Source organism: Pyrobaculum organotrophum (assembly GCF_055384425.1).
In genome coordinates this window covers 1,106,335-1,161,379 of record NZ_AP042430.1, presented here as the reverse complement: position 1 = coordinate 1,161,379, position 55,045 = coordinate 1,106,335, and the positions used below count along the sequence as shown (strand labels likewise).

Genomic DNA, 55,045 nt, shown 5'->3' with positions numbered 1-55,045 from the left:
ACCACGCTATATAAAGATTAATGGTGCGGCGGCCGGGATTTGAACCCGGGATCAACGGCTTGGCAGGCCGCCATCCTACTCCGGGGCGGTGGCTCCCCACCGTCCAAACCAGGCTAGACTACCGCCGCCGTAGGACATACCGCGTTACTTTTTAAGTTTTTCTTTTGCTATTTTAACCGTTCTTTATAAATAGTAATGCTTTTTCAAGGGACATGTCCAAGAAACAGAAGTTGAAGTTCTACGATATTAAGGCGAAGCAGGCGTTTGAGACTGATCAGTATGAGGTTGTTGAGAAGCAGACTGCCCGCGGGCCGATGTTATTTGCAGTAGCAAAATCCCCATACACAGGAATAAAAGTCTACAGACTAATCGGCAAAAAGAAATAAAAATAAACCCTCCTTTTTCTCTCACCACCTTAATAATGCAACTACTCCTCCCATAGCTTTTAGTCCTGCTCCTACTTCGCTATCCTCTTTAACTATGTGGATTTTGCCCCGCGTCTTATATACCTGAGCAAGAAGGGGCCATATATCTTCAGGTCTTTCTTTAATCAACGTGTCTAGCACTAACACAGTCTCTATGCGACCGGCATCAGTAGCTTCTCTAACTTCGTTTAAACCTATTGCCACAGAGAGTCTGTCTACTGACAGTTTGTGTATAAATCGCTGATATGCATTTATCCCCATTTCAATTTTAAACTTCTCATAGAGACCGCCTCTAATGAATTCATAAACACCTGCAAGACCGCCAGAGCCTTGCGGTACTTTTATTGCCTGTATATACTCACTTGCTTGTTCTATTATCATACTAGGTCCTGCCAATACGACTATGTCGGGCTTATGACGTCGTTTTAACTCGTCTACAACCTCTTTAATAGCAGTAAAGTACTCTTCAAACATGCTATCGTCTTTCCTACTAGTGTTATACATAGTATGTAGGATTTCTACTCCTAGCGCCGTTATATATGCAAAAACGGTTTCTTCATCATCAACAGATATCAGCAAAACCCTTGGCAATACTGCTTTTGCCATGTTAAGAACTTCTATCACGACGTCTAAGGGATAGTCGTATGCCTTTTCTATTTCTATCTCCCTCCCTGGAGTTACATCAAAGGTATGTCTTCTGCCCTTTACCCCCTCGATGCCGTCTTGCACTTCGACAACAGTCCCCCTAATTCTTAAACTACCGCGAAATTTGTGATACTCTAAAGACTCTACCTTTATGGCTAGATATATCTTGATTCTTTCGCCTTCTTTTACGCCATCTGGCTTATACTCTCTAACCGTCCATCCCCTTATGATATCTCCCTTGTCTATAAGTAGGTAGATGAAGTATAAGTCTTCTTCTCTTTCAGGCACCAGTTTTATAATCCTGCGCTTCGTATCTACTTCATATCTCACAACACAAACTTGTTAGGTAATGTAAATGATGAGCCCGACCAAACACGAAGAGTGAAGACGCGGCAGCTGACTGAACTTGCTATAACTGAGATCGCATTATGCGAAATGTTTATATATGAGTGAAAATTTGACTTTACATGAAACCAAATTCGTCATTAGTCGATGAACTAACAAAATTGATAAGCCAGTTTTATGAAAACGGCTATATTGAGGTGGCTAGGCTACTCGAACGCGCTAGAATTCTTGCACTGATGAAAGAAAGAGAAATGTTAATACCTCCTGCTACTGACTAAGAAGAAAGGACACTCTGTTTACATCCGCGCCTACCACTATGTCTATGCTGCCGTTTCTTACTACTATAAAGGTAGGCGTACCTATCTGTACCAAGCCTTTCTGTATAAGGAAATTTACCATGGCTCTTTTTACATCTTCAAAATCGTTTTGTGTTGGTGCATTACTACATTGATATTGTCGTAAGAGTTCGAGCTGTTTCTCCGGCCCCTCGTTTAAATATGTAGTATACAGTTGTGTTAACAAGTCGTATGTTTTGTTGCCCAACTGCTTATATGCACAGTGAAGATATCTATGGGCTACAACAGCATCTGGGTGTACAATAAAGTCTACAAATATAAGCCTAAGTTTTCCCTCTAACATAAGCCGCCGATAGAGGGGGTCTAGTTTCTCATGTGCTATAGCGCAATAGGGGCAATGTAAGTCAAATAGCTCTACTAAGACCAAGGGGGCATTTGGGTTGCCAAAAGAAATAGCCCAACTTGGAATTGGTAATGCACTAGAAACGGCGGTTTGAGACGTAGATGTAGATAAATTTTTGTATATTATTGTCGCCGCGATAATTAAAAAGACCACTATAGCAGTAATGAATAAAGTCCTAGGCCGCATAATGCTGAATAGTAACTAATTATTAACACTTCTCTAAATACTCAAAGAGTTTACATATTGCGTCTCTATACCAATCTACCGGTATTGCTATCAATGCGCCCATATAGTGGCCGTATACTACCACCGAGTGTGGAGGGGCTAGTTTTATAAACGCGAGAGAGAGCATGTCCTCCTCTCCGTTAACTTTTATCATTACGTTGTCTCTTACAGCCTCCTCGACGGCTATCCACGCCTCCTCTGTTATATAACCAGGCGGATTATAAACCTCTATTGTTTTTCTAAAGAAAGTTGGTTGGTCGATTTTGAGACCGCGACGAGTTTTTCCATCTACCGCAGCAGAGGTGGGAGCGAGACTGTATTTGAGGAAGTTTGTTGTTACAATATCGCCAACGGTATATATCTGTTCAATTCCATAACTTTCGACAAGGTCTCTCACTACCTCTATAGAGCGGGGAGGTTCCTTCCATATCGCTACGGGATATGGGAAAGCGAATAGGTCACGCCGACAGCAGAGTTTAAAACACGTCATATTACAACACGGCCGCAAGGCGTGGGTAAAACCACAGTAACCCCCGGCGGCACTATGGGCAACTCTGTGTAAAAGTGAAAAGGTATCAGCATCTTTACGCCAGCCCTTTTTGAAATCTCTATAGCGTCTACAGTGGTGCTATGGCCAACCCTATGGACCTCATCCTCCTGCCCTGGGTTTCCCGAAACTTCATGTATGAGTATATCACAACCGCGTGCAAGTTCTACAACAACGTCGGCTGGCGCCGTGTCTGAGCTATAGGTCACACATTTACCCTCATGTTCTATTCTCACAGCCAACGTGTCTATAGGATGACTTGTTTTTGCAAACCTCAGTCTTGTCTGCCCCATTGTAACTTCCCTTGTTGCTTCCAAAAATTCCACATATTGAAGCGTATTCTCTATACCAGTGGCTATAGCTAAGGCCTTTGCCGCCTCTAGCGTTTCTCTGTTGGCTACTATCTTCAACTTTTTACCTAGCCTTTTTGCCATAAGCATAAATGTGGGAAGGCCGAGTATATGATCTCCATGTCTATGACTTATGAATATAAGGTCGGGCCAGGGAAGATTGCATTGTATAACACGAGCATATGTACACTCGCCAACGTCTAAAAGTATATTTATATCTGTTTTAACATAAAGAGAGGCGTAGCCGATATAGGGAGAAGATATCCACCCTCCGTATCCCACTATATATATCTCCACCGCGTCAAAGAGCGCACTTTTTAAAAACATTATCCCTAAGAGTGCCATGCTGGCAGACCTCTTAAAGAGGGGTGAGTTAACAGTAGCGATCTACGGCTTGGGCTATGTAGGACTTGCGCTGTCTGCGGCGTGGGTGCTTGCGGGAGCTAGGGTTATCGGCGTTGACGTAGATCTTTCAAAAGTAGAGAAGTTGAACGGAGGCGTGGTGGAATTTCCAGAAACCGACGTTGTTGAGACTCTCACATCGGCTATAAAAAGCGGTAAATTTCAGGCGACTACCGATGGAATAATAGCCTCTATTAGGAGCAATGTTAAGATAATTGCGGTGCCTGTCTACCTTAAGAAGTCACCTATTGCAGTAGAGGTAGACTTTTCGGCCTTAACATCCGCAAGCAGAGCTATAGGCGCTGGTCTTAAGAGGGGAGACTTAGTCATCGTAGAGTCTAGCGTTCCGCCAGGTACAACAGAAGATGTAGTAAAGCCTATACTAGAGGGGGTCTCAGGTCTTGTCGCAGAAGAAGATTTCTACCTAGCCTACAGCCCAGAACGTATCATGGTTGGCCATGCGCTGCGGGATATTACAGAAAACTACCCTAAAATAGTCGCCGGAATTGGGCCTAGAAGTACAGAGGAGGCTGCGGAACTATATAGACTTATATCTAAAAAGGGCGTTATAACATTACGGAGTGTAAAAGAGGCAGAATTCGAAAAACTCCTAGAGGGCGTATATAGAGATGTCAATATTGCATTAGCTAATGAAATGGCCAAACTAGCAAATGCCATGGGGATTTCTTTTAGAAGGGCTCGAGAGGCGGCAAACAGCCAGCCATATAGCCACGTACATAAGCCTGGCACTGGCGTGGGGGGCAATTGCATACCGGTCTATCCATACTTCTTAATGTGGACTGCGGCGAAATACGGCGTAGAGTTACGACTGACATATCTCGCTAGGCAGATAAATGAAAAACAGCCAGAGGAGGTGGCGTTTGCAATACTCCGCGCCATGTTAAAACACGGCATTAACCCTGCTACGGCAAAAATAACGATATTGGGGCTCGCGTTTAGGGGGGATGTTGATGATTCTCGTGAGAGTCCCACCTATGGCGTAATAGCAACGTTGCTTAAGCTTGGTATTAAACCTACACAGATTGTGGTACACGACCCATATATAAGGCAAGACCGTCAATTATCCACGTGGGGCGTTGTGCTTACACAAGACCTAGAAGTTGCTGTAAAGGGGGCGGACATAGTAGTAGTGTCTACAGATCACTCTATGTACCGTATAGAGGCAAGCAAGATCGCTAAATACATGAAGACCCCTGTGGTTATAGACGCCAGAGGTGTATTAATACCAGATATGGAGATCTACGCGATAGACTCGGGGAATTGGCCCTGACTTATTTTTAATTTTTTCACAATGTCATAAGTCTCAACAATAGCTTTGATATTTGCCTCTAGATATCTCTTAGGGACGTACTCAGCTGTAGCTTTTAGTAAACTTTCCAGAGAGACTGCGCCACTAACAGCCGCAAACGCGGCAGCCATTATTAAATTTACCACAGGCCATCCGGCGACAACTAGGCCGTGTTTAAGAGCTATTGACGTGGCATCTATTGATATATACCAGTCGGCTGGGTTTTTTGTATTTACTATGTACGTAGCGCCTTCTTTGCCGTATTGTTTTACATCTATTTGATCTATAATACGTCCATCTAGCACAATTACGTAGTCGGCTTTTTTAATCGAAGAGTGAAGAAGAACTTCGCCGATTCTCAGATATGCTTTTACAATAGCTCCTCTTCTCTCTGCTCCAAATTCCGGCAATGCCTGCGCCTTCTTACCCTCAAGTGCTGCTGCGTGGGCTAATAGTTGAACTGCTGTTACAGCCCCTTGTCCCCCTCTTCCTAAAAAGATAACTTCGTACACAGTGTTTCTAATTACATACATTTATAATTTTTTCTACTTAGTTTAAAATGCAATAATATAGTGTACATAGTCAGAGACTTGTATTTTATACAAACTAGCTTCATGTATTACGGTTCTATATACCAATATAAAATATATAAATGGGGAACGAGAAAAAAGCGTGTTACCCATATCTAAACCTGCGCTAGCGTCGGCCGGCATAACAGGCACTTGGCGTGTTTATAGACCCGTGATTAAACTTGAGAAATGTATAGATTGTGGATTATGTTGGCTCTACTGTCCCGAGTCGGTAATTGAATGGGAGAGGGGACAGAAGATACAGATAGACTATACCTATTGCAAGGGGTGTGGAATCTGCGCAAATGTCTGCCCTGTAAAAGCTATTGACATGGTTCCAGAAGGGGTATGAAAACACTTTCAGTACAAAAAACAGCTCTGACAGGGAATTATGCAGTGGCGTATGCAGTTAAAATGGCTAAGCCGCATGTGATAGCGGCATATCCTATTACACCACAGACGTCAATTGTCGAAAAACTCGCTGAGTTTGTAGAGAGAGGAGAGTTAAATGCGCGTTTTGTAAATGTGGAGTCAGAGTTCGCCGCTATGTCTGTGGTTTATGGCGCTGCAATGGCTGGCGCGAGGGCTTTTACAGCAACTTCGTCACACGGCCTTTTATATATGTATGAAGTCACTTGGTGGACTGCGCTTAGTAGAGCGCCTGTAGTTATGGCCGTAGTAACACGTACCATAGGGCCCCCTTGGAATATCCACGTAGAACATAACGATATTCTCACTCTCAGAGATTCAGGTTGGATTATAGCAATGGCCGAGACTGTACAAGAGACCTTTGATCTAACAATACAAGCGTTTAAAATAGCAGAGACGGCAATTCTCCCCGTTGCCATTGGAGTAGACGGTTTCATACTTAGCCACTCCACAGAGCCTGTGGAGATACCACAACAAGAAATAGTGGACTACTTCCTACCGCCGCGTAAACCAGATATACCGTTATTACTCCGCCCTGGGGAGCCTATTACATTTGGTAACTTGCCCTCTGACAACAAGATTCATGCTAGGCATAAGGTATCGACAGTATATGAAGCACATGAGAAGGCTAAGAAGATTATCAACCATATTGATGAAGAATATGGAAAAATTACAGGCAGAAGATATGGAGGACTTGTGGAGTGGTATAGAGCAGAAGATGCTAAACACATCGTGGTTTGCGCCGGCGCTTGGTGTAGTGATGCTAAACACGCAGTCAACGCTTTAAGAAAAGACGGCATGTCTATTGGTCTCATGAGGCTGAGATTCATTAGACCTTTCCCAAGGGAGGAGGTGGAAAAGCTTGAAGATTATGATACCGTTATCATATATGACAGAGATATAACTCCCCTTGGGGGAATCTTGGGCATCGAGATTAATTCCCTAGTCTCTAGGCCAAAGACAATAAACATAATAGCCGGTATAGCGGGCGTAGACTTTGATAGTCATAGATTTTATGAGACGATACGAAATGCTGTCGAGGGGAGATACAGAGAACTAGAGTTCATAATATGAGCTTCCGTATAGATCAGTTGCCGAAGAAAAAATACATACTACCAGGCAATGCGGCGTGTGCTGGGTGTGGTATGATGATAGGCTTGAAGGTCTTGGGCATGGCGATTGGCGACGAGTCTGTGCTAGTAATACCAGCGAGTTGCGCATCTGTTGTCCAAGGCCTAGCTCCGAAAACCGGCATTGCGATACCCATTTTAAATGTACCATTTGCCTCTTCTGCTGCAGTAGCTACAGGCGTGGCAGAAGCATTTAAAACACTCAGCATAAAGGGACATGTAGTTGTATGGGCTGGCGACGGCGGTACTGCGGATATTGGTTTTGCAACCTTGAGCGGTGCCGCAGAGAGAAATAGTAATATAATCTACATCATGTACGACAACGAGGCGTATATGAACACAGGCATACAACGTAGTAGCTCAACGCCGCGCGCTGCTTGGACTACAACAACTCCGGCTGGAAAACGCGAGAGGAAAAAAGATGTAGCCCTCCTTATGGCTATGCACGGAGTGCCCTACGTAGCCACGGCCAGTATCGCGTATCCACAAGATTTCTATAGAAAGCTGAAGAGAGCTACTGAGATAGACGGTTTTAAATTTATACACCTCCATACCCCTTGTCCCCCCGGCTGGAGATTTGACCCTGCAAAAACCGTAGAAGTTGCAAGACTTGCTGTAGAGACAGGCGCTTGGATATTGTGGGAATACGACCACGGGCAGTTTAGATTAAACCCACCGAGTACGATATACGCCGATAAAACAAAGAGGAGACCATTGTCAGAATATTTGAAACTACAGGGTAGATTTGCCCATCTTACTGAAGACGATATTAAAGCGCTGGAAGAAGACCTAGAAGATAAATGGCAGACTATACTTGCGCTCTCACAATCTTTCTCACGTCGTTAACTTATTACACACCGCCTTGCGATTTTTGCGAAAAATTTTTATATGCACAATTTTTGTCAAACCATGTCACAAACGCAAGCTCCTAGGACAGGGGTCCCCATCATGATATTAAAAGAGGGGAGTCAGAGAACGACAGGCGTAGACGCCCGTCGCTCCAATATACAAGCCGCTAAGGTTATAGCCGAGATTTTAGCTACATCGCTAGGACCCAGAGGCATGGACAAAATGTTGATCGATGCCTTTGGCGATGTAACAATAACAGGCGATGGCGCCACAATTTTAAAAGAGATGGAAGTACAACACCCGGCCGCAAAGCTATTAATCGAAGTTGCCAAAGCTCAAGATGCCGAAGTTGGCGATGGCACAACTACTGTTGTAGTTCTTGCAGGCAAACTACTTGAACTTGGCGAAGAGCTATTAGAAGAGGGTATACACCCCACTATCGTCATAGATGGCTACAAGAAGGCAGCTGATTACGCCCTTAAAGTTGCTGAAGAGATTGCAAAACCAGTTGAGCTCACTAAGGAGCAACTCTTAAAAGTAGTCTCCAACGCTCTCTCTTCAAAAGTAGTTGCCGAAACTAGAGACTACTTGGCAAATATAGTTGTAGAAGCAGCTCTACAAGCCGTTGAAACAAGAGACGGAAAGCCATATCTAGATTTAGACTGGGTTAAAATTGAGAAAAAGAAGGGCAAGTCTATATATGAGACGCAACTTGTAAGGGGCATAGTGCTAGATAAAGAGGTTGTACATCCAGGAATGCCTAAACGTATAACTAACGCTAAAATAGCTATTCTCGACGCCCCGCTTGAGATAGAGAAACCAGAGTGGACTACAAAGATATCTGTAACAAGCCCAGATCAAATTAAGGCGTTTCTTGACCAAGAGGCGGAGATTTTGAAATCATATGTTGACCACTTGGCCTCAATAGGTGCCAATGTAGTAATAACTCAGAAGGGCATAGACGAGGTTGCACAACACTTCTTAGCAAAGAAAGGCATTATGGCTGTTAGAAGAGTAAAGCGTAGCGACATTGAGAAACTTGCGAGAGCCACAGGCGCTAAGATAATTACATCTATTAAAGACGCCAGACCAGAGGACTTAGGCACTGCGGGATTAGTAGAGGAGAGAAAAGTAGGCGAAGAAAAGATGGTGTTTGTAGAAGATATACCAAACCCAAGAGCTGTAACTATATTAGTGCGCGGCGGTAGCGACAGGATATTAGACGAAGTTGAAAGGTCTCTCCAAGATGGTCTCCATGTTGCACGCGATCTCTTTAGAGAGCCGAAGATAGTGCCTGGCGGAGGCGCCTTTGAGATTGAAGTCGCTAGAAGAGTTAGAGAATTCGCTAGAAAACTGCCTGGCAAAGAGCAGTTAGCTGCACTTAAATTCGCCGACGCCCTAGAGCACATTCCGACAATCCTAGCGCTTACAGCAGGACTAGATCCAGTAGATGCTATAGCAGAGCTTAGACGTAGACACGACAATGGCGAGATTACCACCGGTATTGATGTATATGGTGGCAAAATCGCCGACATGGCGGCGCTCAATGTATGGGATCCGTTACTTGTGAAAAAGCAAGTCATCAAATCTGCTGTAGAAGCCGCCATAATGATTCTGCGTATTGATGACATTATAGCCGCAGGCGCGCCAAAGAAAGAGGAAAAGAAGGGCAAGAAAGAGGGAGAAGAGGGAGAGGAGAAGAGCGAAACTAAATTCGACTAGTTTTTCCCAACCTGTAAATGTTATATACCGGATTTATTTGCCACTTGCTGTGGAGACTTTATCTACGTCAGAACTCCTAGAGCGAATAAACAAGCTAGTAGAACTCCTAGAGCGAGCTTTAGTCAAGAGAGATTTCTATCCGCCTCGCCTTACTAAATACGAGATTGCGCGTATCATAGGCGCTAGAGCGCTACAGTTAGCAATGGGAGCGCAACCGAAGATCGACATACGAGAACTCGGCACGACAGACCCCGTATTAATAGCTCTAGAGGAGTTTAGACGTGGACTTCTTGACTTCATAATTGTAAGAGAATTTCCAGATGGGAAAGCTATAAAGATTAGGCTGAGAGAACTCCTCGAGCTTGAGAAAACTCTTTAATTGGCTTTATTAACACGACATCGCCGAAGTAATAAAATTCATGTCCCCCCTTTACAATTTTTTTCTCTGGGCTACTCCTAATTTCAACATCGTCTAATAAGTAATAGATTATGTACTTTTTTGTCCTAAATATTTTATATCTCCCCTGTGGCACCTCCATGGAACTTTTTCAAATACAGCCTTTTATAACTACTGCCCAAGAAATAGCTTTGCTAACCTATCTTCATCTATAGATTTTGCATCTCCGCTGTATCTTATCCTGCCTGTTACTAAGACATAAGCCCTATCGCCTATTTCTAATGCCTTCTTGGCGTTTTGTTCGACAAGTAATATGGAGATCCCAAACTTGTCTCTTATGTCTTTAATAACAGAGAAAAACTCGCTTACTAACTTCGGCGCAAGTCCTGCAGTGGGTTCATCTAACATAAGTAACTTCGGATTTTTCATCAAGCCCAAACTTATGGCTAGCATCTGTCTCTCGCCGCCTGATAAAAACTTTGCCTTCCTATCCCGCAACTCCCTTAGCCTAGGGAATATTTCATATATCTCCTCGACTCTTTTTAGAACATCTTTTTTAGACAGACCCGCAGATGCAGCTATTAAGTTTTCAAATACTGTAAGTTCGCCGAATATATTCGGCGTGCCAAAGTTATTTGGCGACTGCATTACGTAAGCAACACCTAATTTCATAACCTCGTGCGGCGGCTTGCCTGTAACGTCGTGGCCCAGTAGAGTTATTCTGCCAGAATATACGTCGGCCATACCCACTATGCTATTTAACAGAGTTGACTTACCAGCGCCGTTAGGCCCCAACAAAACGACAATCTCCCCTGAGTTTACTACAATATCAACTCCAAAAAGGACGTGAAACTTACCATATCCAGCTTCAAGCTTCTCAACTCTTAAAACCTCCGCCATGCGTCTTAAAAACTCTTTCTTAATAAGCCTTCTAGGAGGGAAATGATAAATATCCTTAAGATACAATATACTTATGGCAACTAAAACTCTGTACTTAGCAATAGGTATAGTGATTTTGCTAGCTATAATTGGGATTCTGATGTCAACAGGGGGTCAAGCCCCCTCTGCGACAACTACTCCTACGCCAACGCAAACACTTACTACGTCTCCTCCAACAGCCCAGAAAGTTTTCAAACTAGGCGCCTTACTACCCCTTACTGGCGGTTTTAGTAGCTATGCTAAGTTGGCGCAATGCGCCGCACAACTAGCCATAGATGACCTCAACTCGGAATACGCAAATAAGGGGTATAAGTTTGAACTATATGTAGAAGATACACAGCTAGATCCTAATGTTGCATTACAAAAACTACAGACGTTATATGCAAAGGGCGTAAGAGCCGTCCACGCGGGTCTCACAAGTAGAGAGGCTTCTGGAGAAAAGCCTTTTGCAGATCAGAACAAGATTATCCTATTTAGCGCGTGGTCTACCTCTTCTCTACTCGCCATACCTAACGACTGGCTGTATAGAATTGTGGGTACAGACGCCAAACAAACAAGAGCAATAGGCGCTATTTTAAAAGAGCTAGGTGTAAAAAATGTCGCCTTAATATATAGAAAAGACCCCTATGGAGAGGGTCTATATATTGAGTTACAAAAAGAGGCTACAAGACGCGGCTTTAAGCTTGTCTCAGTGGCAGCCTACGACCCAGATCCTAAGGCGTTTCCACAAGCCGCGCCTGAGGCTGTTAGGAAGATATCTGCCGAAGTTAAAGACCTCGTGGGGCCGGACTTTGCGCTTGTAATCGTTTCTTTTGAAGACGACGGCGCCGTAGTACTTAAAGCAATAGGCCAAGACCCCATTTTATCAAAAGCCAGGTTAATAGGTACTGAGGGCATGGCATTTTCTCCCATATTACTACAGGAAGGCGGGGCTGTGATGGCAAAGGGCAAAATAGTGGGCACGGCTAATTGGGCGCTTCCAACTACGCCTGAGTACAAGGAGTTCTATAGAAAGTTCAAGGCTAAATGTGGAGCAGAGCCTATAACACCAGCTCCTCAATCTTATGATGTAATTAAAATGCTTGGCGAAATAATGGCCTCGATAGGCACAGACGATCCAGACAAGGTACGCGCCACACTAGAACAATGGGGTAGAGAAGGCCGCTACAAGGGCGCCACAGGCGTGGTTATCCTAGATGAAAACGGAGATAGAGCTAATCCGAACTTCTTACTATGGGGCGTCACTATAAAGAACGGCACCTCTACGTATATAGAAGTGGGATATTATGACTACGATAAAGACTCTATAGAGTTCACTCCAGAAGGTAAACAGTACTTCTACGGAAAGTAAGAAATCTAATAAAGCGGTTTTTCCCACGACGTTTATGTTGACAACTCTGCAAAGGCGTCTTCGCAGTAAAAATTTAAAAATGGAAAAAATAAAGAGCTACGCGGCGGTAGTCTAGTCTGGTTTGGACAGTGGGGGAGTTAAAGCCCACTGCCCCGGAGTAGGATGGCGGCCTCCCAAGCCGTTGATCCCGGGTTCAAATCCCGGCCGCCGCATGTTCCCCAGACACTTGCCTAGTCACGATAGGCACAAAAATTTAAAATCTCAGGTAGAGAGGATTTAAGGCGGGGGTGCCCGAGCCAGGTCAAAGGGGCAGGGCTTAAGACCCTGTGGCGTAGGCCTGCGTGGGTTCAAATCCCACCCCCCGCACCAAGTCTTTATTAACTGGTCCCGTAATGTTGTTAATGTCTAGGGAGCTTATAGTTAGTAAAATAAAGAGTGGTACCGTCATAGACCACATACCTGCTGGCAGAGCGCTTGCAGTATTACGTATTTTAGGAATTACGGGAAAAGAGGGCGTCCGTATTGCGCTGGTAATGAATGTGGAATCTAAAAAACTGGGGAAGAAGGATATTATAAAGATAGAGGATCGCGAATTAACACCAGAAGAGGTAAATATAATCTCAGCAGTAGCCCCCACGGCGACGATAAATATCATAGAGGACTTTAGGGTGGTTAAGAAGTTTAAGGTGACGCCTCCTGAGGTAATCAGAGGGAAGTTTAAGTGTAGAAACCCCACCTGTATAACTAACGCGCCTAGAGAGCCTGTAGAGCCTACTTTTTATCTAGTGAGGAGAGAGCCGCCTCTCTTTATCTGCGCATATTGTGGCAGATATCATGAGTTAAGCGATTTGATATGATAGAGAAGTTTTTAGAGCTTGGCGTAGTGAAGTTCGGCATATTTAGACTGTCAAGCGGTTTAGAAAGCCCGTTTTACATAGACCTACGTAATGTCTTAGGAGAGCCCGAATTACTCCGCTGGGTGATTGAACAATATCGTGAAATCCTCTTGAGACTGAAATTTGACATAATTGTGGGGATAGCTACAGGTGGAATTCCGTATGCTTCAATTCTAGGCTATACTCTAGGTAAGCCCATTAGTTATGTAAGACCGGAGGCCAAAGAACATGGGACCGGTCGTTTGATAGAAGGCGCAGAAGTCTCAGGAAGGGAGGTTGTAGTAATAGACGATGTTTTAACCACAGGGAAGAGCATTATTGGAGCTATAAATGCTATAAGATCAGCCGGTGGCATTGTGGCCGGAGCTGTTGTATTTCTAGACAGAGAACAATGTGGTTCCAGAAATATAAAAACTGCGACGGGGGTAGAAGTGTATAGCGTATATAAGATGAGGGGTCTGTTAGATAGGCTTAAAGATTATATAGATGAGGAACAATACCGTTCGGTCATCAACTATTTGGCACAATGGCGTTGTTAATAATTATCGGCCGTCTTCTACATTATGTACACCCAGAGATAAGCCATAGGCTGGGCTCACTTCTATTTTCTCTGCCACTCCCTACATGTCGTTGTGTACAACAGTGGGAAATTGGCGATGTAAAAGTTTGTGGGCCTGTCGGCGTAGCGGCCGGTTTAGATAAGACGGGGAGATACTCTCGGTTTCTCTCTTTTTTCTGTCCCGGATTCATAGTGGTGGGTTCTACACTCCCGTATAAACGCCGGGGGAATAAACCGCCTAGAGTAGCTAGAATTTGGCCATATTCTCTTGTAAACGCCATGGGGCTTAACAGCCCTGGCATAGCCGCAGTTTTACACAAATTGACGAACTTAAATTATCCAATATTTATAAGTATAGCTGGCTTTACAAAGGAGGATTTTTTAACACAACTTATATACCTCCGGCGTTATAAACCAACAGCAGTTGAGGTAAATATATCTAGTCCAACATATAAAGGACTTTGGCGCGATTTACCAGAGCTTATAGATATAGACATGCCTATGTTTATTAAAGTCGGCCCCTCTGTAGATGTAGCCTCTGTCATAAGAGATGTCAGAAGGCTCGGGTGGGGGCTTGTGGTTACAAATACCTTCCCAATAGAGGACAATCGAATAAGCGTAGGAAGGGGAGGCCTTAGTGGTCTCTTACTATATAAATATGGCTTTAGACTTCTAGTAAAAGTCAGAGAAGCCGCAGGGCCGGATATCCCCATTATATACAGCGGCGGTCTCTTCTCCTGTAGCCAACTAAGAGAGGTTTTGAAATATGCAAATGCCGCCGAAATTTTAACATCAATACTCTACTTTACTCCATATATCCTAAAGATACTTAACCGATGTTTATACAGTCGAGAGTAGTCTCATAGGCTTCTTCAACAAGTTTCTTCAAGCGGCGCCAGTGTGCGCCAACCCAGTAATAGCGTCCACAAGATGTGCAACGCCAACATTTTTCGCTAAATATCCTATGGCCCACAGCCTTTTCCGCTTCTCTACAACTTACTTCGACAACGTCGCCTCCGCAAAGTGGACACCTAGATTTCTCAAAAGGTTTTAAACCAAGTCTTAGAAATATAGATATCCACTTAACGTGGTCGTCTGTCTTTATTAAAATAGTGGGACCTCTCCTTGTTTTATAGAGCTCCTCATCTCGCGTAACTACTAGACATTCTGTATTTAAGAGCTCTGTATCCCCCAAGTCTGAGCTGTATATCACCTTGAGTCCAAATAGAATACGTAACATACGGGCTAGCCACCCCAACATAGAGTCTATATATATACAGTGGAGATATGGCATGCCTTTTATTTCGCAGTCTACCACGTGGCAAAGACTCTCTCCACTTCCTCCCAAGAGAGGGGCGATCCCCGCCCCTCCTCAGCTATCTGTGAGGGGCCGGGGATAACGGCTACTATCTCTTCGAGAGAACATCCCCCCCACTTCTTGGCTAGCTCTCTACCTAATTTGCTCTTTTCTACGCCGCCTGGCGATATAATAACGTATCTATCGGCTAATAGTTGCGCCGATTTTGGCGGTGCCGCCACTACTCTATAGATATCTCCATCTTTTCTACAACCCACTGCCAGCTCTAAACGGACGTGTCTAATATACTCCCTTTTGCCATATATCATAAACGAGCCACGGGCAAGATATTGGCCGGCGGGCGCATGTTTAGAGACTTGCTCGCCGCGGACGTAGTATACATCTATTGAATGTATCCCAATTTTCCATGCCTTGCTATATGCAGCGGCAAACTGTGCAGTTTGTAATAACTCAAGGGGGTCCTCTGATGGGGGCATTACAACCACTGAAGCGCCTGGGATATCTGCATGAAAGAAGAGGTAGTGTTCCCTAAGGTATTTTCTTACAATAGTCTCATTTTGCGACGCGTCTCTACCCCCAATTATCGGTCTCTTACCTGTGGTAATAGACCAGCGAAATTTCTCAAACCAAGCCCTTTTAACAACTATTTTTACAGAAGACTTAACTTTCTCCTCGGCGCGATGTATCTCCTCTTCTAACTTAGCCAAGTCTCTTCTGAGTTTCTCCACAACCTGTGCCGCCTTATTCGCCTTTTCTTCTAACTCTTTTGCATGTTCAAACATCTGCGATATTTGACGTCCCACTGGGATGTCTTTCTCAAGTTCTACAACTGTGCCATCAGGAAGTTCTATTTTTACCCTCTTGTTTACGTATACTACACGTATACTAGTCTCGTAACCCCTTAATGCATCTTCTATCTCTGATTTATACATCAGAAGTTTATGAGCAGTAGTTTTCAGAAGAGACGCCTCCTTCCTATACTCGGGGATCTTCTTCTCTAGTTCTGCTATTGTTGTTTCCAGCTTTTTACGTCTCTGTATTAACTCCTGAGTCTCTTGGATGAGAGTAGACCCCAGTTCCATTGGAGAAAAGTAGTAATCTAGGGCTTCCCAAAAATGCGTGAATTGTTTTAACTCGTCGCATTGTATGGCGGTGGGTCTTATAGGGAGGACTGTGACAGGAATATTCTCTTTTATACATACCGTGGGCTCTATTTTGCCAATGCGTATCTGATCTACAATAATCTTCAGCGTCTCCGCAAGAGCTCTCGGCGAAGAGTCTGCTCGTGCGATAAGCTCTTCTGCAAGCTCAGGACCTGTGCCCAGACGTCTAATTAAGCTCTTCTTTACATCGCCAGGGTCTATTGCCTTCTCAATAGCGTTAACATCTGCAGTAAAGATATCAATAAATGCCGCCGGTGGATAAACGTAGGACAGGCCCGGCTTTAATTCGCGGTCTCTACCTCTATAGCTATGTAAAAGCCATACTATCTTTCCATCTCTGACAGACACAATGTTAAAGGGCTCTATCAGTTCGATAATTATTTTTCCAGACACAAACTCAAGTTCTAAAATACGGTCAAAACGAGGCATGTAAACTTTTACTAGCTTTTCACCTCGAAACAACCCCCTGAGTGTTTCAGCCCCCTCGTGGCTTTTTTCAGGTATAACACCAGTTAGAGAAGCCCTAAACTTAGTTATAGTCATAAACCCAGATGTAAATTTAAACAAAAACCCAGCTCCTGTCTTGTATATATTTTCAACTCTATTGTTGACCAGATTAGACATCTCTACAGCTGAAGCTAGAAGATCTAACGCCGTGACAACTTTCTTCACATTATGTAAATTGTTAGATATAGAAAAAGTTTAGGTAGCTAGTCTCACTCCATGTTTTTCAAGAATTTCTTTCATCAAAAGTGCGTCTTTTTCTAACAACGGCGATTCGCATATAAGTGTAATAGTTATATCCCTGGCGCTCAGCTCTTTTGCCAAAGGCTCAAAAGGCGGCATATTACGTTCAATGGGCTCGTGTTCATCTACATATTTCCCGTTGCGGTATCGAATAGACGTAAAGTGTGTATGCATGTGTCTGTCTCCAAACTCCTTAGTCCAAAGATCTAATACTTCGCCATAGTTTAAAACGCCGTTATTTCTAGCGTATAAATGCCCCCAGTCGACCACTGGCGTAACAAATGGCAGCTCCTTAGCCAATTTAAACGTCTCCTCAATACTCCCAAATTGATTCGTCCGTGCAGTGATCTCTACGCCGACATATACGCCGGATCCCACCCCCGACTCTTTATACGCCTTTTCTAACTCCTCCTTTACTTTTTCATAACATTTCTGAGGCCCTAGTTTGCCGTAATATGCAGCGTGAACTACCACAATCCAAGCCCCCATATAATATGCTCTATCAAGCGAATCTACTAGCCTTTGTCTAGACTTCTCAACTTTATCTGTCTCTTCAGAACAGAGGTTGATGAAATATGGCGCATGTACAGAAAGTTTGATGTTATACTCCTGCGCCGCCTTGCCGACTTGTTTGGCAAGTTCTCTCGACATTCTAACGCCTTGTACAAACTCTACCTCCATCGCGTTTAACCCCAACTCTCTAACAACACGCACTGCGTCAAGAGTAGACCTAGCTTTTGCGACATATTGTGGAATGCCAGCGGGCCCTAGATAAACTCTAGCCATTAATTCAAAAACGGTATCCATTATTTAAGGTGGTGTCTGTATGTTGTTGTGATAGAGGCTCCGCCTTTTGATAAAAGTCTTGGAATGTTGTACTACGTTACTGATACATGTCCCGCTGGCGGCGTAATAAAGGCGAGACCTGAGGATTTTATAGTAGAGGAGGTGCTTAAAGATGGCACAGTGGTAGCGCTCACAGGCATCTCTCTAAAGCCAAGAGTGGGAAGTTGGACATGGATTCACGTCGTTAAAAAGAATACTGACACATTGAAGCTACTTTTATATCTAGCTAAGACGCTCGGCCTAAAAGCCAGAGACATATCTATAGGGGGGATCAAAGACACCAGAGCAGTCACATCACAGATAATATCTATAAGAGGGGATGTGACAAATTTGCCAAAGATACGTAATGTGGAGTTCCTCAGCTTCTGGCCTATGGACAAGCCTATAACGCCATCTCTAATCTATGGCAATAGATTTACCATAACACTTCGCAATGTTGAGAAAGTAGATTGTGCAGAGGCTACGCTAAAGACGCTCCAATATATCGCTTTGCCAAATTACTATGGCTATCAACGTTTTGGAACTATACGGCCGGTCAGTCACCTCTTAGGCAAGGCGCTTGTAAAAAAAGACGCAGAAGAGTTCTTCGACATTATGTTTTGTAAAATTTTCGCCTACGAATCTGACGTCGCAAAAAAAGCGAGAGAAGCGGCTTGTAAAGGAGACTATCGGAGAGCCCTAGAGATATTTCCAAAAAGGTTTATAGAAGAAAGAGCCGTATTGAGGGGACTTTTGAGAGGTTTAGACTTGTGGAACGCCATCATGTCTATACCGATTCAAATACTTCGGATATATGTAGAGGCTTTACAATCCTATCTCTTCAACTTGTTTCTATCTAAACGCATGGAGTTAGGTCCTTTGAATAGGCCAATAGAGGGCGACTTAGTCGAAATTAACGGACAGGTTGTACACTACGCAGAAGGTCTCGGCGGCGAGGTAGTATTGCCAACCGTTGGCGTCGGCGTAAAGATGCCCAGGGGTAAAGTGGGAGAAGCTGTATTGCAGTTATTAAAGAGAGAGGGGGTAGAGCCGTCTATGTTTTTAAAAATGCCGAGAGGACTCAGGGTATATGGAGGCTATAGGAAGGTTGTCCTAACTCTAAGGGATTTTAGATACGCTGTAGATAAAGAAGTAACGGTCAGTTTCACTCTACCAAGGGGTAGTTATGCCACTGTAATTCTCAGGGAGGTTGTAAAACCCGAGGAACCTTATAGACATGGGTTTTAGCCGTGGAAATATTTTATTTCTGGATTTAATATTTAGACGTGGTTGACGCATATCCGGCAGACGCCGAGATTCCAATACCAAAGAGAGACGCATTAATAATACTGGCGGTGCACAGCTATATACCATCTCAAGCGAACCCCCGTCCCGAGCTGATAGAGACTTTACTACAGACTCTGCAAGGGAAGGACGTATCTATAACATTCTCCATGCCTAAGTCTTATTTTGAAAAAGCAGTGAAAATTATGGGCTTGGAAAAACTTGCCGCTAAATACGGCGCTAGAATAATACAGCCTCAACAACATGTGGACTATAAGATAGAACTTGAAACGTCTAGAGGCACAAAAATTACCGTTAGGGCGCTCAGGGCGGCTTTCGAAGAGTCTCTCACAAAAATAGTTGTAGCAATACCTGTAAGCCACCCTCAGACTATTCTGTATTTAACAATGCCCACCGCCGCTCTACAAGTACTAGAGCCAAAAGACGCACAAAATCTTTACGAAGGTTTTAGAGCGCTTTATAAATATATTGCAAATATCTACAAATTAGAAAAAAACACCTTTTGTCTTACAGATGGTAAATTTGTCATTGAGGGCGATGGGCCCATAAAGGGATTTCAGAGATACTGGGGGGTGATAGTAACCGGCGAAAACTGTGGCGAAGTTGACTATATAACAGCGCAAGCCCTTGGCGTAAACCCAGAGGACTTGGGCTACCTATATTTCTACTTCGGCGGCTCTTGGCCAAAGATAAAGCCGCCAAGGCTTCTGGAAGAAAACAAAATTCAAATAAAGCTTACGAGTAACATCGGGATACTCCTCAGTTGGAAAAGAGGATAACATGATGAATGCGTTGGTGGATGATAGATGAGTGACGACGGACGGACTGATGTTATAAAACTTTAATTGACTCTTATTGTCCGCTTTAAAAGTACTTGATAAAAATATATAAATATCAGCAAATATGCGGCTATGGCAAAACGTGGCGGCAAGAGAACAGTGGGCGTGTCTTATAGATTCCACGTCACTCCGGGTATATTCTTAAACAGCTTAGTGCCGGTTGCAGACAACTCTGGCGCTAGACTTGTCCGCGTTATAGGTGTTGTAGGTCATTACTCAAAGACAGTGCATCGGAGGATCCCTGGCGCAGGCGTTGGCGACATGGTTGTCGTAGTAGTGCGAGAGGGGAAGCCTGAGTTGAGAAAACAGATATTTAGAGCGATTGTTGTGAGACAAAGGCGGCCCTACAGGAGACCAGATGGAACATGGGTCGCTTTTGAAGACAACGCCGTAGTTATTGTAACTCCGGAAGGAGATCCTAAAGGGTCGGAGATCCACGGCCCTGTTGCTATGGAGGCAACATTGCGTTGGCCGACAATCGCAAACCTAGCATCTATAATAGTTTAAATTTTCAGCATACTCTCTAGAGTCTTAGTTATAACTGCTGGATTTTTATTGCTATAGTATAAGATAGACGTGGCCTTGTCAGAGCTAGAGACTCTACTGCCGAGACTCACTAAGCTTTCTCCGGCGAAAAAGATACTAGCGCTTTACAAATTAAGAAGTCTAGTTAGTGAGGAGGACTTTAGACATCTTGCAACTCTCTTAAACATAGACTTAAGCAAAAGCGAAAGCCCAAAGAGGTGGGTCTCTGTTAACACAGTAGACGAAAAAATTGAGGACGAAGGAGACATAGTAGAGGATCTTATAGAGGTAGACGTCGAAATTCTAGAGATTTTAGAAGACGATGAATATGTTGGTAAAAAAATCGTGGAGAGAATATGGAAGTCGAATACCTTATAGAGAAGTTAGGACAGTACCTAGGCGGCATAGACATAGAGAAGGTGAGACATAGCTTGAGGTCAAAACCTGTCGGCGCCGAGAGAATACTTGGGATAAAGATAGAGGAGTCTGAAACTACAGAAGCTGAATGTCTTAGAATTAAGGGCCTTATAGATCTATATAAAAAGGAGGAGATGAGACTGATAGCTCTCCTTAGAGAGCTTAAAACAATGGGAATTGCGCCAAGCGATATGGAGATTTTGAAGAAGAAAATTAGGCTAGTGAGAAAGAGGATACGCATCTACAGAGATATTATGAAAAAATGTCAAGCATCACTTCCATAAGTCTAACATAGACGCATTTATAGAGCTTTCCATGGTATCGCTGAACCTTTGGGAATATCAGGGCAGGTCAGTTTCGTCATTAAATCAGGCCCCAGAGTTTACATCACAAAAGAGTACTCAGTATCAAGATTTAAGTGCTTCGTCTCTTATTTCAGCTGCTTTTAGGCTGTAAGGGCTTCTCTTTCATTCACACCCTCGTGAACAACCACGCCGCATTAGAGCAGAAGCATTAGGCAAGCTAGAGTCCCATTTGATAGGCTATTTCTCTACGTTTTTAAAGGTTCTAAACTGGCTTGGCACTTATCAAAACAACGATATGTATTAACGTCTCCTATTCAAAGGAGGGGATTTACCTCGCCTGATAGACGAAGTCTTACTAGGGTAGGCCTGTTTTATCATAAAGTTGGGTCTTAGAGTTTACGTCTTAGAGAAGCGGCGATATGAATATTACGTGCCCAACTCCCAGGAGGTGAGATATTGTTTCTGTTCTTCGGTTAATTCTTCTATTTCGATACCCATAGTTTTGAGCTTAAGCCGCGCTACTTCGCGGTCAAGTTCGTCGGGTAATTTATAGACGTCAATAGCTAGCTTATTTTTTACAATATGCTCGGCGGCGAGGGCTTGGTTTGCAAAAGATAGATCCATGACCTCAGAGGGATGGCCCTCTGCGGCTACCAAATTCACTAGCCGGCCCTCCCCGATGAGATAGACACGTTTGCCATTTGGTAGCGTGTATTCCTCTAGGTACTGTCTTATTAACTTCTTTGAGATTGCTACACGTTCAAGACCTGCGACGTCGATTTCTACATTAAAGTGACCAGCGTTTGCGAGAACTGCGCCGTCTTTCATCTTAAAAATATGGCCTAGATTTATTGCTCTTATATTGCCCGTGGCTGTTATAAATATATCGCCTATCTCAGCCGCCTTGTCCATAGGCATAACTTCAAACCCGTCAAAGACAGCCTCCAGAGCCCTCACAGGGTCTACCTCTACCACAATTACTCTCCTTGCGCCGAGGCCTCTAGCCCTCATTGCGATTCCTCTGCCAACCCAACCATACCCGGCAATAACCACGTTTTTGCCGGCTATGAGGAGGTTTGTTGCCCTCAAGACGCCGTCCCAAGTGGACTGGCCTGTTCCATATCTGTTGTCAAATAGATACTTCGTATAGGACTCGTTAACTGCTATGATTGGGTAGAGAAGCTTTCCAGCCCTCTTCAGCGCGCGGAGCCTTAACACACCTGTGGTGGTCTCTTCGGTGCCCCCGCGGAGTCCGGCCACTAATTTATCGGGGTCTATAGACCCCGCAGTCTCTAGTACGTACTCAATTGTCTTGTCTCGTGCTTCATGCTTAAGCTTATGTATTGTCACTGTTAGGTCTGCACCGTCGTCTAGAGTAATCGTGGGGTAAAAAGACAACGCGAAACCAATGGCATTGTAATAATCTCGTTCAGACATCCCACGCCATGCGTAGACATATGCGCCTTCTTGTGCCAAAGCGGCGGCTACATCATCTTGAGTTGAAAGAGGGTTAGATGGTATAACTACAACTCGCGCTCCTCCTGCGATTAAAGTACGTACTAGAACTCCTGTCTCTTTTGTGACATGTAAACAAGCGGCTATCGTCTGACCTGCAAGAGGTTTCTCTTTTTCAAAACGCTTCCTAATTTCTAACAATACGGGCATATTTCTCTCAGCCCAGTACAACTGTTCCCTACCTCTTTCGGCTAGCGAGAGATCTTTTACCTTAGATTCTGTCATCGGCATATAGAACATAAAATTAATTTAAAGATTCCATATTGAAAACATGGTACCAAGAGTACGGAGCTACATACCTGGGCTCGACGAAATTTTATACGGCGGTATACCAGAGAGAAGCGTTGTTTTATTAAGCGGAGGGCCGGGGACAGGCAAGTCTATACTTGGTAAACAATTTCTCTATAACGGTTTAAAAAGGGGAGAGCCAGGCGTTTTTGTAGCACTTGAAGAACACCCCGTTGCCGTCCGCCGTAGCTTTCGCCACTTTGGATGGGATATTTCTCAATATGAGCGCGAGGGGAAATTTGCAATAATAGACGCGTTTACGGGTGGCGTCGGTACTGCGGCACAACGGGAAAAATACATAGTGAAGCAGGTAGACGACGTCTATGAATTAAGCGATGTGTTGAGACAAGCAATTAAAGACATCGGCGCTCGTCGCGTGGTAATAGATTCAGTATCTACCCTCTACTTAACAAAACCAGCTGTGGCTAGGGCTACGATTATGACACTAAAGAGAGTTATAGCAGGTCTTGGATGTACTGCGTTTTTCGTATCTCAAGTCTCGGTGGGAGAACGCGGTTTTGGCGGCCCCGGCGTAGAACACGCAGTAGACGGCATAATCCGTCTCGACTTAGACGAGATAGACGGCAAGTTACACAGGTCGATCATTGTGTGGAAAATGCGAGATACAAAACACTCGATGTTGCGCCACCCCATGGAGATAAAAGACGGCGGGATAGAGGTGATGTGGGACAGATATCTAAAGATTGTAGGAAATACCGTTAAAATAGAGCCGATCTCTAAGGAGGAGGTAGAGGCTATGCGAAAGGCTGTGGAAGAGGCCGAGAAACAGCCAGCTCAGAGAAAAGTTGAAATAGAGGTGGAGGATTAGGGCCATGGCGGAGATTCCGTTAAAGCCGACGGGACGTGAGGAGATTAGAAAGCTGGAGTCAGCGCTATTAGTAATGTCTTTGTTTGACAAAGAGACTCTTGAAGCAATTAAAGACCCAGCCACTAGAGTGACTTGGGTAGACTCGCTTTATACCGCCGCGGCTGCCTTAGCTAGAGAGAGAGCTGGCATTCCTACTTCTAAAATAGCTGAAGAGCTTGGAGTCACCGAGGCTACTGTAAGACGCCATTTAAAAGGTGAAACCAAGGCTGGACAATTAGTGAAGAAAGTATACGATAGGTTATCTAAAGAAGGCTTTAAGGTAGAATTGCCGACAGAACTAGCCGAAGAGTGTACAAAACAGATAACTGAACTGAAAGATAAAATAGAAAAAGTAAAGAAGGCGCTTGCAGAAATTCAAAGCTGGCTTTAGTATAAATGATTACTATTTTAAACGAGGTAAAAAGCTTGGGAGTTTTCGTAGCTTATGACGTAGTATATGGGGTAGACAATACGAGATATACGTCGCAACTTGAAGAAGAGATTAATAGAATCGTGGAAGAGATTAGAGGGGCTCTCTCTTTAGAAACGCTAAAAGATCACCACATAATTAGAGCGTATCGCGACTTCTATTGGAAGACTCTTAAAATAGATCCAACAAAGCAACGGCCTGCGCAAGAGGCCCTCCTCAGGAGAGTGTTGCGCGGGGAATCTCTGCCGAGGATAAACCCCGTTGTAGATGCTGGAAATGCCATATCAATAAAATATATAGTGCCCATAGGGCTTTATGACATTTCGAAGATCCACGGAAAAACCCTTCGCATTAGGCTGTCAAGAAAAGGAGAGGTCTTCCACCCGATAGGAGGTCGGCCGCATGAGCTAGATAATCAGATAGTCCTTGCGGCAAATGACCAAATACTCCATGTGTATCCATATAGGGATAGTGTAGAGACAAAAATAGACGTGTCAACAAAAGACGTGTTAATCGTAGTGGCAGGAGTTCCGGGAGTTGAGGAGGAGCGGTTAATAAATGCAACGTTACACCTCCGCAGACTTTTATCGCTTTTGGGAGGTGTCGCCGATGGCGATGTGAGATTAGCTTAATCTTTCTAAAAAGGCATTTACAAGATCCTTTACTGTCGGCCCCTCTACTATCTTTAACCTCCAGCTAACTCTTGCAATGGGTTTGTTTATGCTTATTACTCTCTCTATTTTAGCTGGCGTGGCTACAAGTATGATATCTACATCAATATGCTTAATTACGGCTTCTAAATCTCTTCTCTGTTCAAGAGTGTAGCCTAGGCTTGGCAATACAGGCCCTATATTATACTCTTCATATATTTTCTTTATAGTGCCGACAGCATAGGGTCTTGGATCTACAACCTCTGCTCCGTATTTTACCGCAGCTATATAGCCTGCACCATATGGCAAACCGCCATGAGTAACTGTAGGCGCGTCCTCAATTATAAGCACGCGTTTACCCGTTATATCTTTATCTACATAAACCTCTAAGTCTGCCTTTGTTATAGATGCCCTTGGATTTACCCGTCGGACGTTACTAACGACCTTTTCGACATTTTCTCTACTGGCATCACTAACCTTAGTTATGATTACTGCATCTGCAAGGCGGAGGTTTACCTCGCCGGGAAATGAGTTAACCTCATGGCCTGCTCTACGCGCGTCGGTTACAACAATCATATAATTAGGTCTAAAGAATGGGAAATCGTTGTTACCGCCATCCCACAGTATAATATCTCCAAGACGCTCTGCTTCTCTTAATACAGCGCTGTAATCTACACCGGCTAACACAGGGACCCCTATCTCCACATATTGCTCAAACTCCTCTCTTTCTTCAAAGGTCAGTTTGTCTAGATCCTCCGGCCTTTTAAATACCTCAACTATGCTCTCTTCTAGATCTCTATATGGCATTGGGTGTCTCACTACGGCAACTCTATACCCCTTGGCAGAGAGCTCTCGTACCACCTCCTTAGAAACAGTAGATTTGCCGGCGCCTGTTCTAGTCGCCGTGACAGCTATGACGGGTTTTATAGAATTGAGATATGTGTCATTAGGCCCGTGAATTTTAAATGTGGCTCCGCTGGCAAGCACGGCCGAGATTATATGCCCAACCTCATCATATAACAAATCACTATACGCAAGAACAGCCTCATCTACGCGAAGCTCTTTTAGAAGCCGCGTAAGCTCCTCGTAGCTTCTCCATGTATATATAGGTATGCCCTCAGGTATGCCAGAGAGCGAAGGCGGATATCTCCTATTTGGCAAAGGAATTTGTGTCATTAAAAACGCAACTACTTTATAATCTTTAGACCCTCTGTATACCATGTGATACACATGGAAGTCTCTCCCTGCAGCTCCTATAATTGCGACTCTACGCATACTAATCTAGAAGCTATATGCTTATATGTATTACTAAATAGAAGCCAGTCTTAAAAGACGCAAAAATCGACCTTATGTGATATTTTTCGGCGACGTACACATAGGTTCGCGATATTCGAAAATACAGGAGCTAGTAAAATGTCTCAGAGCTACATATGTAGAGGAAGTTGTTATTACCGGCGATCTTTTTGAGAATCAGTATAGGAGGGTTAGCTATGACGAAGCTATTAAACTCATAAGAAGAGCCATGGGGATTCTACAGATTCAACCACGGAGACTGTATATTTCTTTTAGTAAGTCATCACATGACCCACAGCTACCAGGGCCCCTTATTACAAAAATAGGCGATACTGAGGTCCTTGCTTATAATGGCGAAGTTTTTATAGAGGGCCCTCAAAAAATTGTAGTTACACATGGAGACAGAGCCATAAGGAGTGGGGTATTGGCGTATTTTATAGATCTCGTCAGAAGAGGCCAACTCGGCAGATGGTTGAGGAGAGAGTTGGCATTAAGCGACGAGGTTTGGCTAGTTTATGGCCACAGCCACGTGCCCTATGTCAATGAGCAAGAGAAAATACTCAACCCTGGAAGTTGGAAAATATATGGGGTAAGGAGGATTAGAGGCAATATTTATCAATTACCTTATCCCAAGCCTCTCTGCCAGCCAGATCTCTAGCCTAGTTATCGCCTCTGGGAGTCTCCCTAAGTCTACGACTTCTCTCTGCCGTAAGTCGCCGCCTAGACATTTCTCCCACATAACGTGAAATCTAACGTTGCCCCTGGCTATACGTCTCACATTTTCAAAGGTCGCCTCTTCTTGATTTATTACAGCGCCGGGTCCTGCATACGCTAACTTATGCGCGTAACCGACATAAATAAGCTCGCCGACGGCGTGTGATAATATACGCGAAATTGTCCTCCGTCTACATGTTGACATGTTTAAAACGCGGACTCTATAACCCATTTTTGCAATTAAGGCTCCAACTACAGCGAATTGGTATGAGGAGCCAGGCGGCGGAGGTATCACTGTGACATCGCCAAGCGCGTTTGTGACGTCAAATAAAAGGTATGTATAGAAATCATGCAAGATATACCTCTCTGGAACCTCTCCCAAGATCATAAAGAAGATAGAGCTTCCAAAATTTCGGTTGGAGATATATAGCCGAAGTGTATATATCCCTTGCCCTTGGCTAAGTGGTAAAAGAGAAGTGTCGGCGTGCCAATAACACCGAGTTCTTCTGCCATCTTTTCACATATCCTCAAGTTACCCTCGGGGCAGTTGCCGATTTCAACCCTTTTGCCTTCAAAGGCGTCTCTTACAAACTTCAACCGTTCTTTTTCAGAAATACATCTGAGCATTCTATGGAGAGGTTCGGCATCTCTATGAACTACATAGTCACACATTGCGTATGTTATAAGCCCCCTATTTGCCATATCTACTAAAAGCTCTTCCGTCTCTTTAAACAACTTTGCACAGAAAGGACATTTTAAATCGAAAAATACTAACACAACTCTCTCGCTATTTCCTACCTTTACTACTGCCAAATCAAGTAACCTCTTTACTACTTCGGTCTTTGTAAGTGGCGTGAGTCTGAGCTTAGACTTTCTGAAAAACACGGCGATAAAAACAAATAGCTGTTTAAAACATTTCAACGGTGACGACATTGGTCTTAGCTGAATAGTGACGAGGGGAACGATTACGCGAAAATCTAAATATAGAAATCAAAGATTGTGCTAATGATTAAAATAGTAATTCACCACACATGTAAGTCGTCATATGTATTATACAAAGCCCTCAGGGATGTGCCAGGTATAACTTTTGAAATGGTGGGCACGTTGTATTTCCCATATCTCAAACGTTACGTATTGAGTGTGCCTGCAGTTTTTGCTAATGGGAAACTTGTATTAGTAGACCCGGTAGAGCCAGGCGACATAATTGCTCTAAAAGATGGCAGAACAAAGAAGGAGCTTGACATAGAAGAGGCTATAGAAAACTTTGTAAGAGGTATAATGGCGAGTCAAGCTATTTTAACAGCTGTTATGTTGTATAAATCTCTCAAGCCCGTGCTAGATCCTGAGCTCGTCGCAGTGCTTTCCAGAGCGAGATATCATGAACAAGAAGACAAAATTGGTCAGATTGTACATAAATTACAGGAGAGAGGAGAGGAGCTTTTGCAAGAACACTGGGAGAGTTTTATCAAGTTGCTAACTTTTGGACTTGTTAGAGAGCTGTATTGGCTCGGCATTGATATAAACGAGCTAGAGATTAGCCATATAAAAATGTGGCTATTAGCAAAAGCTACATTAGGCAGATTGGGTTTGCCATACCCAAAGCCATCAGTGCCAGACGATGTGGCTACTGCGGTGTATGCCACATTGAAAGAGTCGGGCCAGAGATATATGGACAAGATAGCCGAGGAGCAAAACATCATTGCTACAGACAGAGAGTTTCTCGCATTAATACAGGAATATTGAAAAGTTTCAGAAAGCTCTCTCCACTTACTTTTTCACTGAAGTGAATATATACAGAAATTGACACAAATACCATGTATACAGTTGTTAAACTCAGCGGCTTATTGGAGCCTTTCTCACTTGAGAAATTAAGACTATCAATTCGACAAGCGGCGTCTGAGGTGGGCGTTGAGGTAGACGGCGAGGTGGAGATAAACATAAACAGGGACGTCAACTCGTGGGAGTTGGCGGATCTAGTCCAGCTAGAGTTGCTCAAGCGCGCCATAGATAGGCCAGAGTTGGCGGAGGTGGCTAAGTCCCACCTCCTGGGCAGGATCTACAAGGAGGTCTTCGGCAAGGACTTCCTCAAGCACAAGTCGGGCTATCTAGAGCGGGCTCTCGCGAGGTATAGACAGCTGGCGGAGGCCGGCCTGCTGAAGGAGGAGTCTCTACGCCTGCTGGAGGCCTTCGAGCCCAGGCCCGACTTCGACAGATCGCTCAGCTACAACGCCCTCCGTCTCTTCACCAACGGCAACTACGCCCTGAGGGGCGGGGACTTCAGGCTGGCCGAGACCCCCAGCATGGCGGCTTGGCGCGTCGCCACAGCCGTCGCGCGGGATGTAGAGACGGCGAGGAGGTACTACGACGCAATCACGTCACTGAGGATAGTGCCGGCGTCGCCCTTCTGGTTCAACGCCTGGACTAAGAAGGAGATGTTCGCCTCGTGCTTCACGCTGGAGGTGGAGGACTGCCTATCCTCTCTCTCCCACCCAGGCCGCTTCTGCATCTACGACGCCCTTGCCTACTCCGGCATAATACAGCAGTTAGGCGGCGGCGTCGGCTACGACTTCTCCCTGCTGAGGCCGGAGGGCGATGTGGTGAGGGGGAGCGTCGGCGTTGCCTCAGGCCCCGTCAGCTTCATGAAGCTGTTCGACACCAACGTCGAGGTGATTAAACAGGGGGGCAAGAGGAGGGGCGCCCAGATGGGCACGCTACACGTGTGGCACCCCGACGTGAGGAAGTTCATAAAGGCCAAGACGGGGGAGCTCAAAGACGCCCACCTCCAGAACTTCAACATCTCGGTCTTCATAGACGACGCCTTCATGGAGAAGGCGCTGGGGTTGGACAAAGACCCGAAGTACCCCCTGGTGAACCCGAGGATATATCTGGAGAGGACTGGGAGAAAGCCCGTGGAATACATAGACCTGCACAGAGAGGCGGAGGTACCCAGAGAGGCGGTGGCCGGTTGGGTAGACGCGAGGGAGCTCTTCCGCGAGATCACAGAGGGCGCCTGGGACTCGGGAGACCCCGGCGTGATATATAAGGACAACCTAAACGCCTCTAACCCCCTCCTCGGCGAAGAGATAGAGGTGGCCGGCCGCAAATTCAGATACGTCTGGCGTTCTGTGAACCCATGTAGTGAGACTGTCCAAAACCCCTTCGAGGTGTGTAACCTCACCCACATAAACCTGGTCAAATTCGCCAGGGAGTGCGCCGGGAAGACCTTCGAGGAGAAGCTGGCGTGTATAGACTGGGAGGGCCTCGCCGAGGCGGCCCGTCTGGGCACTAGGTTTCTTGACGACGCGATAGACCGTAGCTACACGGGGATAGAGGTGATAGACGAGATGAACCGCGCCACGAGGAAGAACGGTCTCGGCATCATGGGCTTCGCCGAGCTGTTGATAAAACTGGGCATTCCCTACGCCAGTTGGGAGGCGGTGGAGCTGATAAACAGAATAATGGCGTGGATATACGTCAACGCCCTCGACGAATCCGCCGAGTTGGCCAGGGAGAGGGGGCCGTTTAAGTTCTTCGAAAAGTCGGCGTATGCCAGAGGCGAGATACCGGTTCTGAAGTTCCAAGACTACGTCTGGGGCAGGTGGGAGCGCGTCAAAGGGGCCTTCCCGCCTGAGCTAAGGGAGGCAGGCAACCGTCTCCGCGAGATAACCATGAGGACGAGGGAGTGGCTGAGGCCGAGGCTTGAGGCGCTGAGGGAGAAGGTCAAAGGCGGCGTGAGGAACTCGGTGGTGTTGTCCATAGCCCCCACGGGCAGAACCAGCATACTGGCTGGCACCACAAGCGGCGTGGAGCCCGTCTTCGCCCTGGCCTTCATAAGGAACGTGACCGTCGGCACCCTCATAGAGTACTACTGGCCGGCGGTGGAGTGGCTGAGGGCGAGGGGCCTCTGGACGCCCCAGGTGAGGAAGACGGTGGAGGAGACGGGCATGCTCAAGGACGCCCCTCTGCCGGAGGAAGTGAAGCACCTCTTCGCTACTGCCATGGAGATCGGCTGGCTGTGGCACGTCCTAATGCAGGCGAGCGCACAACAGTGGGTGGATCAGGGCATATCCAAGACCATAAACATGCCCGCCAATGCCCCAAAGGAGGACGTATACTGGGCTTTCGCCCTCGCGTGGGCCCTCGGCGTGAAGGGCATAACGGTGTATAGAGACAAGTCCAAGTCTGTGCAGGTGATATACACAGGGCTGAAGCAGGAGATAAAGAAGAAGCTGGCCGACACGAAGATAATAGTGAAACCAATCGCCCTGGACTCAGCCATAGAGGAAGCCGCCGAGAAGGCCAAGCTGAAGGCCCTAGAGGAGGGCAAAGACCCCTACTGCAAAACTGGGGAGTGTGGTTAGGCGATTTTCAAAGTTGAGTTAATAAGCCGGGAGGGAAGCTATCCACATGTTAGATATCATATCTAGATCTGTGAGGATAGGGCTTGTTTTTGTAATTTTTAGTGTATTCTATACACTATTCAACGTGTGGTGGGCTGGCGTATTAGACGTCTTCCCATTGCTTGTGGGGGTCTATTTAATGACGTTAATCTCCGTCGTTCCATACATAGTTATAAACGTTGTTATAGCCCTTAGAAACAGGGGGGATGGGAGGTGGGTTATCACAGTGGGACTCTCTCTGACTTTGCTCGCCTCTCTTATCGCGGCGATAGTTAAACTAAGCCACTTGAGGGAGGTCGTAGTGCCTTTCTCTATTTCACAACTAAGGTTTGACAGCGTGTTAGCTCTCTCGCTTGTATTACTTGGTCTATCTGCATTAATATACTTAAATGGGATAGTACCTGAAAGCAAAAAATTGGCCCGCATATTATATTTCAACCTAGTGGAAGACGACAAAGAGGACGACGTTGAGACTATTTAAGTAGGTCTCTTTATATGTTCGATAGTTATAAGTTATAAAATTACTCGCATTTATACGTTGTGGAGAGTGTTTTGCTGATTAGAGAATTTGAGAAAGGCCCTTATGAACTAGTGGAAATTCTGCGGTTTGAGAAAGGTCGTCGTTATATCTACAGACTTCTGGCAAACGACCGCGAGTACTTCGTACATATAGTTGTACTTGGAAACGTTATGTATGTCGAGCTATGGCACCCGGGATATGCAATCCCATTGCTTATATTCCGCATCTCTAGAGTTGAGGAGCTGACTAGAGTTTTCACTCTTTTAAAGTCCTTAACTGGCGGGTAAAGATTTATAGAATATACAACCTCCCGTACTAATGTCCTACAGTGTATTAGAAGCGCTTAGGAATAACCCTGACTATGTTAAAAAGGTGTTAACTGCAAGAAGGCTCGACGTGTCGCTGGTAGACAAATTTTTAGAGCTGGATAAGAAATGGCGGCAACTGAAAAAAGAGGTTGATGAGCTAAGACATGTTTATAACCAGCTTTCAAAAGAGGGCGCAAAGGCGCCTCCTGAAAGAAGAAGAGAGATTGTAGAAAAGGCACGTGAACTTGCGGCAAAGCTTGAAAACTTGGAAAAAGAGGTGGAAAAAATTGAAAGAGAGAGGGAAGACCTTCTCTGGAGTTTTCCAAACTTAATTCATGACTCTGTCCCCATATGTCCAGAGGGCGTAGATTCAATTCCAGTAAGGTATGGAGGGGTCGTCAAAGTCGTCAAAGATGCCGTGGGGACTCTCAAAGACGTAGAGTATGTAATAGTGGATAAACTCCCTGTAGGCCATGCGGATATGGCCGAGGTTGTCCTAGGGATGGTGGATACCCTCAAGGCAGGGGAGGTGGCAGGAAGTCGCTTTTACTATCTTCTTGACGATTTAGTATGGCTAGATTTTGCCTTAGCTATGTACGCTATGGATCGTCTGGCTCAAAAAGGATTTAGACCAATTATACCGCCATATATGTTAAAATTTGACGTAATTAAGAGAGTGCTCGACTTTGACACATTTAGAGATGCTATCTATAAGATAGAGGGCGAGGATTTATACCTAATAGCGACGGCGGAGCATGCAATAGCGGCCTATCTATACAAGAGAGAACTTGTAGAAGACGAGCTCCCGCTCTTGTTTGTGGGGTGGTCTCCCTGTTTTAGAAAAGAGGCGGGGGCCGGCAGTAGGGATCTAAAGGGGATTTTTAGAGTCCATATATTCCACAAGGTGGAACAGTTTGTATTTTCGCTCCCTGAAGACTCTTGGAGGTGGCATGAGGAGATAACAAAAAACACAGAGGAGCTTATAAAAGATTTGGGTCTGCCGTATAGAGTAGTAAACATATGTGCTCACGACCTAGGCGCGCCTGCGGCAAAGAAATACGACATTGAGGTATGGTACCCAGCCCAAAGCATGTATAGAGAGTTGGCGAGTTGTTCAAACGTAACAGATTGGCAGTCGTATAGGCTAGGTATCAGGGTGACTAGGAAGGGCATGAGACGCGAGTTTGTACATACGCTAAACTGCACAGGGCTTGCCACTACGCGTACTATTACGGCGATATTAGAAAACTTTCAGAGAGAAGATGGCGTAGTTGAAATACCAAAAGTACTAAGGCCATATTTAGAGCCTATTAAGGCCGCTCCCAAGGACTATATATACCCAAAGAAGAAGAGAAGTTAGTCAGCGTTTAGATCCCTCGTCATAAGTCAGTTAGCCTGGAGTCGTCACCTAACTTAAAAATCTAGCACTAACTTTTTTAACTATAGACGACTATTGGCCGTGTCGGCGCATAACGTTGTAGTCGGCATAATTTCGGAGGCCCTTGTAGACCTTTTAAAGAGGATGTGTGAATGTGAAAAGCTTAAAGAGTTGCATATTAAAGATTTTGAACTTGCCAAAGTAGCTGATGAAGTTACAAAGGCGATTTCAGAGGGGCGAGAGGGCGATTTTGGCCCCGTGGTAGTAAGGTTGCAAAAGAAGTTTTTAGGTAGGCGTGAGATAAAGGTCTGGCTATTTGGAAGAGAAATTGACGTAGATTCTTTACTGTCTGAAATATCTAAGGCAAAGTCGAGGGTGTCTTGGCTTTTAAATGATTGTTCTGATCAAGCTCTAATAGAGACTCTCTATAAATACGAAGATAGATATCTAATTGAAGTTGTCCAGAGGAATTTCAATGAAATAAAAAAAGTTTGTTCAAGGGAGGTTCCAAAGCTGGTCTTTGACGACGTACCAACTTACGTTATTGAAGGAGTTACAAGAGGAATAGAGACTTATTTGAGTAAATGACGTTGGTAATTAAGCTTTCGGGACGTGTGTTTGAAGATGAAGAGCTAATTTTTAAATACGCTCGGGTGATCAAAGCGTACAGCGGCAAAGTTGGTGTGGTAACAGGCGGTGGGGAGATAGCGAGGAGATATATCTCTATAGCTAAACGGGGAGGTGCATCTTATACATTTCAAGATCTCCTCGGTATATACGCCAGCCGCCTAAATGCATTACTTTTCATCTCTCTTTTAGAAGACGCATGTCCCATTGTGCCTACAAATATAGAGGAGTTTCTAGATGCTTGGCGCCGCTGTCGGATAACAGTGACTGGAGGCTTTCAGCCAGGCCAATCTACTGCTACCGTCGCCGCACTCGTAGCAGAAGCTGTGAAAGCGCCTGTTTTGTTGAACGCAGCTAATATTGACGCTGTATATAGCGAAGACCCAAAAATAAATCCAAACGCTAAAAGACTCCCAGTTCTGACATACGACGAATTCGAAAGAATACTTAAGTCGTCTGTATTACCAGGGGGCTATGAATTAATGGACACATGGAGCATTTCGATTTTAAAGAGAAATTGTATCACCACATATATATTCGATGGAAGAAAGCCAGAGCATATAGAGGCTGTTATGAGGGGGGAGAACCCGGGGAGTAAAATAACATGCTAGGAAGTGTGTGAACCCCGCGGCAGGGGGTCTTTTCACAGACGCCCTACTTTGGGCTACTCTAGACCCCCCACCAAATTTTAGATGACCACATGTTTTAAATGCTTTAATATCTAGACCCTATGGATTGTATATTTTGTAAAATAGTGAGAGGAGAGGCACCTGCGTGGAAAGTGTATGAAGATGGAGAGTTCATAGTTATATTAGACAAATATCCAGCATCCTATGGGCATCTACTTGTGGTATCGAAAGAACACTATACTAATGTAATAGATGCCCCAGTGGAGAAAGTTGTTAAAGGTTTTGAGATAGCCACAAAGCTTGCAAAAGCTTGGGCTAAGTTAGGAGCTCCTGGTGTAAACATAGTAACAAACGCAGGGCGTGACGCAGGTCAAATGGTATATCACCTACATATACATGTGATCCCCAGATGGGGCGGCAAGTTGACGTGGCATGGGAGAGAGGAGATTAGAGAGGAAGAGGCTATGGAAGTTGTAGAAAAACTTCAAAGAGTATTACCAGAGTATTTTAAGTAAGTAATTTTAGCTAGGTACGTCTACTACAACGGTGAAACTTACTGCGACTGAAAAGAAAGTTGCAGAACTATATTCAAGAGGCTTAAGACCTAGAGAAATAGCCGAGACGCTCGGTATATCTATAAACACAGTATATAAGGCTTTGTCGAAAGCGCGTAAAACACTAGAGGTAGTAGAACCCCCGGCTAACCATTATATATTTAGCTTCCCCATATACACATACTCCATAAATATTTCCGCCGCTCCCGTATCTATATCTTCTAGCGGGGCGTTTCTTGTACAAAATCTCCATGACATGATCCTGAAGAAACTTGACGAGATCCTCGCCTTGCTCAGCTCAGAGAGACGCGAACCGCGTACGGCTCAAAATAATATGACTTCTAACCAGACATATGTGAGACTTGAGGGGGAGGGCCGTAATGGAAATGGTCATATGCCTGAGTTATTGAAGAAAAACATATGGATATCGCTTCTGAGAAACAAGGCGGTTTAATCATCTGGCGAGTATTTTTATAATTAGGCCTTGAAAAACTGTCTCATCTGCGGCCAACTTTCTTCCGCTTTTTACATCAATTGCTGCGATAAATCTTTCGCCAAGTTCCGTATGTATAGCATAAGCGACATCTCTTGCGGTGTATGTATGCGGCACTAGCAATAAATCCGGTAAAACGTTGCCGTTCTTATCACTTAACCTTCTTTCATCTTCAACGGGATAAATTGCCACGTATTTTATTGCATCAAATACTGCAGCGTTGATAGCTTTGGTCACGCCTGTCGAACCCCACTTCTTTAATAATTCCGCTATTTTGTCTAACGCCGATTTTTGTTGTGGCGTTAGCTGGCCCACTACTTCGAAACTCTGGTCGCCTGGCTTGTATTTAATAAGCCCTTTTGCCGCCGCCCGTCTTAAGGCTAATTCAGCCTCGGCGGATGTGGGCACAATGATTCTATTAGGAAGTGTCTCTCTTAGTTTTTTATACCCCTCTTCGCCCTCTGGAAGGTCGATTTTATTTGCCGCTATTACAATAGGCTTGCTGTATTCTCTAACTAAGTGACTAAATTTTACGAGGTCTTCGTCACTCCATTTGCTTGGAGATTTTTTTGCTAGGTCTGCATTTTGAAGCGCTGCCTCTACGTGTGCCCGCCCCACACCTAACCCAGCTAGTTTCTCTAACAGAACTTCAGTTATGTCTCTTTTGCTAAACTCGACATAACGAACAACCCTGTCCCAGTCCCTACGGAGTATAGATGCAATCCACATATCTACCTCTCTCTCAAGGAAATAAACGTCTGAGACAGGGTCGTGAGACCCCGGTTTAACAAGCCTACCTTCTTCGTCTGTAGACCCTGAGGCGTCTACGACATGTATAAGGACGGGGGCTCTCCTTAAGTGGTCTAGAAACTGGTTTCCCAACCCCCTCCCTTGCCACGCGCCAGGGACGAGCCCAGCTACATCTATTAACTCCACTGGCGCAAAACACACGCCGTCAAGCACTATGTAGCCTCTGGGGTTACATCTAATGTTTGTACAGGGGCATGTCTCTATTCTTACATATCCAATACCTATGTTAGGATCTATTGTGGTAAATGGTATGGGAGAAATCTTGACATCTTTTAGAGTTGCTGCTGCAAAAAAAGTTGATTTGCCGGCGTTTGGCTTGCCTACGATGCCTATCTGTACTCTGGCTTGAGTCACCACGTATATATTTCGGGGTTATGTTTATAAAAATGCGGCGCGCCATCGTCATTTTAATAACTATGGCCCTCCTCTTGGTAAATCCAGTTTTAGGTATCACTACGGCGTTTTTCTATATAACTAGACGCTACATAATTGCATATGCTGTTTTGTGGCGACGTCTGTTGAAATGTGAAATCTTCACGCCGTTGATTACATCAGCGAGCCTTATCGCATCGCTTCTTTCACCACACACGGGCATTGCTAAGGCAATTGTCATCTCTTTGGGAGGAATTGCCCTATATCTCGCTCCCACGATGCCCCGCCTCTCTCGTGTCATCTCTCTATTTACGCTTGGACTGTCGATAGAGACGCCATTTAAGTTATTCACATTACTACTCTTTATTCCCATAGCTTTTCTAGTTTACAAAGCGACTTCGTGTGGCTATATTTGTCAAAAGGTTGCAACGGCGCCGGAGGGAGACCTAGGCTATATACCACAGTTAGGTCTAGTTTGTGTATTTGAGAAGGACGGCAACGATATGCACACTCCCCTATTCCGCTATAACAATTGGCACGTGAAGTGCACATATGCTATATGTAGGGCTGTGGATAAAGAATCGTTTTACAGCGAGGTAGGCACGCTAGACAGATATCTGCCAGAGCCCGTTGCCGAGGATTTCAAAGGGCTTATACATATAGTCGCTCCGTCTCAAACCGCGCTTAGGATTGTAGGTAAGTACTTTAAAACGGCAGTGGTGATAGGCAATATAGAAGTGTCACAGAGACGCCTAGTTTCGATTTCTAAGTTAAAGCCGGATGTTGTCGCTACGGTATTTAGGACCGTTATGGGATTGTCTGTGGAACAAAGCGTTTTAGTAAGAGAGCTGTTATCTCGCGGATCTAGAGAGGAGTTGTTAACATGGTCTTTACGCTATCCCTGGCTCAGACCTCTTTACGATCTTTGGGACGGGGGTGAGGAGCCTATAGGCATTGTAAAAAGTATTTTTCCAGATCAGATAGGGACATTTGAGTCTCTGTTATATGCATATACCAAGAGGATTCCGGTGTTGACCGATAGAGCCGACATAGCAAATATCGCGGCTGAGCTAGGTATTTTAACCTTTTTTATCACAGACAGTCCCCGGGACAATTTCATAATTCTAGGCCCTGTAGTTGTCAAAAGAGCAGATCGGGAGCTCAAGATAGAGGGGGGCAGATATATTGTACATTTAAACGGAGCGCTTTATGCAGACGAATTGTAATTTTTTTAAAGTGATATGTAGCTCGACGTGTGTTAAAGAAAGAAGAAGTTAAAAAAGTCGTGAGGCCCGAAGCCCCTCAATATGTAAAAGACGTTGTTGAACATCCTCCGTTTAGAGTTACTACAAACACGACTCTGGAGACTCTCGTCTCGTATCTGAGAAAATTCCCAATTGACGTAGTGCCTGTGTTTAAATCTATCTTTTCAGAAGACGTAGCTGGAGTTGTATATCCACATACATCCCTCTTGATAAAAAGTAAGAAGCTAGATGCCAAAATAGGCGATTTCTTAAATCCGCCGATCGTAGTCAAGGAGAGTTGGAAAATAGAGAACGTTGCCGAGATTTTAATAGCGGAATCTAAGTGGGGCGCAGTTGTAGTAGATGAAGAGGGGAAATACGTCGGAATTGTGACATTGAGAGGTCTTCTGTCGGCTCTTGCGCTAAAAGAGCCTAAGGCTAAGTCTGTTGCCGCTATTTACACCCCCCTAGGCGAGAAGAAAAGCAGAGCGGGGTTTGTGAAAGCTATTGAGAGAGTATCTAAAATTTTCAAAAAGCTTGTCGGGGGCGAGGTAGATGGCTATGTAGTTCTCAGCAGAGAAAACGGCGCCGTTGGAATTTTGACGATTTGGGACTTTGTAAAGTCGCGGAGGTGGTACAGAGGCGCAGGCGAGCCCAGGCCGCTATTTGGCACTCGCGTGACTAGAGGCGAGAGTAAGCACACGGGAGTTGTAAGAGTGTGGAGAATTATGTTTAGAGGCGTAGCTGTAGCAACGCCTGAAACACCTGTGGAAGAGGTGGCGAAGTATATGGCTACGACTGGGTTATATGTAGTACCAGTCGTCGACAAAGACCAGAGGGTCATAGGAGCTGTAACTGTGTGGGACATACTACATGCATATTTATATGGGCCTAAAGAGGGGAGGGAGGATATAGAGGTTAGAAAAGCTATAGAGATAGTTGTTGAAAAACCGACGTTAGAAACCGCAATAGGGATTAGGCCGTCTAAACACGTCACAGGCTTAAGAGCTAGAGACGTAATGTTAACCGACATACCATCTGTTAATATCAGAGATACGCTTTCAAGAATACGTAAAGTTTTCCTAAGAAGCCGCAGTAGTATAGTCGCTGTATTAGACGACGGCGGAAAGATAGTGGGGTTTATAACTAGGCGCGACTTCCTTACCTATATAGCAGAGAAATCGCTGGGGTACTGGAAGAGACAAAAAGGCAAGATGTTAATATTGAAGGAACAGGCGGCGCCAGGTGAGACGGTGAGAATACTAGTTGAGGAGGGCACTGCCGGAGACATAATGAAGACAAACTATCCAGTTGCTGCTCTAAATACAACAGTAGAGGAGATAGCATATAAGATGTTAGCTGCTGGTACAGACTATGTAGTAATAGTAGGCGAAGACAATACGCCAGTTGGCGTAGTGACAAAGGATGAGCTTATAAAGGCGTTTAAAGAGCGTGGCAGAAAAGCAAAAGTAGGAGAGTTAATGACGCCGGCGGAAATCGCCACGGTGAATTTCTTTGCCAGCTTACACTCTGTGATAAAGAAGATAAATGCATATGAGCTAGATGGTGTTGTTGTAACAGAGGGTAACGATATAAAAGGCGTGGTATCTGTAGACGACCTCGCTTTAAGACCTATTGAGGAAACGTTAAGAGGCGAGAAAATCATCTTCTTCACAAAGTCCGGCGTTTTAAGAAAAGTATCAACAGGTCTAAGAAGATTGCGCTATTCTAAAGTCGGCACATTAATGGCATTTGATGTTATGAGACCCGTAAGTCTAAACATCTCTATTAACAACGACGTAGGCGAAATTATAGATAAATTACTTGAAAACGGAGTATTGCCGGTGTTTGATGAACAGGGAAGGTTAGTAGGTGTTCTTAATAAAATGGACATAGTAAAAGACCTTGCCAGGGTGTATATTACATACGCCATGCCTGAGAAAGTTGCAGAGGTAAAAGAGGTGGAACGAGAGATCAAACAGTCTTGAAATTCTTTTTATATCTAGGACATTACTTACTGTATGTCTAGTGAGATTGTTCTGAAAGTTGCCGAAGCTAGGTCGCGCGATGTTGGTAGAAGTATTGTTAGAATCCCTGTGCGTATAATGAGGAAACTCGGCATAGAGCCTGGCGATTATGTAGAAATCGTTGGTAGAAAGTCGGCCTATGCCCAAGTGTGGCCGGCGTATCCGGAGGACGAGGATAAGGACGTCGTTAGGATGGACGGCATCATTAGACAGAACGCCGGCGTTGGCATTGGAGATACTGTAAAAGTTAGAAAGGCAGTCTTAAAATCTGCCCAGAGGGTGGTCTTAGCGCCCACAGAGCCTGTCAGAGTAGACCCGGAGTATCTAAAGAAACAGATACTCCTTGGCAAACCAGTGGCCAGAGGACAGGCCATAGACGTGCCCTTCTACGGCGGCGCCATCAGATTCGTCGTGGTGCAAGTGCAGCCCGGCCCAGCGGCCTACGTCTCTATAGACACAGAGGTCACAGTACGCGAAGAGCCTGTAAAAGAGACAGAGCTCTCCATTCCGAGGGTCACTTGGGAGGATATTGGTGATTTGGAGGATGCTAAGCAGAAGATTCGTGAGCTTGTGGAGCTTCCTCTTAGGCATCCTGAGTTGTTTAAACATTTGGGTATTGAGCCTCCGAAGGGTATCCTCTTGATTGGCCCCCCTGGCACGGGCAAGACTCTCCTCGCTAAGGCTGTGGCTAACGAGGCTAATGCCTACTTCGTCGCTATAAACGGCCCCGAGATCATGTCGAAATACTACGGCGAGTCTGAGGCGCGGCTTAGGGAGATTTTCGAAGAGGCGAAGAAAAACGCCCCAGCCATAATCTTCATAGACGAGATAGACGCCATAGCCCCCAAACGCGAAGAAGTCACAGGAGAGGTAGAAAAGCGAGTAGTGGCACAACTACTAACCCTAATGGACGGACTACAAGAGAGAGGACAAGTAATAGTAATAGGAGCAACCAACCGCCCAGACGCAATAGACCCAGCACTAAGAAGACCAGGAAGATTCGACAGAGAAATCCACATACCTATGCCAGACAAGAGAGCTAGACGTGAAATTCTGGCGGTGCATACACGCAATATGCCGTTATGTACAAAAGCCGATGTTGAGAGTGGGATTTGTGCGCCAGGTGACGAGGTTGACCTAGATAAAATTGCCGAGATGACCCACGGCTACACCGGCGCGGATCTCGCGGCGCTTGCAAAAGAGGCCGCCATGGCGGCGTTAAGAAAGGCTATGAACAAGGGCATAATTAATATTGAACAAGACGTCATACCACAAGAGGTATTAAATAAGTTAAAGGTAGGTATGTCTGACTTTTTAGAAGCTATGAAATATGTACACCCAACAGTACTAAGGGAGGTAATCATTGAGGTTCCCGAGGTGCATTGGGACGACATCGGGGGATACGACACTATAAAACAGGAGCTTAGAGAGATCGTAGAGTGGCCTATGAAGTACAAACACTACTTCGACGAGTTGGGAGTCGAGCCGCCGAAGGGAATCCTCCTCTTTGGGCCGCCCGGCGTGGGGAAGACACTATTTGCAAAAGCAGTGGCCACAGAATCGGGCGCTAACTTCATTGCCGTCAGAGGCCCCGAGCTTCTCTCAAAGTGGGTCGGCGAGTCTGAGAAAGCCATACGTGAGATCTTTAAGAAAGCCCGCATGGCTGCTCCCTGCGTTATATTCTTTGATGAGATAGACTCAATAGCGCCTGCGAGAGGCTCCAGACTTGGTGATTCTGGAGTCACAGATAGAATGGTCAATCAGCTACTCGCCGAGATGGACGGAATAGGCACGCTCAAAAACGTGGTCGTCATGGCTGCCACTAATAGACCTGATATTTTAGATCCGGCATTATTAAGGCCGGGCCGTTTTGATCGAATAATCTACGTCCCACCGCCTGATTTAAAGGCGAGGATAGAAATACTGAAGGTCCATACAAGAAAGATCAAGTTAGGAGATGATGTAAATCTGGAGGAGTTAGCAAAGAAAACCGAAGGCTACACCGGCGCAGACCTTGCGGCGCTTGTAAGAGAGGCGGCAATGCTCGCCCTAAGAGAAACCATAAAAGAGAAAACGCCAAAGGCAAAACCAGTCTCATGGAAGCACTTCGAAGAAGCGCTAAAGAGAATACCACCATCGCTCACCCCAGAGGATATAAGACGTTACGAGGAAATGGCGAAAAGAATTAAACGTGCTGTTGTTGGTCTATAAAAGTTTAAATAGTGACACAGGGAGGGTTACTATGTCGATTTTTGACGAATTTGAGAAATTCATGAGGAGATGGCAGAAATTCTTTGAAGAGATAGAGAGACAAATAGAGGAAGACTTTAGAAGATTTTCTTCACAAGTCGGCAGTGGGAGACCACGCTACTATTACTATGGCTTTGAAATTACTGTGGGACCCGACGGAAGACCCGTAGTTAGAGAATTTGGAAATGTAAGGAGAAGACCTGATGTCGAACGTATAGAGGTCGTAGATGAGATTGATCCGCTTACGGACATAGTAGAGGAGGACGACAAGATAAAGGTTGTTGTAGACATGCCAGGGGTAGAGAAGGAGGATATAAAGCTCTACATAAGCGAAGACGGGAAGACGTTAACAATAGACGCTAGGGGTAAGGAGAGGAAGTACCATAAGGAGATCAAGTTGCCAGCCGCCGTAGATCCAAACAAGGCCAAGGCAACGTATAAAAACGGTGTTCTCTCCATAGAGCTGGAGAAGGTAGAGAAGAAAAAAAGAGGGTTTGAGATAAAGATCGACTAAGGTAGCTCTCTTAGCAATGTTTCGATTTTTTGCTTAATCTCATTTATTCTTCTTTCACACTCTATAACTCTTTTTTCAACCTCCGAGTGGGGTATAAACCACTCTATCTTAGGCTCTCCAAACGTTAACTTTCCGCCTTCTATTATAGCCTCTACTGTTATACGTACAATATCAAGTTTTCCAACGCCCATGGAAATAAGCTTCTCGTAGATCTTCTTATTGAGCTCAGAGGTTGCCCTCACTATCTCCTCTCGCGGTAGTACACCCCCAAATACTGCGAAAGCAGTCCGTCTTAGTTTATCTGCAAACCTAGCCGCCACAACTACGCCGGTTCTAATTTCATACCTATTTGGCGCCTTGACCACATGTCCGCCGTATAACTCAACATTTTCCTGCGCTTTTTCAAGGTCTCTCTGTATATTCTCCTCTAGCTTCCAAGCTGCCATGACTAAATATTATTATATATTTAAGTTATTAAGTTAGATTTTTTTGTCTACCGCGTGTACCGTTTATGGATTTGATAATAAAGGTGAGAATAGGGTTTGAGAAAGTTGTAGCCTCGATAATAAAGGAGCTTCTGGGTTCTGCTGTCGAGGTAACTCCCGCGCCCCAAGGTTATCTCGGCATAGTTTTTGTAAATGGAGTTAGTGCCGATAAGTGGGAAATTGCAAAAATGTTAGTGGAAAAGGTGCCAGAAGCTGACAAAGTGCTTGTGGTGGAGGGCGTGACAAAAGCTGAACTTTCCGAAATAGAGAGAGTTGCTGTGGAAGTTGCTAAGAGGTATATAAAGAGCGGCGACACCTTTGCAATTCGAACTACCAGAAGGGGGGTACACAGCTTTACTTCTATAGACGTAAATGTGAGAGTTGGCGCCGCCGTGAAAGAAGCAACAGACGCCGAGGTCGATCTAGAAGAGCCATCTAAGCCGTTATATATTGAGATATTTCAAGATATCGCCGCCATTTGTATTCCGGCCACAAGAGAATATAGGAAACTAAGACGTGACAAACCACTGCCGTTAGAGACGTTTAGAAAAGTTGCAATAGGCCAGTTTATCTATGAAGGAGATGAGGAGGCTGTGCGAAAAATGGGAGAGAGAATAGGCAGAGCAGCACAAACCTTTGAAGTTGGTGAGCTTACAATCTTGCTTTACAAGCAGACGTCTGGAAAAACGCTGAGGTTGTTTTTAGAAGCTGTAGAGGAGGGCATAGAGAGTAGATACCAAATACAGGTGAAAAGCTATGGAAGAGCTGTGTGGAAAGTCCCCATATATGTTTACGAGTTATATCAATATGTAAGAGATAGAGCGGGAGAGCCCTTGGTAGTTACAGATCCTAAGGGAGACTATATAACACATGTCAAAGATAAATTAGCAGAGTTATTCAAGGCAGAGAGAGTAAACTTTTTAATAGGGTCTAGAGAGGGGGTGCCGCCTGGCGTATTTCGTTTCGCATCTCTAGTAGTAGATTTAGTGCCCGAGGTCACCATTGCCACAGATTTTGTAATACCTTCGCTAGCTGTGGCTATCGCAAGCGCGCTAGAGGAAGCAAACGCCTTGCCTAAATACGTTGGGAAAAAGAGACCGAGATCCTCAGAGTGAAAAAGATAAATAGCCCTCATCATATCGAGTTTCGATGTCAGCTACAGAACAGCCGCAGCAGCAACAACAGAAGTTGAGGTGGGGCATAGCGTGGATATATTCATCTTCAAATAATACGATAATTACTATAACAGATTTAACAGGTGCCGAAACTGTAGCTCGCGTAAGCGGCGGCATGGTAGTACGTGCAGATAAAGATAAACCATCTCCCTGGGCGGCGATGCAAGCTGCTTACAAAGCGGCGCAATTAGCTCTTGCAAGAGGTATAAACGCAGTACATATAAAAGTGAGGGGACCCGGCGGCTATGGCATGAAAGTGCCCGGCCCCGGCGCCTCGGCTGCAATAAGAGCCCTAGCTAGGTCCGGCCTTATAATTGGGAGAATAGAAGACGTCACTCCAATACCACATGATACAATAAGGCCGCCAAGCGGGCGCAAGGGGAGGAGAGTCTAATGGAGAAAAAGGACTGTCTATTTGCCGTACTTGACTTTTGTAGTAATCGTAACTCTCGCGGAGTTCCTAATGATCTGCTTAAACAAGCTAGAATAAAAGCCCGCAAATTAATCATAGTTAGCAAATGTGGAGATGTCAGAGAGGTTTTTTCAGCAATACGTATCATTGCAGGCGAAAACATGGATTTTCCAATGCGCCATTATCATGAGGTAGAGATCCAGGAAATAGCTAAGTTAGAGAGGTGTAGCACATTTGAAGTTTTAAACCTCTAAACTATATATGTCTAGTGATGACAAGGCATTTATGGCCTCATATGGCCGGCGCTGGAACAGCTGAGTTAAACGGGTTGATGAGAAAAGCTTTGTGAATTGTGAACGCGCTGAGCTACGCTGACCAAACATTTTTTATTATAAAAAGCGGTTTTGCTGTGGAAGCTGTACTTAGTAAGAAATTGTCAGATGGCAGAATAGAGTGTTTGGCTTGTGCCAGGAGATGTAAGTTAAGAGAGGGCCAGACGGGGTTCTGTGGTGTTAGAACTGTAAGAGACGGAGTCTTAAGGCTCGATGTATACGGCTTAATTTCTGCCATAGCTGTAGATCCAATAGAAAAAAAGCCGTTGACACATTTCTACCCAGGGGCTTTAGTTCTCTCGTTTTCAACTTTTGGATGTAACTGGGCTTGTCAATATTGTCAAAACTACGAGCTAAGCCAGAGGAGGAGAGCTGAAGGTTTTGAAGTTACGCCGGAGTTATTGGTAAAGATTGCAGAAAGCTACGGAGCCCACGGAATTACATACACATATAACGAGCCGTCGATTTTCATAGAGTTTGCCCACGACGTCGGCATATTAGCCCGTTCAAAAGGGCTCTTTAACACCTTTGTCACCAATGGCTATATGACCCCGGAGGCTGTGAAATACGCAAGCGAGTTTTTAGATGCGGCAACTGTAGACTTCAAAGGAAATGCAGACGAGAAATTCCTAAGGAGATATGTATATATTACTGACGCAGAGCCCATCTTTGAGACTCTCGCAGAGATGAAAAAATATGGCATATGGGTAGAGATAACAGATCTTGTCGTGCCTGAAGTTGGCGACGACTTAGAAAAGGCTAGAAAACTCGTGAGACGGATAATAGACATATTAGGGCCAGAAGTCCCAATACACTTCCTACGCTTCCACCCAGATTACAACATGCGCCACCTCTTTCCAACACCTATAGAGACCTTGGAAAAACATGTAGAGGTCGCCAAGGAGGAGGGGGCAAAATATGTCTACGTGGGCAACGTGCCTGGCCACCGTTATGAACACACCTACTGTCCAGAGTGTGGACGTGTGGTAATCAAGAGAAGGGGCTTTGACATCTTAGAAATAAACCTTATAGAGAAGGGGGGAGAATACAGATGTAAGTTCTGTGGCGCCAAGATTAACATAAAGGGGCGTATTATGCCAACGTGGAGAGAGGAGTTTCGCTTTGTCTATGTGCCGATACATGCATTTGCCAAGTGGGTCAAGCGCGAATCTTAATAAATAGTAATATAATAGAGTGGTGCAACGGCTGAAAAAGATTTTTTCAAGCGGTTTAGAAGATATAAGGACCAAATTAAAAGTCCACATAGGTCTCTCATTCGAATCTCTTCGCATATTGCAGGAGTTGATATCTGCAAAATCTATTGACAAGAGCTTTGTAGACGAGGCGCTGAGAAAAGTGACAGCTTTAGAGAGAGAGGGCGACGAGATAGTCAGAGACTTGGTAGATAGAGTTGCCCAGGGAGCTGTTGTGCCGACAATCACAAATGTGGTTTTAATTCTGCTTGATAACGTAGATAATATCCTCGACTTGATATATTTCGCGATTAAAGAAATCAGAAGAGGCTACCACTTGTGGTCAAGCGAACAGATATATACAATTATTATCACAGAGGTAAAAGAAATGCTCGATCTTATAAAAACTATGCTAGAATATTTCCAAAACATGCTTAATGCAAAAGGAGATGAGGATATCAGGCGATATGCGCGTCTCATAAGTTCTCTTGAAGAAGAAATTGACGAAATAAAGGAGAATATATTAGACAAAGCCTACGGGCTCCAACTAAACGCCGTAGAGTTCAACCATTTAATCTCCTTGGTATATACAGCTGATAAAATAGCCGACAATATACAAGACGCGGCCTACCACCTGGCAACTATCTCAACATCAATATAAATGGAAGACCTAGAAGATATATACACGTTTTTACTAGCCCTCATACTGATATATAACAATTCGCTAGTGCTTCTAGGCCCCACCGCATGGGGCACGGGCGTCGGGCCTAGAAGATCTTTTATAATCGCCGTGGCGGGACAACTTCTAGGCATATCCACAAGCCATATGTCACACATACACGTGGAGACAAGCGAATTCCTATATATCGCGGCCCTTTACACCGCGTTGTCTATAGCTAAGATAAGCATACCAATATCTATAGTAGGATATGCTATATACTCACTCAGGCCAGACGCCGTAATTCTGTGGTTGACATCGCCCACAGTCTCTCTTATAGTTTTCCCACTATGTAAACTATTAAAAAGAAGCGACATAATGATATTACCATCGCTTTTCTTACTGATGTACGTATTCGGATATAACAACGTGGCGTTATTTTCACGCAATATACCACTAGCCACATTAGCGGTTGTAGTCGGAACATATCTTGGTCTCGGCTTTTCACGGTGGGTGGCAGATCTGGTGGCGCTCAGGCCAAGAACCGTAGTGGCAATAAACTTAGCTACTATAATTGGCGCGTTTATTGGAATATCATTTAACATACCTGTATCATTTACATTAGTCGCCTACTCTGCTATGTTAGTTGCCTCATTAAGCTCTAGTATAAGATTAATAAAGATAGAGAAATTCGTAAGAACTTACGTCGGAATAATTATAGCGTTAATAGCCGCCGCTATATTTCCCGCTCTAAAATCACTACTTCTATCCCTGGTTTAACAAGCCGTTTAAACTCTTCGGCTTCTCTCCTCGAGCCCACTATTGCGCCATAGTGCATTGGTATAGCTACCTTTGGCTCTATTGTGTTTACAAACTCGGCGGCTTCAGAAGGCGTCATTACGTATACGCCAGACACAGGCACTAGAGCTACGTCTGTTTTTATATCTCTAAACTCTGGTATAAAGTCGCTATCTCCAGCGTGGAATATACTAACGTCGCCCCACTTTATAAGATATGCCACTCTTCCATCTTGCTTGGGGTGAAATACCACACCACGCGCAATATCTCTATATTTGTTTATATTATACGCTGGATAAGTTGTAACTTGGATATTTTCAATGCTCTTTGTCTCACCCGGCGTCACCTCTACGATATCTGTGACAACTTTGCCTACACATTGCCTGGCGATCTTTGGCGCAACCACTATAGTAGACGGCTTCTTCAACCGCTGAATAGACGGTGGATCGCAATGATCAAAATGTTCATGAGTAATAAGCACAATATCGGCCTTAGGCTCGCCAAGTTGTATCTGGTATGGATCTATGTATAAAACCGCGCCTTCTCCGACAATTCTAAAAGCGTCATGCCCTAACCAATATATGGTCAGATTTTTGAACCTATATGGCATAAGAAAGAGTAGAGGTTAAAAAAGTATTTTTATTTTTCCTTATTTCTTTTTGCCGATTAGTCTGTAGACTTTTATTCCTGTGTATGGGGATTTTGCTACTGCAAATAACATCGGCCCGCGGGCAGTCTGCTTCTCAACAACCTCATACTGATCAGTCTCAAACGCCTGCTTCGCCTTAATATCGTAGAACTTCAACTTTTGCTTCTTGGACATGTGTTGACAATACTCATTGGTTTATAAAGCTTTTGTTTAATTTGGATACTGTATTTTATTCTACAGTATTCTTTATGAAATAAATATTGGGGATGTTCTATTTCTTCTTTGTTTTATTTATGTAGTTTTTCTCTTTCTGTATATTCTATATTGCTCTAGACCTTTTTTTGTAGGTCTCGATCTAAATAGTAAAGGCAAGAAAATACATTACATTCAGTATTTAAATGGGCGTGGCTCTCTTATTCGTATATATGGTGTATAGAAAAATTGTTGCTATATTAGGCGTTGGCGGAGTCGGAAAGACCACTTTTGCTTATAGAATACTTAAGATATCGGATACGCCTGTACTTACGCTAAGACCTAGTTATTATAGAATTTACTTTGGGGATCTGGAAGTCGATTTAGTAGATGTGCCAGGTCAACGTGTATTTGACGTGGCGATGAAGTTTGCATCATTTAAAATACCGGTTATTGACAGACTTATCTATATGTACGATGTGACCAATTATGAGTCTCTTTCCGCGATTTCAGAATTACATACTTTATTCATAGAGAAGGGCTCTCAAGTAGCAAAAGAAATAGTTATTGTTGGTAATAAGATGGATTTAGCGGCTGAGATAGGGTTCTATATTGAAGCAGACGAGATCGCAACTTCTATAGGTGCCGAAGAGGTATACTATATATCTGCTGTCAGAGACCCCCCTGAGGTTTTTGTAAAAATTATACTAGGAGACCATGATTAGACAATTAGAATATTGCTTTAGACATAATGTCTATTTATCAAAGTATGGCTACATAGAAAGTCCTAATCGTTTGAGTACTTGTTTATATGTCATTTCCCAGTTTTCTCTCGTAAGCCAAATGACCTCAAACCCCAATCTTTTTGCGATACCTATATAATTCCTATGTATGGTCGCTAAAATTCTCGGGGTATTTGATACTACTTCTTCCAAGTCAGTTGTGAAATTTGGGCACTTGAATTCCATGGCGCCAATTTCATCAACTATAGCCAAGTCGCATGGCTTATGCCGCAAAGCCTTGCTTATAAGAGTACACGCACCTAGATTAATTACATATTTGCCGACGGAAGGCATGCCAATTCCTTCTCTGGCAAAGGACTCTCTCTCTCCGGAGTTGACATCTATTATATCAAATCCTATTCTTTTTCCGCCATCTCTTACTTCTACTGTTATAAACCCACATATGGCAAATTTAGATTTAGCTACTTCCAATACCTTTGTTACTAATGTTGTTTTTCCAACACCCGGCATACCGGAGATTCCTAATTTAAGTTCAGCCCTTTCACGCAACGTCATATATTCGGCTTAGTCTAGCTTCATCATATGTCTTGGAGATATATCAAGATATAAAACTTCTTGATGGCGTTAAAGTACCTTCTAGTGCTTTTTCAATAATACCTTTTATAAGTCTTTCAAATGGGGCGAATGTCTCGCCTAATGTACTTTTTAATTTCATTAACATTTTCTTTATTTCTATCGCGATATTTACCATATCGTCTTTTTCTCTTTTCTCGTCGCTATAGTCATCTGAATACTGATATAATATGCCAAGCAAGCGACCTAATTTTGTAGCGGTATCAAAAAGTTCTCTTCTACCTAATAGAATGATCGGCAACACCAGCGTGGCCTCAATGAGCGGTGCAGTTTTAAACTCTGCGGCTTTTTTGTATTCGCCGTCAAGATCTAAGGCTTGTCCTATTGATAGTCTCTGTGCGACATCTGCTAGATATTCTACAACTTCTGGCCCAAGCTGCAACGCCCTTTTTATAGACTCTGCAATAATCCAGTCGCTTGCTACTATAGATCTTCCATCCCCATATAATGCCCGTGGCGTCTTAACCCCTCTTCTTTCGTCGTGTTTGTCCATGACATCGTCCTGAAGTAAAGATACAATATGTAATAACTCTACTATAGCCGCTGCTTGTATAATCTTTGTTTCAAATATAGACTTTCTGTCAAGACTATAGGAAAATGTGAGAAGGAGAATAGGCCTAAGGAGTTTTCCTGGGGTCTCTATGTAGTAACGTATAACGTCGCGAAGAGATCTAGGCTCAACATTCTTTCCAACGTTTTGGAGAAGTTCTCTGACTTGTTCAAGCGCCGTTAGAATCTCGCGAGGTAATGACACGGGTAAAAAATCTTTGTGGATTAAATACTAAGCTTTCGCAAAAATATTACTTTGCTCTATAGCGGCCTTCTGCTGTTTTCTCTACCTTTCCCTCTCTCACAAGCCTGGTGAGTTGTGCTCTTACAATTGCTACTTTTTCTACACCTAGGACTTTTGCTATTTCTTCTGCTGTAAATTCTTTACCTTTATTCTGGGACAGATATTCGTATATTTTAGCTTTTACGCCAGATGGCATAAATAAAAATAAAGTCCGCAATATTTAAAGATTTAAGGCGAGAGCAGCGCCAACTTTAATAATGGTGTTGTATCGTTCCTATATGGTTAAACTCGCGCTTGTAGTAGCAGAGTTTAACTACGATATTACACAACTAATGTTACAAAAAGCTCTTGAACATGCGAAGTTTTTAGGCGCTGAGGTCACGTATGTAGTTAAAGTCCCTGGTGTTTTTGACATACCAATGGTGTTAAAAGAGTTGGCGTCGAAAAACGATGTTGATGCAATTGCCACACTTGGTGCAGTGATACAAGGCGCGACAAAACATGACGAAATAGTCGCTACTCAAGCTGCTAGGAAAATACTAGATATTGCAGTTGAAGTGGACAAGCCTATTACTCTCGGGATTATTGGACATGGCGCAAATAGAATACAGGCGCTTGAGAGAGTAGAAGAGTATGCCAGACGTGCTGTAGAGGCAGCTGTAAAATTAGCGAGAAGAAAGAGAGCTCTAAAGGAGGCGAAATATACAGGTTCGACGGTGTATATAGACTAGTGCAATAAACTACTCTTGCTGCCGTCCAAATAACAGCTTTCTCATCTCGGCGCCTACTATCTCTATGGGGTGGGTTCTTGCAGACTCCATCAACTTTTTTAGTGTGAGACCGCCTCTTGCATATTCCTCGACCCATTCCTTGGCAAATTCGCCGCTTTTTACACGAAGTGCAAAGATCCGCATTTTTTTCTTTACTTCTTCGTCAATTATTTTAGGCCCCACTGTTAAACCTCCGTACTTAGCGGTGTCGGAGACGCTGTTTAACATTCCGTAGATACCTCTTTGCCATATTAAGTCCATGATGAGTTTGGTCTCGTTTAAAACCTCGAAATAGGCCACCTCTGGTTGATACCCCATTTCTACAAGCACCTCAAACCCCTTTTTGATCAACTCCATAAGTCCGCCCACTAATACGATCTGTTCGCCTATCAAATCTGTTTCCGTCTCTTCGGCAAATGTAGTTTCAATAACTCCTGCCCTGGTTGCGCCAATGCCCTTGGCTATAGCAAGCGCATATTTCAAAGCCGCGCCGCTATAATCTTGGTGTACTGCTACAAGCGCAGGCACCCCTCTTCCTGCCAAAAATTCCTCTCTAACGGCCTTACCCGGCGCCTTAGGTGCAACCATTATTACATCGACATTTTTAGGCGGTTTTATAAGGCCGTAGTGTATGTTAAAGCCGTGGGCAAAGTCAACTACGGCGCCCTCTTTTAAAAATGGTGCTATCTGGTTTTGCCACACCTTTGGTTGTTCCATATCGGGAATCAACACCATTATTACATCTGCTTGCGCAACAGCATCACTAACTTCGTATACTTCAAACCCCTCCGAAACTGCTAGATTCCACGAGTTGCCCCCCTTTCTTAAACCAATTATTACTTTCAGCCCGCTGTCTCTTAGGTTTAAAGCCTGTGCCCTGCCTTGTATGCCATATCCGATTACTGCTATAGTCTTCCCCTTTAGAGGCTCTAAAGATGCGTCTTTGTCAGTATAGATCTTTGCCATATCTATAAAACTCTAGCTGTTTATATATTCTTCTATTTTTAACACCTCGGGTAATTTATCCAGCTTAGCAACTAGCCATCGAACTTCATCTGGAGGTCCCTCTACTCTCATGTAAATCTTATACATAGAGTCCTCTAGTATTACAGACATGTTAATCAGTTGGACTTTTGCTCTGCGCGTAATTGCTATAACGCGGCCAAGGGCGTCTAAAGACTTTGGCACAATTATGTTAATATTACTCATACGTCAATTTGACATCCATACCTGGCGGTAATATTGCGGAAGTTAACCAATCGCCAGGCTTAACCCACGGTAGCACTATGTCGTATTCGCTATCAATCGTCAAGTCCACTATCAAAGGTTCGTTATTTCTCAACGCTTTTGCCACAGCTTTCTCTAGCTGTTCATAACTCTCTGGCCTAATTGCATCTATATCGTACGCCTCTGCTATCTTTAAGAAGTCGGGTCTCTTGCTAAACTCAGTCGCAATTATTCTCCTCTGGTATAGGTATATCTGCCATTGTTTAACTAGCTGCAAAGCTCTGTTGTCAAAAATTACGACCACTATGGGCAAGTTGTAATCTCTTACGAGAGCTAGATTGTTCATAGTCATCTGGAAGGATCCATCTCCGTCAATACACAAGACAGGTCTCTCTCTTGCGGCTAGTTTAGCTCCTAACGCGGCCGGGACGCAGAAGCCCATTGTGCCTAGCCCAGCGGATGTTATAAATGTCCCAGGTTCATAGACGTCCCATACAATTTCTGCCCACATCTGATGCGAGCCAACGCCAGTGACAGTAATCGTATCTCTAGGAGCCGCGGCCCTTAGGATTTTCAACGCCTTCCACGGATGAAATGCCGGCGTTGACGCCGATATCTTAGCCATGGTTTCTTCATATTTTTTTCGAATTTCTAGGAGCCAATCTATAAATTTCTGATTTCTAAAACTTGATATGTGTATGTAGTCTAGTAGTAGTCTTAGTGTTTCTTTTGCATCTCCTACTATACCTATAGTTGGTTTTACATTTTTACCTATCTCGCTTTTATCTATATCAATATGGATTAGCTTAATTCTGCCGCTCTTTACATATTCTATCAACTCTTTGAAACGTCCCCACGTCCTATCGCTAAATCTAGTGCCCACTGCTAGTATGACATCTGCATTTGCTAACGCGGCATCGGCCTCAGCCCGGCCATGCATACCGGCGGGTCCCATGTATAGCGGAAAGTCGTGGGGTATTGCCGCTTTGCCAGGTAGAGTAGAAACGATGGGCGCGTATAGAGTTTTTGCAAGCTCTAAAACCTCTGGAGTTGCGCCTGACCACAACACGCCGCCTCCTACAAGAATTACTGGTCTTTCGGCCTCCGATAGATATTTAGCTGCAAGTCTAGTTTTATCTACATCTGGCGGAGGCGGTATAAACTTCTCTCTATTTACAACGATTTTATCCTCGTAATCAGGTGCAGGGGCAATTTGGATATCTCTGGGGAGATCTATTAATGTAGGCCCAGGTCTTCCTAAGATTGAAATCTCATAGGCTGTTTTAAACGCTGAAGAAGCTTCTGAGGGTTTTCTAACCTGGTATACAAATTTTGTAATTGGAGTTACCACGCCTAGGATATCTGTTTCTTGGAATCCGTCTCTCCCAAATATGTTTGTAGCTACCTGTCCCGTGATTACTACTAGAGGCGTAGAGTCCATATATGCGTTGGTTAGCCCAGTCACGACGTTTGTAGCCCCTGGACCGCTTGTAACAGCTACAACAGCCGGCTTCCCTGAAACTCTAGCATAGCCTTCTGCCGCGTGCATTGCGCCTTGTTCGTGGCGAAATAGGATAGGCTCTATCTCTTGGTCGTATAATGCATCATATAACGTCATTATAGACCCGCCGGGTATTCCCAAGATATGTTTTATCTTATAGGCTTTGAATGTTTCAACTAGTTTGTCTACAACTCGTTTTGAATCCCCGTTTCGAGCCCCGAAATTACCCCCGACATTAGTTATGCAAAAATACAAATATTTAAACGTTCTTCCCTATATATAGAGTATTTATAGCTCTTGTAGCCAATTTTATTACATTTCGCACATTTGGATATGTCTCTATGCTATCTATATCTGATATATCAATC

General features: G+C 44.4%; 66 protein-coding genes and 3 tRNA genes (1 of these 69 cut by a window edge). 43 read left to right on the top strand and 26 right to left on the bottom strand.

All coding sequences use genetic code 11. The features are described 5' to 3' along the window. Nucleotides 1–21 precede the first annotated feature (21 nt). Nucleotides 22–128, bottom strand: a tRNA-Gly gene (locus ACZ49R_RS07045). A gap of 84 nt (nt 129–212) precedes the next feature. Here ACZ49R_RS07045 and cc1 (ACZ49R_RS07040) point away from each other — a divergent pair. Continuing rightward, nucleotides 213–386, top strand: a complete 174-nt coding sequence (cc1, locus tag ACZ49R_RS07040) for a DNA-binding protein CC1 (protein WP_011762245.1) — start codon at nt 213–215, stop codon at nt 384–386. A gap of 21 nt (nt 387–407) precedes the next feature. On the opposite strand, the gene ACZ49R_RS07035 is transcribed toward cc1 (ACZ49R_RS07040), so the two are convergent. After that, complete coding sequence (locus ACZ49R_RS07035; protein WP_464732504.1) at nt 408–1,400, bottom strand: pelota family protein; 993 nt, start codon at nt 1,398–1,400, stop codon at nt 408–410. 137 nt (nt 1,401–1,537) lie between these two features. On the opposite strand from ACZ49R_RS07035, the gene ACZ49R_RS07030 reads away from it, so the two are divergent. Then, nucleotides 1,538–1,693: a hypothetical protein gene (locus ACZ49R_RS07030; RefSeq protein WP_011762247.1), complete on the top strand. Its 156-nt coding sequence runs from the start codon at nt 1,538–1,540 to the stop codon at nt 1,691–1,693. On the opposite strand, the gene ACZ49R_RS07025 is transcribed toward ACZ49R_RS07030, so the two are convergent. The 3 genes from ACZ49R_RS07025 to ACZ49R_RS07015 are packed head-to-tail and all read right to left on the bottom strand — an operon-like array spanning nt 1,683 to nt 3,533. After that, nucleotides 1,683–2,300 (bottom strand): thioredoxin domain-containing protein, encoded by a 618-nt coding sequence (locus ACZ49R_RS07025; RefSeq protein WP_464732503.1) that lies wholly within the window; start codon nt 2,298–2,300, stop codon nt 1,683–1,685. The genes ACZ49R_RS07030 and ACZ49R_RS07025 overlap by 11 nt on opposite strands. Nucleotides 2,301–2,322: 22 nt before the next feature. Further along, entirely contained in the window at nt 2,323–2,829 is a 507-nt protein-coding gene (locus ACZ49R_RS07020; RefSeq protein WP_464732502.1) for a GTP-dependent dephospho-CoA kinase family protein, read from the bottom strand. Next, nucleotides 2,826–3,533: an MBL fold metallo-hydrolase gene (locus ACZ49R_RS07015; RefSeq protein WP_464732501.1), complete on the bottom strand. Its 708-nt coding sequence runs from the start codon at nt 3,531–3,533 to the stop codon at nt 2,826–2,828. Before ACZ49R_RS07015 ends, ACZ49R_RS07020 begins: the two co-directional genes overlap by 4 nt. Before the next feature lie 46 nt (nt 3,534–3,579). Here ACZ49R_RS07015 and ACZ49R_RS07010 point away from each other — a divergent pair, with 46 nt between their 5' ends. Further along, nucleotides 3,580–4,929, top strand: a complete 1,350-nt coding sequence (locus tag ACZ49R_RS07010) for a nucleotide sugar dehydrogenase (protein WP_464732500.1) — start codon at nt 3,580–3,582, stop codon at nt 4,927–4,929. On the opposite strand, the gene ACZ49R_RS07005 is transcribed toward ACZ49R_RS07010, so the two are convergent. Then, the gene (locus ACZ49R_RS07005) at nt 4,899–5,459 is read right to left on the bottom strand and encodes a 2-oxoacid:acceptor oxidoreductase family protein (RefSeq protein WP_464732499.1); all 561 of its coding nucleotides are present in this window, start codon (nt 5,457–5,459) and stop codon (nt 4,899–4,901) included. The genes ACZ49R_RS07010 and ACZ49R_RS07005 overlap by 31 nt on opposite strands. A 160-nt stretch (nt 5,460–5,619) precedes the next feature. Here ACZ49R_RS07005 and ACZ49R_RS07000 point away from each other — a divergent pair, with 160 nt between their 5' ends. The 5 genes from ACZ49R_RS07000 (at nt 5,620) to ACZ49R_RS06980 (ending at nt 10,025) form a co-directional block, all read left to right on the top strand. Next, complete coding sequence (locus ACZ49R_RS07000; RefSeq protein ID WP_464732498.1) at nt 5,620–5,868, top strand: 4Fe-4S binding protein; 249 nt, start codon at nt 5,620–5,622, stop codon at nt 5,866–5,868. After that, nucleotides 5,865–7,019 (top strand): pyruvate ferredoxin oxidoreductase, encoded by a 1,155-nt coding sequence (locus ACZ49R_RS06995; protein WP_464732497.1) that lies wholly within the window; start codon nt 5,865–5,867, stop codon nt 7,017–7,019. Before ACZ49R_RS07000 ends, ACZ49R_RS06995 begins: the two co-directional genes overlap by 4 nt. Next, the gene (porB, locus tag ACZ49R_RS06990; protein ID WP_464732496.1) at nt 7,016–7,921 is read left to right on the top strand and encodes a pyruvate synthase subunit PorB; all 906 of its coding nucleotides are present in this window, start codon (nt 7,016–7,018) and stop codon (nt 7,919–7,921) included. The genes ACZ49R_RS06995 and porB overlap by 4 nt, the downstream gene beginning before the upstream one ends. A gap of 63 nt (nt 7,922–7,984) precedes the next feature. Continuing rightward, entirely contained in the window at nt 7,985–9,646 is a 1,662-nt protein-coding gene (gene thsA / locus ACZ49R_RS06985) for a thermosome subunit alpha (protein WP_464732495.1), read from the top strand. Between the two features lie 49 nt (nt 9,647–9,695). Continuing rightward, nucleotides 9,696–10,025, top strand: a complete 330-nt coding sequence (locus ACZ49R_RS06980; RefSeq protein ID WP_011762257.1) for a DNA-directed RNA polymerase subunit K — start codon at nt 9,696–9,698, stop codon at nt 10,023–10,025. Here the strand turns inward: ACZ49R_RS06980 and ACZ49R_RS06975 are convergent. Next, entirely contained in the window at nt 9,985–10,185 is a 201-nt protein-coding gene (locus ACZ49R_RS06975) for a hypothetical protein (RefSeq protein ID WP_053240280.1), read from the bottom strand. The genes ACZ49R_RS06980 and ACZ49R_RS06975 overlap by 41 nt on opposite strands. 29 nt (nt 10,186–10,214) lie before the next feature. After that, entirely contained in the window at nt 10,215–10,943 is a 729-nt protein-coding gene (locus ACZ49R_RS06970; protein WP_464732494.1) for a branched-chain amino acid ABC transporter ATP-binding protein, read from the bottom strand. A 73-nt stretch (nt 10,944–11,016) separates the two neighbouring features. Between ACZ49R_RS06970 and ACZ49R_RS06965 the strand changes: the two genes are divergently transcribed. The 6 genes from ACZ49R_RS06965 (at nt 11,017) to ACZ49R_RS06940 (ending at nt 14,646) form a co-directional block, all read left to right on the top strand. Continuing rightward, entirely contained in the window at nt 11,017–12,333 is a 1,317-nt protein-coding gene (locus tag ACZ49R_RS06965) for an ABC transporter substrate-binding protein (RefSeq protein ID WP_464732493.1), read from the top strand. A gap of 100 nt (nt 12,334–12,433) precedes the next feature. Beyond that, a tRNA-Gly gene (locus tag ACZ49R_RS06960) sits at nt 12,434–12,545 on the top strand. 69 nt (nt 12,546–12,614) lie between these two features. Continuing rightward, nucleotides 12,615–12,702: transfer RNA gene (locus ACZ49R_RS06955), tRNA-Leu, on the top strand. A gap of 32 nt (nt 12,703–12,734) precedes the next feature. Beyond that, complete coding sequence (gene pyrI / locus ACZ49R_RS06950) at nt 12,735–13,190, top strand: aspartate carbamoyltransferase regulatory subunit (RefSeq protein WP_464732492.1); 456 nt, start codon at nt 12,735–12,737, stop codon at nt 13,188–13,190. Then, complete coding sequence (gene pyrE / locus ACZ49R_RS06945) at nt 13,187–13,768, top strand: orotate phosphoribosyltransferase (protein WP_464732491.1); 582 nt, start codon at nt 13,187–13,189, stop codon at nt 13,766–13,768. Before pyrI ends, pyrE begins: the two co-directional genes overlap by 4 nt. Continuing rightward, nucleotides 13,756–14,646 (top strand): beta/alpha barrel domain-containing protein, encoded by an 891-nt coding sequence (locus ACZ49R_RS06940; protein ID WP_464732490.1) that lies wholly within the window; start codon nt 13,756–13,758, stop codon nt 14,644–14,646. The genes pyrE and ACZ49R_RS06940 overlap by 13 nt, the downstream gene beginning before the upstream one ends. Here ACZ49R_RS06940 and ACZ49R_RS06935 read toward each other — a convergent pair. Genes ACZ49R_RS06935 through ACZ49R_RS06925 form a run of 3 tightly spaced genes read right to left on the bottom strand, consistent with a single transcriptional unit; the run spans nt 14,618 to nt 17,802 of the window. Beyond that, entirely contained in the window at nt 14,618–15,106 is a 489-nt protein-coding gene (locus ACZ49R_RS06935) for a Mut7-C RNAse domain-containing protein (protein ID WP_464732489.1), read from the bottom strand. The two genes, ACZ49R_RS06940 and ACZ49R_RS06935, sit on opposite strands and share 29 nt — an antisense overlap. Then, nucleotides 15,100–16,941, bottom strand: a complete 1,842-nt coding sequence (gene rqcH, locus ACZ49R_RS06930) for a ribosome rescue protein RqcH (RefSeq protein ID WP_464732488.1) — start codon at nt 16,939–16,941, stop codon at nt 15,100–15,102. Before rqcH ends, ACZ49R_RS06935 begins: the two co-directional genes overlap by 7 nt. Before the next feature lie 30 nt (nt 16,942–16,971). Then, nucleotides 16,972–17,802, bottom strand: a complete 831-nt coding sequence (locus ACZ49R_RS06925; protein WP_464732487.1) for a TIM barrel protein — start codon at nt 17,800–17,802, stop codon at nt 16,972–16,974. 48 nt (nt 17,803–17,850) lie between these two features. Between ACZ49R_RS06925 and truD the strand changes: the two genes are divergently transcribed. From truD to ACZ49R_RS06900, 5 genes are all read left to right on the top strand, one after another. Further along, on the top strand, nt 17,851–19,089 hold the full coding sequence (truD, locus tag ACZ49R_RS06920; protein WP_011762266.1) for a tRNA pseudouridine(13) synthase TruD: 1,239 nt from the start codon (nt 17,851–17,853) through the stop codon (nt 19,087–19,089). A 38-nt stretch (nt 19,090–19,127) separates the two neighbouring features. After that, entirely contained in the window at nt 19,128–19,925 is a 798-nt protein-coding gene (locus ACZ49R_RS06915) for a DUF362 domain-containing protein (RefSeq protein WP_464732486.1), read from the top strand. 132 nt (nt 19,926–20,057) lie between these two features. Next, nucleotides 20,058–20,492: a 50S ribosomal protein L14 gene (locus tag ACZ49R_RS06910; protein ID WP_011762268.1), complete on the top strand. Its 435-nt coding sequence runs from the start codon at nt 20,058–20,060 to the stop codon at nt 20,490–20,492. A gap of 69 nt (nt 20,493–20,561) precedes the next feature. Next, the gene (locus ACZ49R_RS06905) at nt 20,562–20,888 is read left to right on the top strand and encodes a hypothetical protein (RefSeq protein ID WP_464732485.1); all 327 of its coding nucleotides are present in this window, start codon (nt 20,562–20,564) and stop codon (nt 20,886–20,888) included. Then, on the top strand, nt 20,867–21,211 hold the full coding sequence (locus ACZ49R_RS06900) for a hypothetical protein (protein ID WP_464732484.1): 345 nt from the start codon (nt 20,867–20,869) through the stop codon (nt 21,209–21,211). Before ACZ49R_RS06905 ends, ACZ49R_RS06900 begins: the two co-directional genes overlap by 22 nt. A gap of 447 nt (nt 21,212–21,658) precedes the next feature. Here ACZ49R_RS06900 and ahcY read toward each other — a convergent pair whose 3' ends face one another. Continuing rightward, entirely contained in the window at nt 21,659–22,972 is a 1,314-nt protein-coding gene (gene ahcY, locus ACZ49R_RS06895; RefSeq protein ID WP_053240285.1) for an adenosylhomocysteinase, read from the bottom strand. 46 nt (nt 22,973–23,018) lie between these two features. On the opposite strand from ahcY, the gene ACZ49R_RS06890 reads away from it, so the two are divergent. From ACZ49R_RS06890 to ACZ49R_RS06880, 3 genes are read left to right on the top strand one after another with little or no spacing between them, the layout of a single operon-like run. After that, on the top strand, nt 23,019–23,864 hold the full coding sequence (locus ACZ49R_RS06890; protein ID WP_011762272.1) for a KaiC domain-containing protein: 846 nt from the start codon (nt 23,019–23,021) through the stop codon (nt 23,862–23,864). Between the two features lie 4 nt (nt 23,865–23,868). After that, on the top strand, nt 23,869–24,294 hold the full coding sequence (locus ACZ49R_RS06885) for a helix-turn-helix domain-containing protein (RefSeq protein WP_464732483.1): 426 nt from the start codon (nt 23,869–23,871) through the stop codon (nt 24,292–24,294). Between the two features lie 5 nt (nt 24,295–24,299). Then, nucleotides 24,300–24,965: a B3/B4 domain-containing protein gene (locus ACZ49R_RS06880; RefSeq protein WP_464732482.1), complete on the top strand. Its 666-nt coding sequence runs from the start codon at nt 24,300–24,302 to the stop codon at nt 24,963–24,965. Here the strand turns inward: ACZ49R_RS06880 and ACZ49R_RS06875 are convergent. Beyond that, complete coding sequence (locus tag ACZ49R_RS06875; RefSeq protein ID WP_464732481.1) at nt 24,957–26,258, bottom strand: GTPase; 1,302 nt, start codon at nt 26,256–26,258, stop codon at nt 24,957–24,959. The two genes, ACZ49R_RS06880 and ACZ49R_RS06875, sit on opposite strands and share 9 nt — an antisense overlap. Before the next feature lie 76 nt (nt 26,259–26,334). Between ACZ49R_RS06875 and ACZ49R_RS06870 the strand changes: the two genes are divergently transcribed. Next, entirely contained in the window at nt 26,335–26,934 is a 600-nt protein-coding gene (locus ACZ49R_RS06870) for a metallophosphoesterase family protein (RefSeq protein WP_464732480.1), read from the top strand. On the opposite strand, the gene ACZ49R_RS06865 is transcribed toward ACZ49R_RS06870, so the two are convergent. Next, nucleotides 26,896–27,378, bottom strand: coding sequence for a hypothetical protein (locus ACZ49R_RS06865; protein WP_011762277.1), 483 nt, complete (start codon nt 27,376–27,378; stop codon nt 26,896–26,898). The two genes, ACZ49R_RS06870 and ACZ49R_RS06865, sit on opposite strands and share 39 nt — an antisense overlap. After that, nucleotides 27,375–27,875, bottom strand: coding sequence for a DsbA family protein (locus ACZ49R_RS06860; protein WP_464732479.1), 501 nt, complete (start codon nt 27,873–27,875; stop codon nt 27,375–27,377). The genes ACZ49R_RS06865 and ACZ49R_RS06860 overlap by 4 nt, the downstream gene beginning before the upstream one ends. 120 nt (nt 27,876–27,995) lie before the next feature. On the opposite strand from ACZ49R_RS06860, the gene ACZ49R_RS06855 reads away from it, so the two are divergent. The 9 genes from ACZ49R_RS06855 (at nt 27,996) to ACZ49R_RS06815 (ending at nt 35,860) form a co-directional block, all read left to right on the top strand. After that, nucleotides 27,996–28,733, top strand: coding sequence for a thioredoxin (locus ACZ49R_RS06855; RefSeq protein WP_464732478.1), 738 nt, complete (start codon nt 27,996–27,998; stop codon nt 28,731–28,733). Between the two features lie 71 nt (nt 28,734–28,804). Further along, nucleotides 28,805–31,351: an adenosylcobalamin-dependent ribonucleoside-diphosphate reductase gene (locus ACZ49R_RS06850; protein WP_464732477.1), complete on the top strand. Its 2,547-nt coding sequence runs from the start codon at nt 28,805–28,807 to the stop codon at nt 31,349–31,351. 46 nt (nt 31,352–31,397) lie between these two features. Continuing rightward, nucleotides 31,398–31,871: a hypothetical protein gene (locus tag ACZ49R_RS06845; protein WP_464732476.1), complete on the top strand. Its 474-nt coding sequence runs from the start codon at nt 31,398–31,400 to the stop codon at nt 31,869–31,871. Nucleotides 31,872–31,930: 59 nt separating this feature from the next. After that, nucleotides 31,931–32,197 (top strand): hypothetical protein, encoded by a 267-nt coding sequence (locus ACZ49R_RS06840; RefSeq protein WP_464732475.1) that lies wholly within the window; start codon nt 31,931–31,933, stop codon nt 32,195–32,197. A 31-nt stretch (nt 32,198–32,228) separates the two neighbouring features. Continuing rightward, a complete protein-coding gene (gene serS, locus ACZ49R_RS06835; protein ID WP_464732474.1) occupies nt 32,229–33,578 on the top strand; it encodes a serine--tRNA ligase in 1,350 nt (449 codons plus the stop codon). A gap of 99 nt (nt 33,579–33,677) precedes the next feature. Further along, the gene (locus ACZ49R_RS06830; RefSeq protein ID WP_464732473.1) at nt 33,678–34,184 is read left to right on the top strand and encodes a hypothetical protein; all 507 of its coding nucleotides are present in this window, start codon (nt 33,678–33,680) and stop codon (nt 34,182–34,184) included. After that, a complete protein-coding gene (pyrH, locus tag ACZ49R_RS06825; RefSeq protein WP_011762285.1) occupies nt 34,181–34,834 on the top strand; it encodes a UMP kinase in 654 nt (217 codons plus the stop codon). Before ACZ49R_RS06830 ends, pyrH begins: the two co-directional genes overlap by 4 nt. A gap of 119 nt (nt 34,835–34,953) precedes the next feature. Beyond that, complete coding sequence (locus tag ACZ49R_RS06820) at nt 34,954–35,367, top strand: HIT family protein (protein WP_464732472.1); 414 nt, start codon at nt 34,954–34,956, stop codon at nt 35,365–35,367. Between the two features lie 31 nt (nt 35,368–35,398). After that, nucleotides 35,399–35,860 carry a sigma factor-like helix-turn-helix DNA-binding protein gene (locus ACZ49R_RS06815; RefSeq protein ID WP_464732471.1) on the top strand — a complete coding sequence of 154 codons (462 nt, stop codon included), beginning with the start codon at nt 35,399–35,401 and terminating at the stop codon, nt 35,858–35,860. On the opposite strand, the gene ACZ49R_RS06810 is transcribed toward ACZ49R_RS06815, so the two are convergent. Next, nucleotides 35,861–37,066 (bottom strand): redox-regulated ATPase YchF, encoded by a 1,206-nt coding sequence (locus ACZ49R_RS06810; protein ID WP_464732470.1) that lies wholly within the window; start codon nt 37,064–37,066, stop codon nt 35,861–35,863. It lies immediately after the preceding gene. Between the two features lie 29 nt (nt 37,067–37,095). Between ACZ49R_RS06810 and ACZ49R_RS06805 the strand changes: the two genes are divergently transcribed. The 4 genes from ACZ49R_RS06805 to hsp20 are packed head-to-tail and all read left to right on the top strand — an operon-like array spanning nt 37,096 to nt 43,116. After that, nucleotides 37,096–38,307 (top strand): hypothetical protein, encoded by a 1,212-nt coding sequence (locus ACZ49R_RS06805; RefSeq protein WP_464732469.1) that lies wholly within the window; start codon nt 37,096–37,098, stop codon nt 38,305–38,307. A gap of 29 nt (nt 38,308–38,336) precedes the next feature. Continuing rightward, complete coding sequence (locus ACZ49R_RS06800) at nt 38,337–40,313, top strand: CBS domain-containing protein (RefSeq protein WP_464732468.1); 1,977 nt, start codon at nt 38,337–38,339, stop codon at nt 40,311–40,313. A 33-nt stretch (nt 40,314–40,346) separates the two neighbouring features. Next, nucleotides 40,347–42,563, top strand: a complete 2,217-nt coding sequence (locus tag ACZ49R_RS06795) for a CDC48 family AAA ATPase (RefSeq protein ID WP_464732467.1) — start codon at nt 40,347–40,349, stop codon at nt 42,561–42,563. A gap of 31 nt (nt 42,564–42,594) precedes the next feature. Further along, on the top strand, nt 42,595–43,116 hold the full coding sequence (gene hsp20, locus ACZ49R_RS06790; protein ID WP_464732466.1) for an archaeal heat shock protein Hsp20: 522 nt from the start codon (nt 42,595–42,597) through the stop codon (nt 43,114–43,116). On the opposite strand, the gene ACZ49R_RS06785 is transcribed toward hsp20, so the two are convergent. Continuing rightward, nucleotides 43,113–43,562: a DUF2258 domain-containing protein gene (locus ACZ49R_RS06785; RefSeq protein WP_464732465.1), complete on the bottom strand. Its 450-nt coding sequence runs from the start codon at nt 43,560–43,562 to the stop codon at nt 43,113–43,115. The two genes, hsp20 and ACZ49R_RS06785, sit on opposite strands and share 4 nt — an antisense overlap. Nucleotides 43,563–43,627: 65 nt before the next feature. Here ACZ49R_RS06785 and ACZ49R_RS06780 point away from each other — a divergent pair, with 65 nt between their 5' ends. The 5 genes from ACZ49R_RS06780 (at nt 43,628) to ACZ49R_RS06760 (ending at nt 48,151) form a co-directional block, all read left to right on the top strand. Continuing rightward, on the top strand, nt 43,628–44,716 hold the full coding sequence (locus ACZ49R_RS06780; RefSeq protein ID WP_464732464.1) for an SPOUT family RNA methylase: 1,089 nt from the start codon (nt 43,628–43,630) through the stop codon (nt 44,714–44,716). Between the two features lie 34 nt (nt 44,717–44,750). Further along, on the top strand, nt 44,751–45,170 hold the full coding sequence (locus tag ACZ49R_RS06775; RefSeq protein ID WP_011762295.1) for a 30S ribosomal protein S11: 420 nt from the start codon (nt 44,751–44,753) through the stop codon (nt 45,168–45,170). 427 nt (nt 45,171–45,597) lie between these two features. Further along, complete coding sequence (gene amrS, locus ACZ49R_RS06770) at nt 45,598–46,695, top strand: AmmeMemoRadiSam system radical SAM enzyme (protein WP_464732463.1); 1,098 nt, start codon at nt 45,598–45,600, stop codon at nt 46,693–46,695. A 22-nt stretch (nt 46,696–46,717) separates the two neighbouring features. Beyond that, a complete protein-coding gene (locus tag ACZ49R_RS06765; protein WP_464732462.1) occupies nt 46,718–47,374 on the top strand; it encodes a DUF47 domain-containing protein in 657 nt (218 codons plus the stop codon). Then, on the top strand, nt 47,375–48,151 hold the full coding sequence (locus ACZ49R_RS06760; RefSeq protein WP_464732461.1) for a hypothetical protein: 777 nt from the start codon (nt 47,375–47,377) through the stop codon (nt 48,149–48,151). On the opposite strand, the gene ACZ49R_RS06755 is transcribed toward ACZ49R_RS06760, so the two are convergent. Beyond that, nucleotides 48,108–48,779 carry an MBL fold metallo-hydrolase gene (locus ACZ49R_RS06755; RefSeq protein WP_011762300.1) on the bottom strand — a complete coding sequence of 224 codons (672 nt, stop codon included), beginning with the start codon at nt 48,777–48,779 and terminating at the stop codon, nt 48,108–48,110. The two genes, ACZ49R_RS06760 and ACZ49R_RS06755, sit on opposite strands and share 44 nt — an antisense overlap. Nucleotides 48,780–48,818: 39 nt before the next feature. Further along, a complete protein-coding gene (gene cc1, locus ACZ49R_RS06750; RefSeq protein WP_011762245.1) occupies nt 48,819–48,992 on the bottom strand; it encodes a DNA-binding protein CC1 in 174 nt (57 codons plus the stop codon). 251 nt (nt 48,993–49,243) lie between these two features. On the opposite strand from cc1 (ACZ49R_RS06750), the gene ACZ49R_RS06745 reads away from it, so the two are divergent. Further along, a complete protein-coding gene (locus tag ACZ49R_RS06745; RefSeq protein WP_464734103.1) occupies nt 49,244–49,735 on the top strand; it encodes a Rab family GTPase in 492 nt (163 codons plus the stop codon). 48 nt (nt 49,736–49,783) lie between these two features. On the opposite strand, the gene ACZ49R_RS06740 is transcribed toward ACZ49R_RS06745, so the two are convergent. The 3 genes from ACZ49R_RS06740 to ACZ49R_RS06730 are packed head-to-tail and all read right to left on the bottom strand — an operon-like array spanning nt 49,784 to nt 51,375. Continuing rightward, nucleotides 49,784–50,308, bottom strand: coding sequence for an NTPase (locus tag ACZ49R_RS06740; protein WP_464732460.1), 525 nt, complete (start codon nt 50,306–50,308; stop codon nt 49,784–49,786). Between the two features lie 43 nt (nt 50,309–50,351). Continuing rightward, complete coding sequence (locus ACZ49R_RS06735) at nt 50,352–51,140, bottom strand: polyprenyl synthetase family protein (RefSeq protein WP_464732459.1); 789 nt, start codon at nt 51,138–51,140, stop codon at nt 50,352–50,354. A gap of 46 nt (nt 51,141–51,186) precedes the next feature. Then, nucleotides 51,187–51,375, bottom strand: a complete 189-nt coding sequence (locus tag ACZ49R_RS06730) for an HTH domain-containing protein (protein ID WP_011762304.1) — start codon at nt 51,373–51,375, stop codon at nt 51,187–51,189. A gap of 82 nt (nt 51,376–51,457) precedes the next feature. Between ACZ49R_RS06730 and ribH the strand changes: the two genes are divergently transcribed. Next, nucleotides 51,458–51,910: a 6,7-dimethyl-8-ribityllumazine synthase gene (ribH, locus tag ACZ49R_RS06725; RefSeq protein WP_053240289.1), complete on the top strand. Its 453-nt coding sequence runs from the start codon at nt 51,458–51,460 to the stop codon at nt 51,908–51,910. A gap of 9 nt (nt 51,911–51,919) precedes the next feature. Here the strand turns inward: ribH and ilvC are convergent, their stop codons facing one another. From ilvC to ACZ49R_RS06705, 4 genes are all read right to left on the bottom strand, one after another. Continuing rightward, nucleotides 51,920–52,915 carry a ketol-acid reductoisomerase gene (gene ilvC / locus ACZ49R_RS06720; protein ID WP_464732458.1) on the bottom strand — a complete coding sequence of 332 codons (996 nt, stop codon included), beginning with the start codon at nt 52,913–52,915 and terminating at the stop codon, nt 51,920–51,922. A gap of 12 nt (nt 52,916–52,927) precedes the next feature. Beyond that, complete coding sequence (locus ACZ49R_RS06715; RefSeq protein ID WP_464732457.1) at nt 52,928–53,158, bottom strand: ACT domain-containing protein; 231 nt, start codon at nt 53,156–53,158, stop codon at nt 52,928–52,930. Next, complete coding sequence (gene ilvB / locus ACZ49R_RS06710) at nt 53,151–54,818, bottom strand: biosynthetic-type acetolactate synthase large subunit (RefSeq protein WP_464734102.1); 1,668 nt, start codon at nt 54,816–54,818, stop codon at nt 53,151–53,153. Before ilvB ends, ACZ49R_RS06715 begins: the two co-directional genes overlap by 8 nt. Before the next feature lie 118 nt (nt 54,819–54,936). Continuing rightward, on the bottom strand, nt 54,937–55,045 hold the 3' portion of the coding sequence (locus ACZ49R_RS06705) for an NUDIX hydrolase (RefSeq protein WP_464732456.1). The gene runs 341 nt beyond the window's last position; 109 of the gene's 450 nt are visible here — the last part of the coding sequence; its start codon lies beyond the right edge, outside the window; the stop codon is at nt 54,937–54,939.

Bases quoted from the DNA above. Each gene is read 5' to 3' on its own strand.
- cc1 (WP_011762245.1), top strand. From the start codon at position 213: ATGTCCAAGAAACAGAAGTTGAAGTTCTACGATATTAAGGCGAAGCAG.
- ACZ49R_RS07030 (WP_011762247.1), top strand. From the start codon at position 1,538: ATGAAACCAAATTCGTCATTAGTCGATGAACTAACAAAATTGATAAGC.
- ACZ49R_RS07025 (WP_464732503.1), bottom strand. From the start codon at position 2,300: ATGCGGCCTAGGACTTTATTCATTACTGCTATAGTGGTCTTTTTAATT.
- ACZ49R_RS07020 (WP_464732502.1), bottom strand. From the start codon at position 2,829: ATGACGTGTTTTAAACTCTGCTGTCGGCGTGACCTATTCGCTTTCCCA.
- ACZ49R_RS07010 (WP_464732500.1), top strand. From the start codon at position 3,580: ATGCTGGCAGACCTCTTAAAGAGGGGTGAGTTAACAGTAGCGATCTAC.
- ACZ49R_RS06995 (WP_464732497.1), top strand. From the start codon at position 5,865: ATGAAAACACTTTCAGTACAAAAAACAGCTCTGACAGGGAATTATGCA.
- porB (WP_464732496.1), top strand. From the start codon at position 7,016: ATGAGCTTCCGTATAGATCAGTTGCCGAAGAAAAAATACATACTACCA.
- thsA (WP_464732495.1), top strand. From the start codon at position 7,985: ATGTCACAAACGCAAGCTCCTAGGACAGGGGTCCCCATCATGATATTA.
- ACZ49R_RS06975 (WP_053240280.1), bottom strand. From the start codon at position 10,185: ATGGAGGTGCCACAGGGGAGATATAAAATATTTAGGACAAAAAAGTAC.
- ACZ49R_RS06970 (WP_464732494.1), bottom strand. From the start codon at position 10,943: ATGGCGGAGGTTTTAAGAGTTGAGAAGCTTGAAGCTGGATATGGTAAG.
- ACZ49R_RS06965 (WP_464732493.1), top strand. From the start codon at position 11,017: ATGGCAACTAAAACTCTGTACTTAGCAATAGGTATAGTGATTTTGCTA.
- pyrI (WP_464732492.1), top strand. From the start codon at position 12,735: ATGTCTAGGGAGCTTATAGTTAGTAAAATAAAGAGTGGTACCGTCATA.
- pyrE (WP_464732491.1), top strand. From the start codon at position 13,187: ATGATAGAGAAGTTTTTAGAGCTTGGCGTAGTGAAGTTCGGCATATTT.
- ACZ49R_RS06940 (WP_464732490.1), top strand. From the start codon at position 13,756: ATGGCGTTGTTAATAATTATCGGCCGTCTTCTACATTATGTACACCCA.
- ACZ49R_RS06925 (WP_464732487.1), bottom strand. From the start codon at position 17,802: ATGGCTAGAGTTTATCTAGGGCCCGCTGGCATTCCACAATATGTCGCA.
- ACZ49R_RS06910 (WP_011762268.1), top strand. From the start codon at position 20,058: ATGGCAAAACGTGGCGGCAAGAGAACAGTGGGCGTGTCTTATAGATTC.
- ACZ49R_RS06900 (WP_464732484.1), top strand. From the start codon at position 20,867: ATGGAAGTCGAATACCTTATAGAGAAGTTAGGACAGTACCTAGGCGGC.
- ahcY (WP_053240285.1), bottom strand. From the start codon at position 22,972: ATGACAGAATCTAAGGTAAAAGATCTCTCGCTAGCCGAAAGAGGTAGG.
- ACZ49R_RS06890 (WP_011762272.1), top strand. From the start codon at position 23,019: ATGGTACCAAGAGTACGGAGCTACATACCTGGGCTCGACGAAATTTTA.
- ACZ49R_RS06885 (WP_464732483.1), top strand. From the start codon at position 23,869: ATGGCGGAGATTCCGTTAAAGCCGACGGGACGTGAGGAGATTAGAAAG.
- ACZ49R_RS06880 (WP_464732482.1), top strand. From the start codon at position 24,300: ATGATTACTATTTTAAACGAGGTAAAAAGCTTGGGAGTTTTCGTAGCT.
- ACZ49R_RS06875 (WP_464732481.1), bottom strand. From the start codon at position 26,258: ATGCGTAGAGTCGCAATTATAGGAGCTGCAGGGAGAGACTTCCATGTG.
- ACZ49R_RS06865 (WP_011762277.1), bottom strand. From the start codon at position 27,378: ATGATCTTGGGAGAGGTTCCAGAGAGGTATATCTTGCATGATTTCTAT.
- ACZ49R_RS06855 (WP_464732478.1), top strand. From the start codon at position 27,996: ATGATTAAAATAGTAATTCACCACACATGTAAGTCGTCATATGTATTA.
- ACZ49R_RS06850 (WP_464732477.1), top strand. From the start codon at position 28,805: ATGTATACAGTTGTTAAACTCAGCGGCTTATTGGAGCCTTTCTCACTT.
- ACZ49R_RS06845 (WP_464732476.1), top strand. From the start codon at position 31,398: ATGTTAGATATCATATCTAGATCTGTGAGGATAGGGCTTGTTTTTGTA.
- serS (WP_464732474.1), top strand. From the start codon at position 32,229: ATGTCCTACAGTGTATTAGAAGCGCTTAGGAATAACCCTGACTATGTT.
- pyrH (WP_011762285.1), top strand. From the start codon at position 34,181: ATGACGTTGGTAATTAAGCTTTCGGGACGTGTGTTTGAAGATGAAGAG.
- ACZ49R_RS06820 (WP_464732472.1), top strand. From the start codon at position 34,954: ATGGATTGTATATTTTGTAAAATAGTGAGAGGAGAGGCACCTGCGTGG.
- ACZ49R_RS06805 (WP_464732469.1), top strand. From the start codon at position 37,096: ATGCGGCGCGCCATCGTCATTTTAATAACTATGGCCCTCCTCTTGGTA.
- ACZ49R_RS06795 (WP_464732467.1), top strand. From the start codon at position 40,347: ATGTCTAGTGAGATTGTTCTGAAAGTTGCCGAAGCTAGGTCGCGCGAT.
- hsp20 (WP_464732466.1), top strand. From the start codon at position 42,595: ATGTCGATTTTTGACGAATTTGAGAAATTCATGAGGAGATGGCAGAAA.
- ACZ49R_RS06785 (WP_464732465.1), bottom strand. From the start codon at position 43,562: ATGGCAGCTTGGAAGCTAGAGGAGAATATACAGAGAGACCTTGAAAAA.
- ACZ49R_RS06780 (WP_464732464.1), top strand. From the start codon at position 43,628: ATGGATTTGATAATAAAGGTGAGAATAGGGTTTGAGAAAGTTGTAGCC.
- ACZ49R_RS06775 (WP_011762295.1), top strand. From the start codon at position 44,751: ATGTCAGCTACAGAACAGCCGCAGCAGCAACAACAGAAGTTGAGGTGG.
- ACZ49R_RS06760 (WP_464732461.1), top strand. From the start codon at position 47,375: ATGGAAGACCTAGAAGATATATACACGTTTTTACTAGCCCTCATACTG.
- ACZ49R_RS06755 (WP_011762300.1), bottom strand. From the start codon at position 48,779: ATGCCATATAGGTTCAAAAATCTGACCATATATTGGTTAGGGCATGAC.
- cc1 (WP_011762245.1), bottom strand. From the start codon at position 48,992: ATGTCCAAGAAGCAAAAGTTGAAGTTCTACGATATTAAGGCGAAGCAG.
- ACZ49R_RS06745 (WP_464734103.1), top strand. From the start codon at position 49,244: ATGGTGTATAGAAAAATTGTTGCTATATTAGGCGTTGGCGGAGTCGGA.
- ACZ49R_RS06740 (WP_464732460.1), bottom strand. From the start codon at position 50,308: ATGACGTTGCGTGAAAGGGCTGAACTTAAATTAGGAATCTCCGGTATG.
- ACZ49R_RS06730 (WP_011762304.1), bottom strand. From the start codon at position 51,375: ATGCCATCTGGCGTAAAAGCTAAAATATACGAATATCTGTCCCAGAAT.
- ribH (WP_053240289.1), top strand. From the start codon at position 51,458: ATGGTTAAACTCGCGCTTGTAGTAGCAGAGTTTAACTACGATATTACA.
- ilvC (WP_464732458.1), bottom strand. From the start codon at position 52,915: ATGGCAAAGATCTATACTGACAAAGACGCATCTTTAGAGCCTCTAAAG.
- ACZ49R_RS06715 (WP_464732457.1), bottom strand. From the start codon at position 53,158: ATGAGTAATATTAACATAATTGTGCCAAAGTCTTTAGACGCCCTTGGC.